This window comes from Demequina rhizosphaerae, from assembly GCF_000971255.1.
Lineage (GTDB): Bacteria > Actinomycetota > Actinomycetes > Actinomycetales > Demequinaceae > Demequina > Demequina rhizosphaerae.
The window spans coordinates 113542-170328 of the sequence record NZ_BBMC01000004.1 but is presented as its reverse complement, the minus strand read 5'-3'; the positions used below and the strand labels follow the sequence as shown (position 1 = coordinate 170328).

Genomic DNA, 56787 nt, shown 5'->3' with positions numbered 1-56787 from the left:
GGGAGTCTAGATGGATCCGTTCGATCGTGGTCGTGAGCGCCTCGTCGGCGACGGCACGCGTCGACGGCGGACGGGTCCGCCAGGCGTAGTAGCCGGTACGGGAGACCTTCAGGATCCGGCACGCCACCGCGACGTCGAAGCCGTCGGCGGCCAGCTCATGGACGAGCCGGAACCCTATTTTGGGAGGATGTTCTCGCGCGCGAAGTACGCCGAGGCACGCTTGAGGATCTCGATCTCGGTTTCCAGGACCCGGTTCTTGCGACGCAGCTCGACCAGCTCGCGCTTCTCGGCGCTGGTCAGGCCTTCACGGTCGCCACGGTCGATCTCGTCCTGAGCCATCCAGCGACGCAGGCACGACTCGCTGATCCCAAGATTGCGGGCGGTCGCCGCGACAGGTTCACCCTGCGCGACAAGGTCCAATGCTCGACGCCGGAACTCCGGCGACTTCGGTGCGGGCATTCGCGGAACTCCCTTCCAAGACGATCATCGCCTCAGATCAGGTGTCCACGGAAGCGGGTCAGGCTCCCAGCGCTGGCAGTCCGAGATTCGCCGATCTCACCGACGTCGCAGACTCCTGGGACAAGATCCAACCGACGGTGCTGGGCATCACGCACTTCGCCTGCTCCCTCGCATCGGCTGAACTCAACGACGAGGCCGCAGGCGCGATCCACGCCGGCACCTGGGAACTGCTCAACTACGACCTTGAGGTCTACGACGAATAACGCGGCCACCGCATCCACACGCGGATAGACACGCGCGCCCGAGCGACGTCAATGGTCACCTGTCGCCGGGCCCGCGCTCAAACGGGCATCGACCTGCCGCGGCGCACGCGTGCACCAGGCCGTGCTGTCTGCGTGAGCGCGACGGCGCGGCGCTCAACCACTGCCGGGCCCAGCGACAACGTCTGTGCCCACCGATAGGCTCGCGCCAACGGTCGCCATGGGGTCGGCCGCGAGTTCACACGTCTTTGGGGGGACGTCGAACACCGTGAAGATGCTGCGAATACCGACCAGAACCGTGATCGCCGTGACAGCTGTGGTCGCGACCGCGGGCTGCGTGTCGACGTATGAACCGGCCGGCAACGAGCCACCGGTGCGCGAGCCCATCGAGACCGCACCGGCGGAGACGGCAGTCACGGTCGTGGCGGCATCGGAGTGGGAGTGCACCTACGTTCGCACGAACGACTGGGACTGGCACAACGATGTCCTGTGCAGCAACGGTGCCGAATCTCACCGCCCGTATCTGCTCGAGTCCGACTCCTACATCACCGAGTCCGAGATTCTGCGGGCGGCCCAGAACTACGAGGACGACCTCAACGGCAGCGGAGCAGTGGCCTCGGAACCCGGGTCGGGCGACTCGCCGCAGATACCTATCCGCGCGGGAAGCGACGCCCCGCAGTACTCCTCTGTCGAGGACTTGGTCGATGCGGCGGTGGCCGCCGGCTACGCATGCCCGGCGTGGACTCAGACGGACCAGGTCAAGAGCGCACTTGAGTCGGGCGCCTGTTCACAAGACGACGTGTTCTCCATCTACGCCGACAGCGAGGCCACCCAAGCTGCCGTCGACAAGATTGTGTCGGTATCCGCCGGCTACGTCGAGGTGGGCCTTCTCGCCGGCCCCAACTGGATCGTGAACACGGCCCAGCCTGCGTTGGGCCAGCTCGCGAGCCGGCTCGGAGGCAATCTCGTCGAGGTCGCCCGATGACGGACCGCCACTATCGCCGCCGCCTACGCAAGCCAAGCACAGATGCCCGGATCGCGGAGATAGCCGCGTGCGGCGCACGTCGACCACAGATAACCGTCGCACTGAGGGGGCGGCAATGAGATTCGAGGTGCCACTTCACGAGGCTCATGGGCTCGTGTCGGGACGATCGCCCGTCAAGGCCATCCGCACGAACGCCACCGGCCAGCTCGAGGTCGAGTTCGACCATACGATCAAGCCGATCGGCGCGTTGCCCGTGCACAAGACGCTTCCGGTCATCGCGGTCGTGCGGCGGTATGACATCCACGGCGACACGCTGACCGCCACGCTTGTCGCGAAGCTCGCGTACACGGGTCAGCCTCACGTCCCCACCCGGTTGTTCAGAGACGGCTTGGCGTGTGCGATAGCCGAGAAGCTCGATGACCTGGGGCTGCCTGCGGGCGCGGTGAGCTCGCGCGCGGTCAGTCCTGCCGAGGTCGAGGTCAGTCTCGACCTGCGGGCGGTCAGCCGACTTCTGAGCGAGAGGCTCTCGGCGGATGTCCACGTGTGTGGGATCGTCTTCGAGGATCCCCTCACCATCGTCGCGCACCTTGGTGAGCCAGCCGCCGCGGGGACCCACGATGGCTAGCGCGGCAGACCTGAGCCGCATGAAGTCTGTCCGTCGGCGCACGACGACGCGCCCACTTGTGAGTGCCAGCTGGAGCTCACCGTGACCTCCAGGCACCGTTGGAGCGCGACCGCGAAGGACCTGTTCTTCGGACCCGAACCGTGTGGCGACGACCGATTGCAGGCGCACACGGCGGCAGTGGCGTCCTACCGCGCGTTCCTGGTCGACGCCCACGCGGCTTCATCCCGCGCCGTTTCGTCCGACCCCACGACGCGCGAGTTCTTGGACCTGCTCGCTGAGGTCGCGATCACCGAGGCCCCAGCCAGTGCGCGTCCGATGCGGGTTGTGCTGATGGGCCGCACCATGGCGGGCAAGAGCACGTTGTTGGCGGCGCTCACCGACGGCTCGAAGGATCGCATCGGGGTTGGAGCGCAGCGCACGTCTCGCGACGTCTTCGGAGCGCCTGCTGTCGATATCGCCGACGTTGAGATTGTCGACACCCCAGGAGTGGGAGCACAGGACGGCGCCGAGGACGTGGCTCTCGCCATGGCCGAGATTCCAGGTGCCGATCTCGTGCTGTGGGTGGCCAGCAACGACTCCTTCCAAGAGGAGACCGCGCAAGCGCTGCGCGAGGTCGCGTTCCGCGGCAAACCTGTCGTGATCGCATTGAACTGTCGGGCGCCGCTCGTGGATGACCTGGATCGAGAAGACTTCCTCGACGACCCCGCTGCGGTCTTCGACCAGCACGAAGGGCACTTCGCCACCATCCGCAATCACCTCGCGACAGCGGGCGTTCGGCCCGTGGCCGAGATCATGCTTCATGCGGAAGCCGCGCGGCAGTCCCGGACGGCTGACGCCGTCGGAACCGAGCTCGGTGCGGCGAGCCGTGTCGCCGATCTGCTCGGAGTCCTCCGGAGCGAGGCTGAAGCGCGCCGCGCGCATCGGCGCGTTCTGCGCGAGGCTGACGAGGTGCGCGCGCAGGCACTCCAACTGACCGAAGCCCTGTCGACCGTGGAGGCCTCGACGCGGGCGAGTGTCGAAGTTGCGCGTGGGATGCGCCAGGATCAGGAGCGACGAATCGCGCGTCTTGTCTCCTCGTGCGAGCAGACGATGGCGGACAACATTGTGCGCATCGTCGGCAAGCGGCGTGGCTGGCATCAGTCGGTGACGGATTTCGGACCGCAAGTGGTGACCGCGTGGGAGACGGAACAAGGCGACATGCTCGACGAGATCGAACAGGACATGAAGTCGCAGCTGTCGCAGCTGTCGCACACGATGGCTGGGGAGATCGCCGACGCCAACCGCGAGTGGACCACCGCTGAACGTCCAGGAATCAAGGTCGGCGGTTTGCAGGACTTCAGGAGCGTGTGGAAGCGTCGCGCGGCTGGCCTGGCTGTCGGTGGCGGCGGCGCGCTTGCCATCGCGGTGGTCGGCTTCGTCTACGGCGGGCCGGTGGGCGCTGTCGTCGGCATCATCGGCGGCTTGGCGATCACCCCGCTGCGCAAGCGGGTGCAGTCACTGTTCACCAGCAAGGCGAAGATCCTGGAAGCCAATCGGGAGTTGCTGCGCACCCAGATCGGCGACGTGCTCGACCAGGTCGAGGCCAAGATGCTTGCCAGTGTGAGGGCCACGATCGCGCAGGTCCGTGACGACATCGCGCAATGCTTCGCGCGGAACGCGCGAGCTGAGGCGTCAGCGTCAGCCGTGGCCGATGGGCTCGCATCGCGGCGACGCGAGGTTCGCGCGGCGACGTCGACGCTCGACCACGAGACCGCCGTCTGTCTGCTACATCTGGAGGACCGTCCTCGCCTGGCGGGGGCGGTTCGCAAGGTGACGCGGCTTGCGGGTGTTTGCACCGTTGTCGAGGTCGACGAGGAGGCGCTGTCCGAGGCGTGGTTGTTTCCACCAGCGTCGCCCGAGCTCGTCGCATACGGGCGCCCGCCCGAGCCAGGTCGGCAGGGAGTTCGCGCGGCCTCCTACGTTCTGGGGCTGACCGAGCACGTCCCCGAGGTCCGCGTCAGCCGGTCCGACTGCACCCGCGTGACGACAGCGGAGAAGGTGCCAGATCCGGTCCTCGCCGCCTGGTCCGCGAACCTCTCCGACCACCTCGAGACCCCAGTGGAGATCTCACACACGAGTACACGAAGGAGTGCTACCCCATGAGTGACGTCCTTTTCCATGCCGCGCCTGCCGCGATCCGCGACTTGTCGGACCGTCTCAGCACGCTGATCGCCGAGATGCCGGCAGATCGTGCGACGCGGTTGAGCCAGATGCTGGCGATCGAGGAGCACGACCGCCCCAGGATGGTGTTGACCGGGTTCTACAGCAGCGGGAAGTCGACGCTCGTGAAGGCACTCACGGACGAGGCCGCCGAGGTCGTGATCGACTCCGCCGTGGCGACCGACAAGGTTGAGGTCTTCGACTGGGACGGTCTTGTCGACCTCGTCGACACGCCCGGCGTGCAGGCAGGGCTCGTCGAACACGACGCGATGGCCGAGGAGGCGCTGCGCAGCGCGGATCTTGTGCTGTTCACCGTCACGGTGGATCTGTTCGACGACCGTATGATCGCGCACCTCAAGCACGTCACCGAGGACTTGCGCAAGGCACCCCAGCTCTTGATTGTGATCACGAAGTGCCGCACCCTTCCCGCCGCACCGGGCGTGCGCGATGACGCGGTGAGGACGGCTCTGGGCACCTTCGCTGACTACGTGCCGTGGGTCGAGTGCGACGCCAAGACCTACCTGGACGGCCTGCACGAACAGGATCCGTCGAAGGCGGCCCGCCGACTCGACGCTTCACGCATGGCGCAGGTCCGAGAAGCCATCAACCAGATCGCGCAAGAACGAGGCGAACTGGCTCGCTTCCGCGTACCGCTCCAGCAGATCGCCCTCGTTGCAGGCGAGGCGCTCGCCTCCATCTCCGACAGCCCCGACGAAGAGGCCATCCTGGCGGTACTCGCACGCCAGCGCAGAGCACTCACCAACCGTCGCGGCCTCATCGAGTCCGCGCTCGACCGCCAAGCCGCGGAGTTCCGAACTGCGTGCATCAGAGCCGCCGAAGAGCTCGCTGACACCGCCGAGTCGATCGACGACTCGGCATCTCAGGACCGCGCTGACCTCGACGCCGCATCTGCGCGACTCAACGAACGCCTCGACGAGGCGCACCGAGCGTTCACAGACTCGGTCAATCGCGTCCTGAACGCCCAGCTCGCCGATTTCACCTCGGAGGTGCGCGAAATCGAAGCTTCGCCGTACGCGCATCAGCTCGCCGAGCTCGATATCCAGGGCGACATCGACAGCACCGTCTCCCCTGTCGATACCGGGCTCGACGAAGCACCAAGCCAGAAGCGCACTGGCCTCCCCAATTGGGCACCGAAGGCCGCGGACCACCTCAAGAACTTCCAGAAGAACTGGGGCGCAGGCGACGGCGTGCGGCAAGCCGCCGGAAGCCCGGGCCACAAGATCGTCTACGGCGTGGGCAAGCACCTCGGCGTCAAGTTCAAGCCCTACCAGGCGGTACGCATGGCCAACAAGATCGGTCAGGTCGCGAAGTACGGAAGCATCGCCATCCCTGTCGCTCTCGAGGCCTATTCGATTCTTCAGGAGGAACGGGCGGAGACCGCCGCAATCAAAGAGCAGATGCGCCGCCGCAACGCGATCATCGGCGGGGTACTGGCTCAATGCGACTCGATCGCGACTGACATCCTCACCCACGTACGCGGCGAACTCGAGGCCGGGTTCGGTGGGGCCGTGCGAGAGATCGATGCCGTCAACCAGACAGTGCGCGACAACCAGGCATACCGGTCCGAGTTGAACAGCGCCCTCATCGCGGTGCAGTCCGAGGCACAGAGCATGCTCGACCGACTGGGAGTGGCCGCCCTGGAAGCCTGAACAGACCCTCTCGATCCGCCCCGTGCGCGAAGTGACTCTGTCACGTCGTGTCATCTCGCGCCGATATGTTGACGAGACCACGTGGCTTCTTCGCGGATGACTCAGCGCGGCGAAGGCGACCTCGCGTAGACCCCGTACGACGACCGCTGTGAAGCCGTGCAGACGAGCGAGACGCGCGGAGCCGCCTAGGAGCGACCGGGCCGCGGCCTGTGAGAACTCATGCCCGCCGATACTCCACGCCTTGGCTACGGCAATGAATTGGTGCGACGCGGGGGTCGCCCGTGAAGGGCGCCCCGCCACCGTTCGTGTGCGTTGCGGCGGTCACGGCTGCCCGCCTCGAGACGCGCTAGCCGAGCAAGCATTCCCACCAACGGCGCCTGGTGAGCATCCGCAGTTCCCTCGGCGTCGGTGCCGTCCGGTACGGCGCCACGTCCCACGTGTCGTACTCGTCAAGCCTCATGGCGGCAAACTCGAGCATCCTCGCCTCGGGCACCCTGCCCAGCTTGCGGTTGACGTCGCAATTGATGCGCGCTGCCTCGATGAGCATGCGCCGGCGCTTGTCCTCCGGGATGCCCTCGCGCCTCATGCTCCGATTCTCTCCGGATGCCTGGCGTCGCGCCAGAGCGCACACCCATGATGGAGGCATGATCGCCACTGGGCCATCGGATGATGCCCCCGACCCGGCCGCGCACGCCGACGGCACGTTCGCGAGCGCCTCGCAGTCTTCTGCGGGCGAGCGTCCGGTGCAGGTCGGCGATGTGGTGGAGCAGGTCGCGCTGGCCGGAGGCGACGTCCGGCATTTGACGCCGCTGCGTGCCTGTAAGGAGTACGCCGACGGAGCGCGTTCCCGTGACGAGGTCATCGACTTCCTGGTGTCGTACGCCTATGCCCCGGGCGGGCATACCGATGGATGGGACTCTCTCGTGGTTGATCCCCCTGGCGCCTGGTCGGAGGTCGAGACCGCGCTGCGGCACGGGCTCATCGACGAGCACCTCGTCGACGAGGTCTGTTCGCGGCGGGATTCGGGGGCGCGCTGATCTGCGGTGATCGTGGCGCTCACCTACGTGCGTGGTGCGGCGGGGTGCCCGGCCAGCCCGGTGCACGAGCGTTCGGATGGGGACGTGTGAGGGATTCGAGTCGGGCGGGCTAGCGGCGAACAACGCGGTGGGTTCGGCCGATGAGCGTCGATCCTCTCTCGCGTCTGCTGTGCCGTCAGCGTGGTCAGGAGACGCGGTTGTAGGTGATGTGGAAGGTCTTGGCGACTTCTCGCAGCTCCTGGCGCCGCCAGGTCAGGGGGTCGACGTCGGCGCCGGGGCGGTGCCAGAAGTCGAGCCCCTTGCCCAGCAGGATCTGCCATTCGTGCGTGGTGATGCTGCGGTCGTGGATGGTCGAGTCGAAGGCCACGGAGACAGAGAGACCGTCCAGCGCCGCGTTGGCGCGCAGGGCGAGTAGGAGTTCCGCCTGGCGGCATGCGCGCTCGATCGTGCCGTCTTCAGCGGTGGTGATGATCTCGACCTTGGTCGGTGCCGCGTTGTTGGTGCGGCCGATGGATTCGAGGAGGTCGGCGAGGTTCTGGATCTGCTGCTCGTCGCGCAGGTAGGGATCGATGATCGTGACGATCGGTGCGCTGGCGAGGTAGGGCACCACGAGGTCGTCGTAGGTGACGCCTCGGTCGCCTGCAGAAATGGTCCGCGTCCCGGTCTCGAGCGTCGAGCAGGTGCGTGCGCGAGCGGCGGCGCGCCTGGGCGCAGCCGCGCGCTTTGCCTTGGCGTGCGCTGCGAGCGCACTTGCCGCGCGGATCAGTGCGGGTCCGGCGATCTGGATCCCGATGCCCAGCGGGTCCAGGAATGCCGCACGGGGAAGGGGTGCGGGGATTGCGGCGATGCGGCTCATTGCAGGCGTCCTTTCGGGTGTGGGGTGGCGATGCGGGTGTTAGCCGTCGTAGCGGCCGTTGTGGTGGCGGCGCTCCCAGCTGCGGAAGCAGATCAGCTCATAGCCGAGCTTGGCGACGACGGCGGCGACGACGAGCGCGTCGTCGCCCAGGCCGGCGACCGGCACGAAGTCGGGAACGACATCGAGCGGGTTCGCGACATATCCGAGGGCGGCGAGCACCATCATGAGGTCGGGCGTGGCGAGCGCGTAGTCCTTGTTCTTCACCGCCAGGCCCAGGCGGTAGAGCGTGAGCGCCTCCGCTCCGAGCTGGCGCAGGAGCTTCTTGAGGAGGCGGCGGTTGCCCTTGTCGAAGTCGAAGGGGATGGCGTCGATGGACAGTGTGGTCATGATGATCTCCCTGGTGTGGGCCACCGTTGGCGGCGGGTCTGTGGATGTTCAGCGAACCCATCCGTATAATGGGCTTGCTGGCGAACTTCGTCACCGTATTACTGTGACGCGCACAGATTAAGACTCTCGTTGGGTGGTGTCAACCTATGAATTCGACGTCTTCGGCTTCGGGACGGGTCATCGTCGTCCCGGTGGCGATTCGCCTCGAGTCGCCCGTCGCCCCTCATGGCGACGACGGGGACGGCGGCGCCTATCAGCCGTGGCTCGCCGGCGTCGTGAGCGCGAGCGAGTCGACGTTCCTGACGGTGCGCAGGTCCCCGGTGCATCCCGGGTCCCGGACCGGCTGGCCCGAGGGCGAGATCGGCCCCGGCACAAGGCCAAGCGATGCCGCGCTGGCGTTGACCAAAGACTTCGCGAGCAAGGTTCTGGTGCAGTTCCCCCTTGAGCGCGACTCTCTGCACGCGGTGGGCTTCATCGAACCCCGCGCTGAAGGTGAGCCGGTCACGTTCATCTACACGTGCGCGCTTCCCGTGACCGCCCCTGAGGTCGAGCCGCAAAACGATGGTGCATGGTCGAACATCCACGACCTCGCGACACGCAACAGTCCCGTCGACACGATCGAGCCGCTTCGGATGGTTCGCGAGTACTGGCGCAAGGAGATGGAGGAGACGACCCGCGTGTTCGATCTCCTGCCCCGGTACTTCACCATGAGCCAGTTGAAGGAGGCCTACGTCGCCGTGTGGGACAGGAGCAGGGCGCGCGAGGGGGTACGCCAGCTCGATTGGAGCAACTTCCAGGACTGGGCGACCAAGAAGAACCCCAGTCTCGTGAAGCCCGTGTCGGACACGGCTTCGATCGAGACCAAGCGCGACCAGATCCTCACCGACAAGGGCGGCGCCGCAGCTCTGAGGCTTGTCACGACAGCGGTCGGCGCGAACGTCGGCAACCTCAAAGTGCCGTTCGGGGCCCTCGCTGCCGGTGTAGGGGTCGGCATCGCTATCGCGGCTGGCGCCGTCGCCTACCAGGTCGCCCGCCCAGGCAAGCCGCCGAAGTGGTACACGCGCGGCACCGTCGACACCACCCAACTCGAGGTCCGATTCGACCTCAAGCCGTACTGGCTCCGCAAGGCTCGCGGAAGCGACGAAGCGAACGCTCGTAGCGCCGGAGGCAAGACAGGAGCGAAGCGGTAGGAGGTCTCCAGCTCTGCGCCTACCGCGCCCCGACTGTCAGTGGACGCACCCACACTAGGCATGCACGGACTTCGTGGGCCGTGCCTGACTAGGGGATACCGATGATTACCAAGACTGATCTCGACTGGTGGCGCAACCTCGTTCCGGAGCTGGACTGGGTGTTCGCGACGACCTACGCGCAAGGTGCGCCTCACGAGTACGTAATCCCGGACAAGACGACGGGCTTCACCAAGGACGACTGCATACGCGCGGCTCGGGTTATTCGCACCTTCGGGGAGCCGATGAAGTTCTACAAGGCGACCAACCTCTACCTCACCCTCGATGACGGCTGGAAGTACTTCCCGCTGGACAAGGATGTCCAGAACACAGGGATCATCAACCGGGGTCGCGCCGACCACGTGTATGGCGTCCAGAATCATCCCTGCACGGCATCAGGTATCGCATCGCCGTACGACGCGTACGCGTCGCATTGGGATTCCGACCACGGGTTGCGCGGCGCCGAGAAGATCGCGACCGTGTCTCTCATCCGTGAAGTGTTCGGGCCCAAACTGCGGCGCACGCTCGACGTGGGTTGCGGCACAGGCCTGCCACTCGACCTCGGGCTTGTCGAGTCCGTGCGCTACGTCGGGATCGATCCGTCGTCGGCAATGCTCAATGAGCTCGTGTGGAAACACCCGCACCTGGCCGGTGTCTATCCGATGACCTATGCGGTCGCCGAGCATCAGCGTGTGCTGTGCGGCACTCAGTTCGACACGGTGCTGGCACTTGGAGGCTCAGCGTCCTACTTGACGCCCGACGAGCTGGAGCGCCTTCGCCGACGCGCCAAGAGGGCCGTCCTGCTCATGCACTACGCGCCCGGCGAGGTCCCCGTGACGCGGGATCTCGTGTCGGCGGATGCATCGCTCGAAGCTGCTCGCAGTCTCGGCGAGCAGACGCGGATCGGCAGGTTCATCGCAACCGTCGTGCCAGCCTGAGCCGCCGTCCGCCCCCTCCATCGGCGAGAGCCCAAGCACGTTCAGCCTGGACCCGAAGGATTCGGGTACGTCTAGAGCCCGAACTCAAGGAGGGCGTGGACGACAGCGGCACCTGTCTGGACGCGGTCTTCCGCGTCCAGACCGTCCGATGTGCGCTTGGCCACGTGGATCACGTTCGTCGAGTCGAGCGCGAAAGCGGCGAGCGCCGACCGAGCCATCGCCTGTATCGCCGGGTCCGTGGGAAGCAGGATCTCGAACCCATTGTCGTGGCTCCTGAGACCGGCACCCGTCGCGGTAAAGCGCATCGCCCGCTCGTCGCCCGTGTAGTCCCAGCTTCGGAACTCCGGTTTGCCCACGCGGGCGGGATCGTCGATCTCGTTCCAGACTGCGAGCAGGTACGGATCCTTGAACGCAGAGCGGTAGTCCGCGCCGTTCATCATGTCCACGCGGTATCGGTAGCCGCCGCTGGCCGCGTCGTAGTCGCCGATGTAGACGCCCTTGGGCGCGGCAAGCATGACGGGGTAGCGCACGAAGTAGTAGAGCCAGTCGTACAGGTTCGCCTCACGTCGTTCTGTCAGCCACTCGCGGACGATCTGGTCGAGGGCGTCCGGCGTCGGGCCGTCGTGCCTGGCGACGTCGGCGAGCAGGTTGCCGACAGCGATGCGCATCGCCTCACGGCTCTCGCGAGAACCGCTCGTCAGGACCTCTCGCCATGATCCGCGCCCCCGTCGCTCGCCTGGGACACCCAGTTGCCGCCTGGTTGTGCCGAGCCTTCTGGAGTAGTCGCCCTTGGTCAGCAGCGCGGGAGCGAGTTGCGGCAACACGTCGTCGGCTGTCACGGCATGGAAGGTGGCGCAGTGTGCTTTGAGAAAGGCAGCGTCGAGCGGGAAGGCGAAGAGACGTCCCCTCAGGAGGTCGTGGTCTTCTAGCGCGTGGACGGCAGTCGCGGCCTCGGGGTCCTCGACCAACAGGGCGTACTTGCGCTTCTCGTCGTCGACTCGCGCCTGGTTGAACCGTTTGAGCCCGTCGAGGTGCGCGCCTTCGGGCGCTGTCATCAGGGTTGTGGTCGCGGCGATGAGGTCGGGCATGTGCTCGTTGCGGACGTCATCGGGCGCGGATTCGGCGATGTTGCGCAGCGACCGGAGACGTCGCTCAAGCGTGCCCGCGGCACCCTCCGGCGGCGATTGCCGGAACACGATCACCGCGTACAGAAGGATCGTCTCTGCCAGCGAGAACTGCTTGGTGCCGTACCGCTCAAGGCAGGCCGCGAAGAGATTGGGGTCCTGCGATTCGAAGAGCCGCACGGCCGACGTCGGACCCTCACCCACGCGGAACATCTCGGCGAAGACCCGCGCCGGGACGTCCTCGGAGGGGTCTTCACCGACCCATGTGTCGAATGCGAAGAAAAGGAGGTCAAGGTGCGTGTCCGCATCGTCGTGCTCGACGAAGACCCGCCGGGCCCGGTCAAGAAGGCTGCCGGCGGTCCTTGTCGTACCGGTGCGCCACTCGCACACGTCGACGATGAAGGCCAAGTAGTTCATGAACTCCTCGTCAACGAGGTGGTTGCCTCCCTCGTAGTGCCACAGGAGATCGGACCATTCCCGATCGAGCTTCTCGCTCAGCAGTCCGCGGCGCCCTGAGCCCTGCAGGACCTTCTCGAGTCGGGCTTTGAAGATCTCGAACTCGGTGAGCGGCTTTCCGCGCGAGTTCATCTTGATGTACAGGTCGTCGCCTGACTCCATGTCATCGATCGGCAGGAACAGGAACGAGATCGCCGGCTGCTCGTCAGACATCAGACGAGCCCAAAGCGCACCGAAATCGAGGTGGTCCGCGGACAGTCCTCGGTGGATAGCGGCGATCATGACCAGCATCGACTGGATAGTCGGGTCCGTGCGCCACGGGAACAGGTACCAGGGCTGATCTGTGATCCAGTCGACCGGGTCCTCGTCCTCGTGCGGCCATGCATGGTTGACGAGCTCGTAGCAGAAGTACTCGGCGCTGAGCCGCGTGGAGTATCGGAACTGGCTCCACGCGGCATGCGGGTCGAGTTTGCCTGCCCGCGAAGCTATGTACCAATGCAGGAGGAACAGTGTCGTGAGGCGCTGCTGCCCGTCGAGGGGCTTCAGGACACCGTCGGTGACCTCTCCATAGATGAAGTCGAGGTCGATCGATGCGTCGGTGGTGACCGCTCGCAGGAGTACGTCGAGGAAGTCTCTGCGGATTGTCGCGGTCGCTTCGTCCTCGCGGCCTTGGGCGTAGTCGCGTTGGATGATCGGGATCTCGATGCTGGCGACGTAGGGGCGGTCATCGACGCTGCGGAAGATCCCTCCGTAGGTGGTCGAGAAGCCCTTCACGATGCCACCTCCTCCTCGGACTCTCGCACCAGGTAAGGGCGAAGAACGTCCCGCATCTGCTTGTAGTACGCCTGTCGATCCTGCGGCCCCCAGACGTGGAGCTGTTGGTCGGCATCATCGGTGTAGTACTTCAAGAACACGTTGCGGGTGCACGGCGGGATGTACTCACCACGGCGATCGCGCCGCAGGATTTCCTGGCGCTTGACCTCGAACACCGAGTTCCCCAGAGCGCTGTTGTGCCCACGCTCGAGGAGAGCGAGGTTGGGCAGCAGGTGGACGTCGTCGCCCAGGACAGCGTCGCCGCTCAGCGCGAAGTACGTGAGAATCTCTTCCTCCAGCTCTCTGAATCTGGCTTCGATGCCAAGCTCGCCCTTGTCGATCGCACCGATGAAAGCGTCGATCCTTCCGAAAAGGTTCGTGCTGTCCGCGCCGTCGCGCCCGGGTAGCGATGCGATGGCACGCCGGTGCAGCTCCAGCCATGTCTTCCACTGTTCGGCACGTGTCAGCGGTGCGGCATTCTGCGCGTGGATGTGCTCGACCGACCACTCTCCTCCCGCGTGGGCGTAGAAGGAGAATCGGTTGCCGTCTCCATCTCGCCCCAGGACCGTGGCGACATTCATCAGCAGCAGCAGACGTTGGCACTCGTCGCGGTGCTTCTCGTAGTTGAGGTCGTCCAGGCCCGCGACAGTGCGACCCATACGCGCTCGGACGCGATCCATCAGCGCCAGTCTGAATGCTTTGTTCGTGAGACCGTCAGCCAGATCGACAATGCGCTCAAACTCGTACCTCTCGCCTGTCGCGATCAGGAATCCGATGAGGTGGTAGAGCTCTCGGTCGTGGAACCAGCCTGTGACGAGGCCATGCATGCGGACCACCGCGCGCCAGAAATCGGATGCCGATTCCTCAATGCGTGGGCGGAGCTGCTCGAACACCCAGTAGCGGTGTTGCTCGTTGCCGCCTGTGCTTCCAGCCATGGCACGGAACAGCAAGTCGACATGGGTGGGCCACACACGGTCCGAACCCGTGATGAACGCCCACATTTCAGGGTCACGAAGGTCACGCTCGAAGGCGTCCCACTGAACAGCAACTTGCTCCTGACGCTCCGCACGACCGCCCTCGGCTCCGACCTTGGAAAGCACGAGCGCCTTGATGAGCTCGGCGTCGGTCAATGGGATCCGCCCCACATTGAGCCGCCTGAAGAGCTCGTTGCGATCCGTACCCTCGGGAGCCTCGTACCAGATCACGTAGACATGCTCCGAGAGTGCCTTGCGGATATTGATGGCCGCACCCTCGGGATCCGGACGACTCTCGAACCAGCTCTCGATCGCTTCATACGCGGAGTACATGTAGTGGAAGTCGATATTGGAGTGACGGAGCGAGGCCTCGAGCGTGTCAAGGTAGTCGCGACTGTTGTCCCTGGTTTCGTACACCAGTGAGTAGTTGACCTTGGCTCGGGGGAGCCAATTGCTGTCGCGGAGGTACTTCACGATCAGGTACAGCGTGGTAAGCCGTTGCTGACCGTCGATCAGTTCCCAGTTCGAATGCGCGTCTCGCCACATGACGACGATCGGCTGCAAGTAGTAACTGCGCGGCGCAGAAGCGGCGATAACCTCGCTCTCGATGTCGTCAAGGAGCTTCACAACCTCGGTCGCGCCCCACCGATACCCACGCTGATATGACGGGACGAAGAACTCGCCGGACAGGTCATCGCTAATCACAAGCTTGCGCATCAGTTCAGCCGGCCGGGAAACCACAGTCACCGATCACTCCTCCTGAGATTGTGCACGGGCCAGCGCGCGCCGCTTCTCCGGTGACCACGAGGAACTCACCTAGCGGGCACGGGCGCGCGTTCCATCCTCGCAAGCCTCGGTCGCCGTCGCCAGTGACAAACCGGATGCATCTGTCATGGCTTCAACTCAGGTGCGATTGTCCTATCAAGCCGCTCCAGCCGGTGCGCGTCTCAGCCTGGCGCTGCTCGTCGAGCACGCCAAGGCCCTGTCAAGCCGCGCTCCATGCAACGCGTGCGAATCCCTGGACCGCCCCGCAACCAGGCGCGGCGCGCGACATCACCTCCAACTGGTCGCGAATGGACTCACAGCGCGAGTTTCGTGGACTCAGCACCCCAAGACATGAGGCAAAACCCCAGGTAGAAGCAATACTACGGGCACGCCGCTTCGTGAACGAGGCCCGGTGCATGCGCCGGGCCTCTTGTCATGTCCGGGCTCATCCGCGGCCGAGCCCGATCACGACCGTGTAGACGACGCACGCGACGCCCAGCAGCAGCACCGAGCCGGACAGCACCGCCACGGCCACGCCGGGCGAGAGGTGGCCCCCGCCGCGGTGCAGGTGACGATGTGCCGCGCGGTACCGCAGCGCCGCCACCGCGAGGGTCGCGATCGCGAACGCCGAGCCGGCCACCGCGAGCGCGACCGCCGGCGCGCCGACGGGGATGAAGACCCCCGCCGCGCCGAGCGACGCGATCGCGAAGGCCAGCGCGGTGCGCTGCCACGCGAGGGCGGTCCGCTCGAGCGCGAGCCCGTCGTCGTAGACCCGGTCCTCGCTCACACGAGCATCCCCACCACGACGAGCGCGATGCCGATCACCACGCCGACCGTGACGAGCATCCCGATCCGCGGCCCCGGCAGCGGCGTCCCGAGGCGCAGCGCGCGCTCCGCCCGCAGCCACCCCACCAGCCCGGCGACGCCCGCGACGATGCCGAGCGCGCTGAAGAGCACCGCGACGACCAGCCGGATGGTCGGGTGGACGGGCGCGTCGAGCGCCTCGAGGCCGACGCCGGTCGCGAACAGCGCCAGCGCGGTCCGCGTCCAGGCGAGGTAGGTGCGCTCGTTGGCCATCGAGAACCGGGCATCGGGAGCGTCTCCCACGCCGTAGACGTGCCGCGGGAAGCTCGGCGAGTCGGCCATAGGTCCAGCGTAGGTCCGGAGCGGCCGCTCAGGAGAGCGGCACGAGCACGGCGGTGCCGTCGAGCGCGCTGTCGCCCTCGACGTCGACCTCGCACGCGAGGTGCTCCTCGCTGTCGAGCCACCACACCACGGTGACGTGGTCGCGGCCCTGCTCGGCGAGCGCGGCCGCGGAGGCGTCCGCCTCGGACCCGTCGACCTCGACGCCCGCGGACTCGAGCAGCCCCTGCGCCTCGAGGAAGTCCCGGAGGTCTCGCCACTCCGCGCTGCCGTAGACGTCGCCGGCGACGATGCGCGGCAGCACCTCGCCGTCCTCGGCCGAGGCCTCGTAGGCCTCCTCGCACGCGCGCACCGCGTCCGACCGCCCCGCGCTCATCCCCGAGCGCAGCGACGACGCGACGAACGCGCCGATCACCACGAGCGCCGCGATCGACGCCGCGACGACGAGCGGCAGCCACGTGCGCGGGGTCGTGGGCTCGGGCTGCTCGGGGCCTGGCATGGCCCCAGCCTAGGCGGGCGCCGGCGCCTCCCCGAGCGCCGCGGCCACGGCCGGGTGGACGATGCGTCCCGCCCGCACGTTGACCCCGGCGGCCAGCGCCGGGTCGGCCGCCACCGCATCGTCCACGCCCTCGGCGAGGCGCAGCACGTACGGCAGCGTGACGTTGGTGAGGGCGCGCGTCGCCGTGACGCCGACCGCCGCCGGCATGTTCGCGACGGCGTACACGAGCGAGCCCGCCACCTCGCGCACGGGGTCCTCGTGCGTGGTGGGCCGCGAGTCCTCGAAGCAGCCGCCCTGGTCGATCGCGACGTCCACGAGCACGCTCCCGCGCGGCATCTCCTCGACCATCGCGTGCGTGACGACCTTGGGGGCGGGCCTGCCGGGCACGAGGACCGCGCCGACCACGAGGTCGGAGCCGCGCACCTCCTCCGCGATCGCGTGCGCCGTCGACACCACGGTGCGCACCCGGCCGCCGTGGCGCTCGTCGAGGCGGCGCAGCGCGGGCAGGGACAGGTCGATCGCCGTGACGTCGGCGCCGAGCGCCGCGGCCTGCGCGATCGCCTGCGAGCCCGCGACGCCCGCGCCGAGCACCGTGACGCGCGCGCCGGGCACCCCGGGCACGCCCGCGAGGAGCACGCCGCGTCCGCCGTGCGGGCTCAGCAGGTGGTGCGCGCCCGCGAGCACGGCCAGTCGCCCGGCGACCTCGCTCATCGGGGTGAGCAGGGGCAGCGAGCCGTCGGCGAGCTGGACCGTGTCGTACGACAGCGCGGTGGTCCCGGCGGCGGCCAGCGCGGCCGCGAGCGCGGGGTTGGCGGCGAGGTGGAGGAACGTGAAGAGCGTGGTGTCGCGCAGCAGCCCGAGCTCCTCGGGCTGCGGCTCCTTGACCTTGAGCACGAGGTCCGCGTCCCACGCCTCGGCCGCGGTCACGAGCGTGGCGCCGGCGGCGTCGAACTCCGCGTCGGCGATCCCGGCGCCGCGGCCGGCCCCCGCCTGGACGAGCACCTCATGGCCGCGCGCGACCAGCGCGTGGACGCCCGCGGGCGCGATCGCGACGCGCGTCTCGCCGCTCTTGGTCTCGGTGGGGACCCCGACTCGCACGACCGCCTCCTTGCGATTGCGCCCTCGCCTCCAGTCCTACACCCCGGGCACCCCGCCCCACCCGCGCGACGCGTGGCCCCTGCCGGCCCGCGCCGGCGGCTCCGGCTCCCGCCCGCCGGCCGGACGGATCCCGGATCCGTCCGTCGGTCGGGTCGGAACCGGCACGTGCGAAGGAGCGTCTCCCGCATCGTCCGACATCGGGGCGGGTGACCCGGGCGAGCGCGGCGGGCCCGGAGACGACGAAGCCCGCGACCGGGGCGGTCGCGGGCTCGGCAGGCGGGCCGGGAGGCGGCTCAGTAGTTGTCGTACGTGTTGTACTCCCAGTGCCAGGGCTCGTACTTGGACGTCTTGGCCCAGTCGGGGTTCCAGAAGCCGTAGGTGCCGGCGTTGATCGACAGCCACGAGTAGTAGACGCCGGAGGCGTGGGTGCGGCACAGGTCGATCGCGAGCCCGAGGCCGTGCATGGACGTGCCCGGCGTCGCCGCGAGGTAGCCGCGCGTCGCCTTGGTCGCGTACTGGCTCGACAGGTCGCGGTAGGTGCCCGACAGGCACATGTCCGTGCCGAACTCCGAGCGGAAGCGCTCGTTGAGCGCCGCGAGCGCGAGCGCCGCGTCCGGGCGGAGGTACTGGCCCGCGGCCCACAGCTCGCACAGTTGGTCGCTGCGCAGCTGGCCGTTGGACATGTTCGGGTCGAAGTCGGGGTTGCAGTCGGGCAGCAGGTTCGAGGCGATCGGCACGTCGTTGGCGGTGAGGATCGCGCCCGACTGGTCGTCGACCGTCGGCAGCGGCAGGTCCGAGGACTCGAACTGCGGGCCCGCGCCGAGGATCGCGGTCGCGGTGGTCGGCGACTCGCCCTTGACCACGCCGGGAAGCTTCTCCGCGGCGTTCGCGTACGGCGCGATCGTGCCCATGACCGGGTAGACGACCATCGCGGCGAGGAAGCCGAGGATCACGCCGCCGCGGGTGCCGTACTTGCGACGCCTCCGCGTGGTGCGGATCTGCAGCTCCTGCGTGTGCTCGATGCGGCGCTCCTTGCGGGAGCGGTGGCCGGGGCGCGGTGCGTGAAGAGAGCCGCGCTTGCTCACCTTGGCCTCCGGGGGGCGTCTGACATCGGATACGACGGGCGCCCTGCGGGGTCATCTCCGCTGGGCGTCCGGGTCAATTATTACCAAACGGTAACGACGGGGCCAAGCCCCGGGCGTGTCTGGTCCGTCACATGACCGTGACCGGTGACCGTCCTGCTAGGCGCTCGCGTCCCGGCGGGCGAGCGAATCGCGCACCTCGCCGACGAGCTCCTCGAGGATGTCCTCGAGGAAGACCATGCCGACGGTGAGGCCGTCGTCGACCACCGCGGCGACGTGCGCGCCGGAGCGGCGCATGAGCGCGAGCGCGAGCTCCACCTCGGCACCGTGGACCACGGACGGCAGGTCCCGCACGCGCCACGCCTGGATGGGCTCCTCGCGCTCGCCGGGCCGCGCGTACAGGGCGTCCTTGATGTGGAGGTAGCCCACGAAGGCGCCGTCGTCGGCGACAGGGAAGCGCGAGAAGCCGGTGTCGGTCGCGATGCGCTCGAGGTCCTCGACCGTGGCGCCGAGAGCGAGCGCGCGGACCTGCCCGACCGGGACCATGACCTCCTCGACCGACCGCTCCGAGAACTCGATCGCGGTGGTGAGCAGGCCGGTCGGGTCGGAGATCGTGCCCTCCGCGGAGGACCGCTCGACGATCGAGTGGACCTCGTCCGCGGTGAACGCGCTCGTCACCTCGTCCTTGGGCTCGAAGCCCAGGAGCCGCACGGTGCCGTTCGCGACCCAGTTGAGCGCGACGATGATGGGGCGCACGATGCGCGCGATCGCGACGAGCGGGGGGCCGAACACGAGCGCGGCGCGGTCCGGGCTCGACACCGCGGCGTTCTTGGGCACCATCTCGCCCACCACGACGTGCAGCCCCACGATGACGAGCAGCGCGATGGCGACCGCGACGGCGTGCGCGGCGGCCTCGCCGAGCCCGAGCGCGTGGATGAGCGGCTCGAGCGCGTGGGCGAGCGCGGGCTCGGCCACGACGCCGAGCGCGACCGAGCACACCGTGATGCCCAGCTGCGCCGTCGCGAGCATGAGCGACACGTTCTCCATAGCCCACAGCACCGTGCGCGCGGCGCGCGAGCCGGCCGCCGCGCGCGGCTCGACGGAGCTGCGGCGCGCGGAGATGATCGCGAACTCGGCGCCCACGAAGAACGCGTTCGCGAGGAGCAGGCCCACGACCGCGAGCACCATGCCGGGGCTCATGCCTCGTCCTCCTCGTGCGCGACCGGGGTGAGCCGCACGCGGTCGATGCGTCGGCCGTCCATGCGCTCGACGCGCGCCAGCACGCCGGGCGCCTCGACCGTGTCCCCGGGCTCCGCGACGCGTCCGAGCCGTGCCATCGCGAAGCCGCCGAGCGTCTCGTACGCCGGGGACTCCGGGATCACCAGGCCGGTGCGCTCGAGCACCTCGTCGGGCCTCAGCTCGCCGGGCACGATCCAGGCGCCGCCGGGCGCGCGGTGCACCGCGGCGCGGCGGCGGTCGTGCTCGTCCGCGACGTCGCCGACGAGCTCCTCGACGACGTCCTCGAGGGTCACGAGGCCGGCGGTGCCGCCGTACTCGTCCACGACGATCGCGCACTGGTAGCCGAGCCCGCGCAGCTCCACGAGGAGCGGGCCCATCTGCATCGTCTCGGGGATGCGCGGCGCGTCCGCCATGAGCGCGCGCACCGGCACCTCGGGGCGACGATGCGCGGGCACCGCGATCGCGGCGCGCAGGTGCACGAGGCCGAGCACGTCGTCGGTGCCGTCGCCCACCACGGGGAAGCGGGAGTGGCCGGTCGCGCGCGACGCCGCGATGACGTCAGCGGCCGTCGCGTCGCGCCCGAGCGTGTGGACGCGGGTGCGGTCCGTCATGACGTCGATCGCCGCGAGGTTGTCGAGCTCGATCGAGTTCTTGAGGAGGAGCGCGGTCGACGGGGCGAGCGTGCCGGCCTCGGCGCTGCGGCTCACGAGGGCCGCGAGCTCCTGGCGGGAGCGCCCGCCCGCGAGCTCCTCCTTGGGCTCGATGCCCATGAGCCGCAGGATCCCGTTGGCGGCGCCGTTGAGCGAGGCGATGACGGGCCGCAGGGCGGCCGTGAAGGCCATGTTGAGGGGCGCCGCGACGCGTGCCGTGCGGAACGGCTCCGCGAGCGCGAGGTTCTTGGGGATGAGCTCGCCGACGATCATCGAGAAGGCGTTGACGAGCACGAGCGACAGGGTGCCGGCGAGCCCCGCGACGGCCGCGCGCGACAGCGCGCTGGTCTCGAGCGGGACGGACAGCAGCTCGACGAGCGCGGGCTGGGCGGTGTAGCCGAGCAGGATCGTGGTGAGCGTGATGCCGACCTGCGCCCCCGACAGCTGGGTCGACAGGCGCCGCAGCGCGGTGCGGACCCGGCGGCCGCGCGCATCGTCCCCGACGTGCGAGGGATCGAGCGCGACGAGGGAGAACTCGGCTGCGACGAAGACCGCGGTGCCGAGGGTGAGGAGCACCCCGACGCCCACGAGGAGCCATGCGGTCATGGTCGGCTGGAACTGTCGGGGTCCATGGTGACGACAGGATACAGGCGGACGGGTCCCCGGGACAGGCACCGACTGTTATAGTTCATCTATAACAACTCACGAGGGAGGCGGCATGGACGGGCCACGGATCGAGATCGCCGGGCTGACGAAGCGGTTCGGGGCGGTGACGGCCGTCGAGGACGCGTCGTTCGTCGCCGAACCCGGCCGCGTGACCGGCTTCCTCGGCCCCAACGGCGCCGGCAAGTCCACGACGCTGCGCGCGCTCCTGGGCCTCGTCGCCCCCACCGCCGGCGACACGTTCATCGGCGGGCGGCGCTACCGCGACGTGCCGCGCCCCGCGACCGTCGTGGGCGCGCAGCTCGAGCCCGCCTTCCACCCCGGCCGCACGGCCCGCGACCACCTCCGCGTGGTCGCGCCGCTCGCGGGCAAGGACGACGCACGATGCGACGAGGCGCTCGCGGCGGTCGGGATGACGGAGGCGGCGAACCGCCGCGTCGGCGGCTTCTCGATGGGCATGCGCCAGCGGCTCGGCCTCGCGATGGCGCTGCTGGGCGAGCCGGCGGCGCTCGTGCTCGACGAGCCGGCCAACGGCCTCGACCCGGCCGGCATCACGTGGATGCGCGGCTTCGTGCGCGGCTTCGCCGCCCGCGGCGGCACCGTGCTGCTGTCCTCGCACCTGCTCGGCGAGGTCGAGCAGACCGTGGACGACGTGGTCGTGATCGCGCGCGGACGCATCCGCCACGCCTCGTCGCTGGCGGAGCTGCGCGCGCTCGCGCACCAGGCGACCACGCTGCGCTCCCCCGACGCCGCCCGCCTCGCGCGGCTGGCGGAGGACTGGCCGGACGCACACCTGGCCGCACCCACCGAGCTCGTGGTGCCCCGCGCCGGCGCCGAGGAGGTCGGCGCCCGCGCCTTCGCGGCGGGCGTCGAGGTGCACGGCCTCGCCGAGACCGGCGAGACGCTCGAACAGGTGTTCCTGCGCCTCACGGAGGACGCCGCATGAGCGCCGCGATCCGCTCCGAGATCCGGAAGATCCTCACGACGCGCCTGTGGTGGGCCCTCATGCTCGCCATGGTCGTGTCCGTCGCGGTGCTCGCCGGCTCGCTCGCGCTGGCCACCGCGCTGGGCGGCGAGGCCGCCGGCGACGAGCTCGCGGTGCCGCCGGACCAGCTCGCGCTCACCGTCTACTCCGCCGGCGTCACCCTCGGCTACGTGTTCCCCGTCGCGTTCGGCGCGATCGTCGTGACGCAGGAGTTCCGCCACCGCACGATCCAGACCGCGGTGCTCGCGGAGCCGCGCCGCACGCGCGTCGCGATCGCCAAGCTGGTCGCGACCGTGCCGTTCGCGCTCGCCTACGGCGTCGCGAGCTCCGCCGCCGCGCTCGCCGCGGGCGCCCCCGCCCTCGCGCTGGCCGGCGACGGCGCGATGCTCGACGACCCGGCGACGTGGCGCACGCTCGGGCTCGGCGCGGTGGCGATGGCCGCCTGGATGCTCGTGGGCGTCGGCTTCGGCACGCTCGTGACGAACCAGGTGGCGGTCGTCGTCGGCCTCATCGTGTGGACGCAGATCGTCGAGCCGCTCGTGCGCATCGCGCTCGGCTACTGGGAGGCGGCCGCGCCGATCGCGCGCTTCCTGCCCGGCGCCGCGGGCGAGGCGGTCGCGGGCGCGAGCTTCTACTCCGCGGCCGGGCTGTCGGATCTGCTGCCCGCGTGGGCGGGCCTCGCGGTGCTGCTCGGATACGGCCTGGTCGCGGCCGCGATCGGCTGGCGGACGTCCTTCCGACGCGACCTCACGTAACGATTTCTCCAAATGGCAGGCACGTTGTTCCGAGGCTGCTCGTTGTAGGACGATGATAGGAAGCACATTTCACCATCGACGCTGATGCGCCAAGAAAGCGAGCGGCCTCAACCGTGTCCCCAGACACCTCCGCGCCCGACACCGACCGCGTCTCCGTCGCCCGAGCAGCAGGTGCCCCGTCCGTTGCGTCGCTCATCCTGGGCGGCGAGCACGGGGCCGATGCCACGCAGGGCGACTCCTCGACGCGCCAGGAGACCCCTGGAGCCGGGCAGTCCTCGATCCCCCAGCCCCCGACCCAGCCGATGCCGACGGTGACCGCCGCGGCCGTGCCCCCGCCGCCCCCGCCGCCGCCCGCGCAGCGCGCCGACGCGCCGGCCCCCGCGGCCGAGCCCGCGACCGACACGGCGTCGCCCGCCGCGGAGGAGGCACCCGCCTCCGCCCCGGCTCCGGCGCCCGCCCCGGCCGCCGCATCGTCCGACGACGTGGACCCCACCGTGACCCAGCCGATCGCGACCGCGCAGGCGCCGACCGCCGCGTACCTGCAGCGGCCGGAGTTCACGCCCGTCGCGACCAAGGACGTCCAGCAGGGCGTCGAGCGCCTGCGCGGCCCCGCCGCGCGCGTCGTGCAGAACATGGAGGCGAGCCTCGGGGTCCCGACCGCCACCTCGGTCCGCACCGTGCCCGCCAAGCTCCTCATGGACAACCGGGTCGTGGTGAACAACCACCTCGCCCGCACGCGCGGCGGCAAGGTGTCGTTCACGCACCTCATCGGCTTCGCGATCGTCGAGGCCCTCGCCGAGTTCCCGGCGATGAACGCCGCGTACACCGAGGAGGACGGCAAGCCCGCCGTCCGCACGCCCGCGTCGGTGAACCTGGGCCTCGCGATCGACCTCGCGCGCCCCGACGGCTCGCGCCAGCTGCTCGTCCCGTCCATCAAGGGCGCGGACCACATGGACTTCGCCGAGTTCTGGGCCGCCTACGAGGACGTGGTCCGCCGCGCCCGCAACGGCGCGCTCCAGGCCGCCGACTTCCAGGGCACCACGCTCACCCTCACCAACCCCGGCACGCTCGGCACGGTCCACTCGGTGCCGCGCCTCATGGACGGCCAGGGCGCGATCATCGGCGTCGGGTCGATGGACTACCCCGCCGAGTTCCTCGGCGCCGCCGAGGAGACGGTCGCCCGCCTGGGCGTGTCCAAGGTGATGACCATCACCTCGACGTACGACCACCGCGTCATCCAGGGCGCGCAGTCCGGCGAGTTCCTCGGCATCGTGCACCGCAAGCTGCTGGGCCTCGACGGCTTCTACGACCGCGTCTTCTCGTCGATGCGCGTCCCGTACGAGCCGGTCCGGTGGATCCAGGACACGACGACGGACCCCGCGACGGAGGCCGCCAAGCCCGCCCGCATCGCGGAGCTCATCCACGCGTACCGCTCGCGCGGCCACCTCATGGCCGACGTCGACCCGCTGAGCTCGCGCCCGCGCAAGCACCCCGACCTCGACGTGCAGACGCACGGCCTCACGCTGTGGGATCTCGACCGCACGTACGAGACCGGCGGCTTCGCCGGACAGCAGTCGTGGAAGATGCGGACGGTGCTGAGCCGCCTGCGCGACGCGTACTGCCGCACCATCGGCCTCGAGTACATGCACATCGCGGACCGCGAGCAGCGGTCGTTCTTCCAGGACCGCCTCGAGCACGGCTACACCAAGCCGACGCGCGAGGAGCACCTGCGCATCCTCCACCGCCTCAACGCGGCGGAGGCCTTCGAGGCGTTCCTCCAGACCAAGTTCGTGGGCCAGAAGCGCTTCTCGCTCGAGGGCGGCGAGTCGCTCATCCCGCTGCTCGACTCGGTCATGAGCGCGGCGGCGGAATCCGGCGTGCACGAGGTGTGCATCGGCATGGCCCACCGCGGCCGGCTCAACGTGCTCGCGAACCTCGCGGGCAAGAGCTACAGCCAGATCTTCTCCGAGTTCGAGGGCACCGCGGTGCCGGGCTCCGTCCAGGGCTCCGGCGACGTCAAGTACCACCTCGGCACGGAGGGCACCTTCACCGCCGAGTCGGGCGCCACCACGCGCGTCTACCTCGCCGCGAACCCCTCGCACCTCGAGGCGGTCGACCCGGTCCTCGAGGGCATCGTGCGCGCCAAGCTCGACGCGCTCGGCGCGGACCCGGCGACGGACGGCTACCCCGTGCTCCCCGTCCTCGTCCACGGCGACGCGGCCTTCGCGGGCCAGGGCGTGGTGCTCGAGACGCTCAACATGGCGCTGCTCAAGGGCTACCGCACCGGCGGCACCGTGCACGTCATCATCAACAACCAGGTCGGCTTCACCACCGGCCCGGAGAGCTCGCGGTCGACGCGGTACTGCACCGACATCGCCAAGGGCTTCCAGATCCCGATCTTCCACGTCAACGGCGACGACCCGGAGGCGTGCGTGCGCGCCGCCCGGCTCGCGTTCGAGTACCGCGAGCGGTTCGGCCGCGACGTCATCGTCGACATGGTCTGCTACCGCCGCCGCGGCCACAACGAGGGCGACGACCCGTCGATGACCCAGCCGCGCATGTACGACCTCATCGAGGGCAAGCGCTCGGTGCGCCACCTCTACACCGAGGCGCTCATCCGCCGCGGGGACATCACCACCGAGGAGGCCGAGTCGGTCTCGAAGGACTACCTCGCCCAGCTCGAGCGCGTGTTCATCGAGACCCGCGAGGGCTACAAGCCGTCGTCCGACGCGGAGTCGATCTCCGGTCTCGAGCTGCCGTCGTCGCAGTCCTCGGACGCCGGCGTGATGGTCGGCTGGCGGACCGCGGTGTCCGCGAGCCAGATCGAGCGCATCGGCCGCGCCCACGTGCGCCCGCCCGAGGGCTTCTCCGTGCACCCCAAGCTCGAGAAGCTGCTCGAGAAGCGCGACACGATGAGCCGCGAGGGCGGCATCGACTGGGGCTACGGCGAGATCCTCGCGTTCGGCACGCTGCTCCAGGAGGGCGTGCCCGTCCGCGTCTCCGGCCAGGACTCGCGCCGCGGCACGTTCGTCCAGCGCCACGCGGTCTACCACGACCGCAACACGGGCTCGGAGTGGACGCCGCTGCTCTACCTGTCCTCCGACCAGGGGCGCCTGCACATCTACGACTCCCCGCTGTCGGAGTACGGCGTGCTGGGCTTCGAGTACGGCTACTCGGTCGAGCGCCCCGACGCGCTCGTGCTGTGGGAGGCGCAGTTCGGCGACTTCGTCAACGGCGCGCAGACCATCATCGACGAGTTCATCTCGTCGGCCGAGCAGAAGTGGGGCCAGTCCTCGTCCGTGGTGCTGCTGCTGCCGCACGGCTTCGAGGGGCAGGGGCCCGACCACTCGTCGGCGCGCGTCGAGCGTTTCCTGCAGATGTGCGGCGAGGAGAACATGATCGCCGCGATGCCGTCGACCCCGGCCAGCTACTTCCACCTGCTGCGTCGCCAGGCCTACAACCGCCCCCGCAAGCCGCTCGTCGTCTTCACCCCGAAGTCGATGCTCCGCCTGCGCGCGGCGCAGTCGTCGGTCGAGGACTTCACCACGGGCACGTTCCGCGAGGTCATCGGGGACGATGCGGTGGATCCCGCGTCCGTCGACCGCGTCCTGCTGTGCGCCGGCAAGGTCTACTACGACCTCGTCGCGGAGCGGGACCGCACGGGCGACACGACGACCGCTATCGTGCGACTTGAGCAGCTGTACCCGCTCGCGCACGACGCCATCCGCGAGGCCCTCGCCCCGTTCGACGGCGCCGAGCTCGTGTGGGTCCAGGAGGAGCCTCTCAACCAGGGAGCGTGGTCGCGCATGTCGCTGAGCCTGCCGCAGGTCGTCGGCACCACCGTCGGGGTGGTGTCCCGCCCGGCGTCCGCGTCGCCCGCCTCGGGCCTCGCGTCGCGCCACGCGGCCGAGCAGTCGGAGCTGGTGACCCGGGCCTTCACCCGATGAGGAACGTCTTCCTCGTCGGCGACGAGCTCGTGGCCGGTCACGGCGACCCCAAGGCGCTGGGGTGGGCGGGGCGCGTCGCGGCGCGCACGCTCCCCCTCGCGCCCGACCTCGCCTTCCACACGCTCGCCGTGCCGCACGAGACCACGGGCGAGCTCACCAGCCGGTGGGACGAGGAGGCGCTGCGGCGCACGGCGCGCACCGAGCCCGAGGCCAACCACGTGCTCTTCGCGATCGGCCGGCACGACGTCCATCGCGGGGTCTCCCCCACGATGACGCGCCTCAACATCGCGAACTTCCTCGACCGCGCGCACGCGCTCGGCTTCGAGACGCTGATCGCGGGCCCGCCGCCCGGCGAGGAGGCCGACAACGCGCGCATCGCGGAGCTGGCCGCCGTGTGCGAGGACGCTGCGTCGCGCCGCGGCGTGGGCTACATCGACATGTACGGGCCGCTCGCGCGCCACGACCAGTGGGCCGCGGACATGGCCACCGGCCACGACGCGCTGCCCCTGCAGGCGGGCTACGGCCTCATGGCGTGGCTCGTGCTGCATTCGCGCTGGCACTCGTGGCTCGGGATCGAGCCGCCCGGCAACTGAGGCGCACCGCCCGCAAGCGCGGGGCATCGGACCGTGGCGCTCGGCCGAGGCGCTGGGCCGTGGCGCTGGGCCGTCTCCTGCGAGGTGCTCAGTGTCCGATTCGCGCCCGGACGGGCACTCGGCACCTCCCAGCGCGCAGTCGGGGCGCAATCGGGGCGAAGGCGTCGGGGCGTCGGCGTGTCAGGCCGCAGGCGCGCACTTCGTGTCCGCGTATTTCAGCTCAGGCTTGAACACGCCCCGCAGCGAGCAGCGGAACCAGCCCCCCGGCGGAGCTGTTCAAGCGATTCTTGAAATTCAAGACCACCACATGCACCCGAGCGCGCCTCATCGGGATGCGGCGAGGAGCCGAGCGCGCGACATCGGGCCGAGGCGCCGGGCCGAGGCATCGGGCCGTGGCGCCGGACCGTGGCGCTCGGCCGAGGCGCTGGGCCGCCTCTTGCGAGGCGCTCAGTGTCCGATTCGCGCCCGAACGGGCACTCGGCACCTCCCAGCGCGCGCCAGGCAGGCGGGGACGCACGAGGGGCCGCCACCCGGACGGGTGGCGGCCCCTCGTACGTGACAGCTACTAGTCGACGACGCCCGCGCCGCGGAGCTCGACCAGGAGGTCGTGCGGGCGCGACGCGATCGCGACGGCGTCGTCGAGCGCGACCACGTTGTCCCGGACCAGCTGGAAGAGGTGCTGGTCGAAGGTCTGCATCTTGTAGTACTCGCCCTCGGAGATGAGGTCGAGGATGGGCGGCTGGCTCGACGGGTCGATGATCGCCTCGGCCGTGCGGCCCGTGTTGACCATGACCTCCGCGACGAGCGTGCGGCCGGTGCCGTCGCCGCGGCGCACGAGGCGCTGCGAGACGATGCCGCGCAGGGTCTGCGCGAGCGTCGCGCGGACCTGGTTCTGCTCGTGCGGCGTGAAGAAGTCGACGATGCGGTTGATGGTGTCCTGCGCGTCCACGGTGTGGAGGGTCGCGAGGACGAGGTGGCCGGTCTCGGCCGCGGACAGCGCCGCCCGGACCGTCTCGATGTCGCGCATCTCGCCGACCATGATGACGTCGGGGTCCTGACGCATCGCGGCGCGCAGCGCCGAGGTGAAGTCGAGCGTGTCGGAACGCACCTCGCGCTGCGAGATAATCGCCTTCTTGTCCTGGTGGAGGACCTCGATGGGGTCCTCGATCGTGACGATGTTGACCTCGCGGTACGCGTTGATGAGGTCGATCATCGAGGCGAGGGTCGTGGTCTTGCCGGAGCCGGTCGGGCCGGTGACGAGCACGAGGCCGCGCGGCTCGAGCGCGAGGTCCGCGATGACGCCCGGCAGGCCCAGCTCCTCGAAGCTCTGCGCGCCCACCGCGACGCGGCGGAACACGAGGCCCTCGGTGCCGCGCGCCACGTACGCGTTGACGCGGAAGCGGCCCACGCCGGACAGCGAGAACGCGAAGTCCGCCTCGTGGGTGTCGCGGAACGCCGGCACGAGGTCCTCGGGCAGCACCTGGGCGACCATGTGCTGCGTGTCCTCGGGGGTCAGGGGCGGCACCTGGAGCTTCCGGAGGCGGCCGTCGACGCGCACGCGGGGCGCGGAGCCCACCTTGCAGTGCAGGTCGGAGCCGCCCGTCGAGGCAAGCGCGTGCAGGAACGGGATGACTGACTGGGGCTGATCGCTCACGGTTCCTCCATCGGCATCCGATATGGGCGGCTTGAGGGGAGCGTAGCGTCAACTCCCCCGCGCGGGACCGCCGGTGTGACAAGGTCCTCAGATGTGGGAGGATAGGGGGTCTTTGTTACGCGTCCAGAAAGGGGAACGTTGTGAGCAAGCGAGGCCGCAAGCGCAAGTCGCGCGCGAAGTCCGGCGCCAACCACGGCAAGCGGCCCAACGCCTGAGCCGTTCCGCCCGGATACGAGAAGAAGCCGCATCGGCCCTGCCGATGCGGCTTCTGTCGTCTCGGGCGACGGGGCGCGCCCGCGGAGGGCCTAGGTGGCGCCGTCCGGCCGGGTCGCGCGGATCGTCGTGAGGATGCGCGCGCGGAGGTCGTCCGGCGCGACATCGTGGCCCGCCTTGTTGACGAGCCGCTTGATCTTCTCGTTGATCTTGTGCTCGGCCTCGCAGGGCCCGCACTCCTTGAGGTGCTCCCCGATCCGATGGATCTCATCCTCGGGCAGCTCGTGATCGATGTACTCGAAGAGGCGGTCGAGCGCCTCCTCGCACTCCGGCTTAGGCACGGCACGCACCCCCGTCCTTGTTCTTCTTCACCGGGGTCCTCTCGTAGAGACCACGCTCGGCGGCGTAGTCCCGAAGCTTCTCTCGCAGGAGCTTGCGGCCACGGTGCAGCCGCGACATGACCGTCCCCACCGGGGTGTCCATGATCTCCGCGATCTCCTTGTAGGCGAACCCCTCCACGTCGGAGAGGTACACGGCCATCCGGAAGTCGTCCGACAGCTCCGACAGCGCCTGACGGATCTCGTCGTCGCCGAGCGAGTCGAGCGCCGCCTCCTCGGCCGAGGCCAGCCCGCTCGAGGTGTGCTCCGCGGCGGCCGCGAGCTGCCAGTCCTCGACGGTGTCCGCGTCCGAGCGCTTCGGCTCGCGCTGCTTCTTGCGGTAGCTGTTGATGAACGCGTTCGTCTGGATCCGGTACAGCCACGCCTTGAGGTTGGTGCCCGGCGTGAACTTGTCCTGCGCCGCGAACGCCTTCGCGAAGGTCTCCTGAACCAGGTCCTCGGCGTCGGCGCCGTTGCGCGTCATGCGCAGGGCGGCCGCGTACAGCTGGTCCATGTAGGACAGCGCCTCGGACTCGAAGTCGAACTCTGTTGCGTCGGTCATCGGTTGCGAGCGTACAGCGGTGCGCCGCCGTGCCGGTGCACGCGACGCCGCAAGCCTCTCCACGGTGGTCGTCACATCGGTCGGTAACCGCACCGCGGCCGACATCATTCCCGGCCCTGACGGAGAGCGCCTCGCTTGATAGCGTAGGAGGCATGTTGCGTGCACTTGCCAGGCCGTTGCTCGCCTCGTGGTTCGTCTACGGAGGCGTCCAGAGCTATCTCGAGCCCGAGGCGCGCGCCGAGCGCGTCGCCCCCACCGTCGAGCCCGCCCTCAAGGAGCTGGGACTCGAGGAGGTGAAGACCGTCGACCTGGTGAAGGTCCACGGCGCCGCCTCTGTCGCGCTCGCCGCCGCGCTCGCGCTGTCGCGGAGCCCGCGCGCCGCCGCGCTGGGCCTCGCGGGCCTCGCCGGCGCGACCGCCGCGCTCGCCCACCCCTTCTGGAACGAGGAGGACGAGACGCGCAAGGAGGAGGAGCTCGAGCAGTTCCTCAAGAACCTCTCGCTCGTCGGCGGCGTGCTGCTCGCCGCGACGGCGGGCCACAGCCAGCGCCACATCGACCGCAAGAAGGCGAAGAAGGCGAAGGCCAAGGAGAAGGCCGCGGAGACGAAGGCGAAGGAGAAGGAGGCCAAGGCGGCTCTCAAGGCCGCCGGCTCCAAGAAGCGCGCCGCGTGAGCGGCGCCCTCCCCACCGGCACCGGCCCCGGCGAGGCGTGGGACGCGCCCCTCGCGCATCGTCCGCTCGACGCGACCGTCTCCGTGCCCGGTTCCAAGTCGCTCACCAACCGCCACCTCGTGCTCGCGGCGCTCGCCGCGGAGCCCGTGACCATGCGCGGCGGGTTGCGCTCGCGCGACTCGGACCTCATGATCGGCGCGCTGCGCGGCCTGGGGATCGACGTCGACGACTCCGGCGACGACTGGCGCGTCACGCCCGGACCGATCCGCGGCGGCGCCCACGTCGACTGCGGCCTCGCCGGCACGGTGATGCGCTTCGTGCCGCCGATGGTGCTGCTCGCCGACGGGCCCGTGAGCTTCGACGGCGACGAGGGTGCGCGGGTGCGCCCCATGGGCCCCCTCCTCGACGCGCTGCGCCTGCTCGGCGCCGACGTGGACGACGACGGCCGCGGCACCCTGCCCTTCACCGTGACGCCGCCCGCGGAGGTCCCGGACGTGGTCGAGGTCGACGCGTCGTCGTCCTCCCAGTTCGTCACCGGGCTGCTGCTCACGGCGCCGCGCCTGCCCGAGGGCCTCACCGTGCGCCACACCGGTGCGACGCTGCCGAGCCTGCCGCACATCGACATGACGTGCGCGACCCTGCGCGAGGCCGGCATCCGGGTCGACCAGCCCGACGAGCGCACCTGGATCGTCCACCCCGGCGAGATCCGCCCGGGCGACGTGCGGGTCGAGCCCGACCTCTCCAACGCCGGCCCGTTCATGGCGGCCGCGCTCGTCGCGGGCGGCACCGTGCGCATCCCCGGCTGGCCCGCGGAGACCACCCAGCCCGGCGCGTACTACCCCGAGCTGCTCACCCGCATGGGCGCGACGTGCACGCTCGACGGCGACGTCATGACCGTGACTGGCGACGGCACCGTCCGCGGCATCGACGCCGACCTCTCCCCCGCCGGCGAGATCACGCCGACGATCGCGGCGCTGTGCGCCGTCGCGCAGGGGCCCAGCCGGCTCACCGGCATCGGCCACCTGCGGGGCCACGAGACGGACCGCCTCGCGGCGCTCGCCGCCGAGGTGACCCGCCTCGGGGGCACGTGCACGGCGGACGAGGCGTCGCTCGCCTTCGGCGGGCTGCCCGAGGACGGCGTCGCGGGGCTGCACGGCGCGGACATGGAGACGTACCACGACCACCGCATGGCGACCTTCGCGGCGATCGTCGGGCTCGCTGTGCCCGACGTGCGCGTCGTGAACGTCGGCACCACCGCGAAGACGATGCCCGGCTTCCCCGCGATGTGGCGCGGGATGCTCGGCCTCGACGGCTGAGCGGCCCTCACACCGGGACGCGCACGCCCTGCTCGAACGCGCGGATGATCGCGTGCGCGACCTCGAGCGCGCGCCTGCCCTCGCGGGCGTGCACCGGCGGCTCGTCGCCGGCGCGGAAGGCCGCGAGGAGGTGCTCGACGTGCCGGTCGAACGTGTACTCGAACGTCCGCGCCTCGTCGTCGAAGTAGCCCGCCTCCCACACGCGACGGGTCGCGTCGCCCGCGGACGAGACCGTGAGCCGCTTGACGGTGTCCTCGATGAGCAGCCTGCCGCGCGTCCCGTTGACCTCGACGAGGTGCGTGTCGGGGTACGCGTACGACGAGTCGTAGGACCCCACGAGGCTGCCCACCGCACCGCCGGCGAAGCGCAGGGCCACCGCGAGCGTCGTGTACGTCCCGGGCCGCGTCATGTCCGTCATCTGCGCGGCGACGCTGTCGATCGGCCCGCACAGGTGCTCGAGCATGTCGATCCCGTGCACCTGCGTCTCGATGAGGTTGGCGTGCGGGCTCGTCCCGAAGTTGGGCTCGCCGCCGAAGCGCCAGGTCGCGAACACCACGTCGCCGAGCTCGCCGGCGTCGATCGCGGCCTTCGCGCGCGCCACCGGCTCCGCGTACCGGTGGTTGAGGTTGATGGCGAAGAACAGCCCCCGCGCCTCCGCCTCGGCCAGCAGCGTGTCCGCCTCGTCCAGCTCGAACACGAGCGGCTTCTCGACGAGCAGCGGCACGTCCCGGCGCAGGAGGTGGAGCGTCGGCTCGAAGTGCGCCTCGTTGGGCAGGCACACCGTCACGAGGTCCGGTCGCGCCTCCTCGAGCATGACGTCGATGTCCGTGTACGGCGTGGTGTCGAACGCGGCGGCCCGGGCGGCCGTGCGGCCGGGGTCGCGCCCGACGATGCCCACGAGCTCCGTGTCCCGCCGCCTCGAGAAGATCCGCGCGTGCTGCGCGCCCCATCCGCCGGCGCCGACCACCGCGATCCTCAGCGTGTCCTCCATGACGCGTCCCTTCGCCTCCCTCCGAGCGTAGGACGCGGACGCGCGCCGCGCCCGGCCGCGACCGCTCGGTAGGCTGGGCGCATGCCTTCGACGCCGGACCGCACGTGAGCGACTGGAGCCGCTACGACGAGTCCGACGCGCGCGTGCGCCCCAACCGGCGCGGGTCGCGCCCGCGGACCAAGGTGCGCCCCGCGCACGAGGAGGCCGAGCCCGGCACGGTGATCGCCGTCGACCGCGGCCGCTACACGGTCCGGATGGACGATGCGGTCATCACCGCGGTCAAGGCGCGCGACCTCGGGCGCCGGGGCCTCGTGATCGGGGACCGCGTCGGCGTGGTGGGCGACACCTCCGGCCGGCCGGACACCCTCGCGCGCATCGTCCGCCGCGAGCCGCGCGCGACCGCGCTGCGCCGCACCGCCGACGACACCGACGCGACCGAGCGCGTGATCGTCGCCAACGCCGAGCAGCTCGCGATCGTCACCGCGCTCGCCGATCCCGAGCCCAACCCGCGCATGATCGACCGCTGCCTCGTGGCCGCGTTCGACGCCGGCATGGAGGCCGTGCTCGTGCTCACCAAGGCCGACCTCGCCGACGCCTCCGACCTCCGGGCCGCGTACGAGCCGCTCGGGGTGCGGGTCCTCGAGACATCCGTGAGGCGCGAGGGCGGCCCCGACGAGGATCCCGGCTTCGTGGAGCTGCGCGCGTCGCTCGAGGGCGCGACCACGGTGCTCGTGGGCTACTCGGGCGTCGGCAAGTCGACGCTCGTCAACGCGCTCGTGCCGGACGCGGGGCGCGCCGTGGGCGTCGTCAACGACGTCACGGGCCGCGGACGCCACACCTCGACGTCGGCGGTGCTGTACGACGTGCCGAGCGGCGGCCGCATCGTCGACACCCCCGGCGTGCGGTCGTTCGGGCTCGCGCACGTCGACCCCGAGCACTTCATCCTCGCCTTCCCCGACGTCGCCGCGGCCGCCGACGAGCGCTGCCCGCGCGGCTGCACGCACGAGTCGGCCGAGGCCGGCTGCGAGCTCGACGCGTGGGCGGGCGACGTGCCCGAGCGCCACGCCCGCGTCGACTCGATCCGCCGGCTGCTCGCCTCCCGCGCCGCGGGCGACCAGTACTGACCGCTCCGCGCGCACCGTCGGGGAAGAGCGCCGGGCGACCCGCGCATCGTCCCCGGTAGGTTGAAGCCATGACGGACGCCCCCTACGCCGACGACCTGCTGCTCGCCCTCGCGATCGCCGACGAGGTGGACCGCCTCACGCTCGCGAACTTCGCGACCGGCGAGCTCACGGTCGAGACGAAGCCCGACGACACCCCCGTGACGGCGGTCGACCGCGCCGCCGAGCGCCTCGCGCGCGACCTCATCGCGCAGCACCGCCCCGCCGACGCGTTCGTGGGCGAGGAGTACGGCACCACCGGCGAGTCCGCCCGCCGCTGGGTGGTCGACCCGATCGACGGCACCAAGAACTTCATCCGCGACGTGCCGGTGTGGGCGACGCTGATCTCGCTGCTCGACGGCGACGACGTCGTCGTGGGCGTGGTGAGCGCGCCGGCGCTGCACCGCCGCTGGTTCGCGGCACGGGGCCAGGGCGCGTGGCTCGGGGCGTCGGAGGCCACCGCCAGGCCGATCCACGTGTCCGCGGTCGCGAGCCTCGCGGAGGCGTCGCTGTCGTACTCCGACCTCGCCGAGTGGGAGGCGTTCGGGCGGCTGCCGGCCTTCATGGGCCTGATGTCGGACGTGTGGCGCACGCGCGCGTACGGCGACTTCTGGAGCTACATGATGGTCGCCGAGGGCGCGGTGGACATCGCCGCGGAGCCCGAGCTCGCGCTGTACGACATGGCCGCGCTCGTGCCGATCGTCGAGGAGGCGGGCGGCCGCTTCACGGGCGTCGACGGCTCCCCCGGACCGCACGGCGGCAACGCGCTGGTGACCAACGGGCTGCTCCACGACGAGGTGCTCGCGCGGCTGCGCTGACCTGACCCGCGCCTACCCCACGGGCACGTGCGAGAGCTCGGACGCGTCGTACCAGAGCATGTCGTGGTCGTCGAGCCGGTCGAGCGCGTCCTCGTCGCCCGCGCGGGCCGCGCGCACGTCGTCGGCCGCGTCCGGCTCGTCGACGAACGCGCACGCGATCGCCGAGGCGGGGATCCGGCCCTGCACGCGGACCGCGGCCGGGTGGACGTCGGGGTCCGCGTCGCACTCGGGGCGCGTGAGCTCGGCGACGACGACCACCCGCAGCGGCGAGCCGACGTCGATCACCGAGGCGCGCGCGGCGACGTCGCGGGCGATCTCCGCGAGCTCGTCCGCGTCATCGGAGTCGACGAGCGCGAGCAGGCGCTCCGTCACGGCGTAGGCGAGCGGCGGCTCCCACAGCCCGTCCGCGCAGCGAGGGAGATCGTCGACGGTGGCGGGGATGTACACGCGCATGGCCTCAGTCTGTCACCGTCGCGGGCTCACCACGCGCGGCGCGCGCGGCGGCGATCACCACCTCCGCCATCGACGCGATCGCCCTCCTCAGCGGCGACCGCGGCGCGACCTCGGCGAGGGTGCGGCCGTCGCGCGCGGCCGCGTCGCAGGCCCTCAGGTCCCACGGCAGCGGCCACACCTCGGTGACGCCCGCGTGGCGTCCGAGCGCGGCGGCGATCGCGTCCTCCGGCCGCGCCCCGGCCACCGACGCGCGGATGCGGTTGACCGCCACCACCGGCGCGGGGCCGTCGAGGTCGAGCAGCGCGTGCACGAGGCGCACGAGCTGGTGCGGCTCCGCTCCCCCGACGGCGACGACCGCGTCCGCCTCGGCGAGGCCAGCGAGCGTCGCGCCGTCGCGGCGCGGGCCCGGAGCGTGCGCGCCGCCGTCCTCGGCGGGGGCGGCGAGGTCGAGGACGACGACGTCGGCCTGCGCCCGCAGCGCGGGCCACAGCCGCTCGAGAGCGGGGGCGGTCACCTCGGGCCAGCGCGCGGCCCGCGTGAGGCCCGTGACGACACGCAGGCGCGGCGCGACCTCGACCGCGTGGCGCGCGAGCAGCGCGGCCGCGTCCTCGCCGCGCGCGGCGGACCGTGCCACCGCGGCGATCCCGGGGGCCTCGTCCGCGAGCCCCACCGCGGTGGCCACCGACGCGCCGTAGGTGTCGAGGTCGACCAGCACGGTGCGGTGCCCCGCGAGGGCCGACTCGGCCGCGAGGTTGACGGCGACGGTGGTGCGGCCGGGCGCGCCGCCCGTGCCCCACACCGCGATCACGGCGCCCGGGCCCCGCTCGGGCGGCGGCGCGAAGTCCGGCGCCGGCCGGTCGACCGCGGCGAGCACCGCCTCGGCGAGCCCGGCGCGCGCGAGCGGGACCCCGAGCGCCTCGAGGCGCGGCGCGGCGCCGTCGGCCACCCCGACGAGGCCCGCGCCCGCCGCACGGATCGCCGCCACAGCGTCCGCGTCGAGGTGCGGCTGCTCCGACAGCACGACGACGGAGCCGAGCCCGGCGCGCGCGACCGCGACGGCCTCCGCGAGGTCCGCGCAGCGGCGCACCACGGCGAGCCTCGGGTGCGCGTCGACCTCCGCGACGACCGCGGCCTCGCCGTCACCGCGCACGGCGACGATGACGCCGAGCGGCGCGCTCACCCGATCCCCACGACCGCGACCTCGGCCGCGGCCGCCAGCGCGTCGAGGAGGGCGCCGACCTCGTCGCCCGGCACCACGACGTAGACGGTCTCGCCGCCGAGCCCGAACGAGCCCTCGTCGCGCTCGACCGCCGCCACCGCCAGCGCCTCGCCCACCCGTGTCGAGGAGCCGTCCTCGGGCGTGACCCACACGTCGACGACCGCGCCGGCCTCCACGCCGTCCGCGACCGGCGCGGAGGCGATCACCGCGACCGGACGGCCGTCGAAGTCCTCCCGCGTCGCGACGGCGCTGGCCGGGACGAGCTCGCCGTCCCCGACTGCGCGCGTGAGCACCCGTCCGAAGGGCGCGTCCGCGGGCGCCGCGAGGTAGCCGTCGCCCACCCGCACGTGCGCGATCAGCAGGTTGGACTCGTCGAGCACCGTGCCCGGCGCGAGGGCGTCGGCGGCCGCGTAGACGGGCGTCGTGCGGTCGGCGGCCCGCAACGCGGCCGCGACCCCCACGACGGCGATCACGATGAGCAGCACACCCACCACGAGGCGCGGGTCGCGCCACCCGGGCGGCCGCAGACGCGCCGCCACCGCCTGAACATCGTCGCCCATCGGCACCCCCCACAGCCGCCGGATGGAGACATCATGCCTGGTGCGACCCCTGCACGGGAAGAGCTGTGGACAGCGGGCACGCGCGGCGGCGCCGTGTCACAATGGCCGGGTGCCACCGCGGTTCCTCAAGCTGAGCGACGTCCAGGAGATCCTCAACATCTCCTCGCAGCAGGCGTATGCGCTCGTCCGCTCGGGCGACCTGCCCGCGATCCAGGTGGGCGGCCGCGGCCAGTGGCGCGTCGAGGAGAGCGAGCTCGAGGGCTACATCGCCCGCCAGTACGCGCTCGCCCGCGAGCACCTCAAGGAGCGCGACGCCCGCTGAGGGTCAGCCCGCCCGCACCGCCAGCAGGGCGCCGAGCGGCACGGTCCGCGCCACGCCGCCAGCATCGAGGTCGAGGTGGTCCGCGCCCACCGCGCGGATGACCCCGCGCCACGTGCCGCCGTCCGTCTCGACGGCGACCGGCAGCCCCGAGTCCGCGAGCTCGCGCAGCGCCGAGGCGAGGGTGAGGCGGCGCCGCACCTCGGTCAGCGGAGCGGAGCCGTGGCCCAGCCCGTCGAGCGCCGCCACCGCCGTGAGCGGCACCACCGCCTGACCCTCGGCCGTGTCGAGCAGCACCCACGCTCCCGCGAGGTCCGCGACGGCTCCCGCCACGCGGCCTCCGCCGCGCAGCACGAGGGCCACGCGCCCGCCGGCGTGCGCCGCGAGCCGCCCGGCGAGCGTCACCGCGGCCCGCTCATCGCGCGTCCGCTTGGCGATCTCCGCCTCGACCTCGGCGCGCTCCTCGGCCTCGAGCCTCGACTCGAGGTCCGCGAACAGCAGCTCCCAGCGCATGCCGTCACGCTAGCCGCCGCCTCCACAGGCGGGAATCCCGGGTGGACAAAACGGACGCGACGGACTACATCAGAAGATACCAAACAGCATCAAACGACATCAAACGGGGGCTTGTGATGGGCGGAGCGGCGGGGACGATGCGGCGGCCGGGCGGGCGCGCGGCGCGCGTGGCGAGAGCGCGGAGACCGGCGGGAGCATCCGCGAGGGCCGCGGTCGCCACCCTCGCCGCGGCGGGGACGGGCGGCGGCGCCGCCGCGCTCGCGTGGCGCACGGCCGCGGCGGTCGACTGGCGCGTGTGGACGGCCGCCGACGCGGTCCTCGCCTGCGCCGGGATCGCGGCCGCGGCGATCGCGCTGCGCTTCCTCGTCGAGGTCGCCGCCGCCCTCGCGGCCCGGGCACGCGGCGCCTCCGCACCCGCCTGGACCGGTCGGCTCGCGCGCGGCGTCGCCGCCGGTCTCGCCGCGTCCCTGCTCGGCGCGGGCGCGGCCCACGCCGACGAGCCGCCGCCGTCGGCGGGATGGCTGCCCGCGGACCCCGCGCCTGTCTCCGTGCCGTGGGCCCCGGCGACACGGGCGCCGAGCCCCGCGCGCATCGTCCCCGCCGAGGAGACGCGCGCGGACACCGGGAGCGGGCCCCGCGTCCATGTGGTCGAGCCGGGAGAGTCGCTGTGGTCGATCACGGCCGAGGCGCTCGGCGCGACCGCCGGCGCCGCGGAGGTCGCGGACGCGTGGCCCCGCCTGTACGCGGCGAACCGCGACACCGTCGGCTCGGACCCGGACCTCATCCATCCCGGGCTGCGCCTCGCGCTCCCCGCCGCGCTCGCCGGGGACGCGCGGTGAGCGCCGAGCCCGCGTGGTCGCCCCGCCCGGCCCGCCGCGACGTCTACGGCCGCCCGCGCGCGACGCTCGGGGACCCGACGCCGCTGGCCTGCACCGTCGCGCTCACCGCGATCGAGGTGGTCCACGGCGGCGACGGGCTCGACTCGCTGCTGCGGTGGATCACGCCGGAGGTGCGCGAGCGGCTGGCCCGCCAGCACTCGCTCGCGCGCCGCGCGGGCCGGGACGGCGGCGCGGGGGCGCGGATCCTCCGGGCGCGCGCATGCCGGGTGTCCCGCGACGCCGCGGAGATCGCCGCGGTCGCCCAGATCGCCGGGATGTCGCACGCGGTCGCGCTGCGGCTCGAGGACCGCGCGGGCCGCTGGGTCATCACCGTGCTCGACATCGGCTGACGGGCGAGCGCCCCGGACGCGCGCGAGGGCGGCACCCGCCGGGTGCCGCCCTCGTCGCGGGGTCGCGGTGGCCTACAGCTCCGCGCCCTCCTCGTTCTTGCCGTGGCACATCTTGTACTTCCGGCCCGAGCCGCACGGGCACGGCGAGTTCTTGCCCGCACCCTCGAAGACGCGGCCGTCGTCCCACGGCTTGGGGCCGCCGGGCTGCGCGGGCGCGGCCACCTTCGCGGTGCCCGAGCCGTCCTGCGACGGGCCCGAGAAGGTCAGCGCGCCCATCCGTGCCTGCACCGGGCCGCCGGCGGAGCCGGTGGCGGGGGTCGCGACCATGCGCTGGCCCGCGGGGCCGGCGGCCGTGGCGGCGCCGCCGCCCGCGAGGCGCTGCGCCGGAGCCGGGGCCGCGGCGGCCTGCTGCTGGGCGGTCGCGGCCGCGGAGTCCGCGGTCACGGCGGCCTGCGGCGCGGGCGCCTCCTTCTTCTCCACGCGGTAGAGGATGGAGACGGCCTGCTCCTTGATGGCGTCCGACATCGCCTCGAAGAGCTGGAAGCCCTCGCGCTGGTACTCGATCAGCGGGTCGCGCTGACCCATCGCGCGCAGGCCGATGCCCTCCTTGAGGTAGTCCATCTCGTAGAGGTGCTCGCGCCACTTGAAGTCGAGGACCTGAAGCAGCACCTGGCGCTCGACCTGGCGCATCACGTCCGCGCCGAGCTTGGTCTCGACGAGGCCGTACTGCAGCTTGGCGTCCGCGACGAGCTCGCGCTCGAGGAACGCGGTCGACAGCCCGGACAGGTCGCCGGCCTCCTCGATGACCTCCTCGATGTCGATCGACACCGGGTAGACGGCCCGCAGGTCCTTCCACAGGGCCTCGAGGTCCCAGTCGTCGGGCGAGCCGACGAGCGTGGACGAGCGCACGTACGCGGCGACCACGTCGCGCACGAAGCCCTCCATCTGCTCGTGCATGTCCTCGCCATCGAGCACGCGGCGGCGCTCGGTGAAGATGATCTTGCGCTGCGAGTTGAGGACGTCGTCGTACTTGAGGATGTTCTTGCGGATCTCGTGGTTGCGGCCCTCGATCTGCGCCTGCGCGCTCTGCACGCCACGGGTGAGGACCTTCGACTCGATCGGCATGTCGTCGGGCAGCGCCGACGAGTTCATCACCGAGGCCGCGAGGCCGGACTGGAACATCCGCATGAGGTCGTCCTCGAGCGAGAGGTAGAACCGGCTCTCGCCCGGGTCGCCCTGACGACCGGAGCGGCCGCGGAGCTGGTTGTCGATGCGGCGCGACTCGTGACGCTCGGTGCCGAGCACGTAGAGGCCACCGGCCTCGAGCACCTCGTCGCGCTCGGTCTCGACGTCCGCCTTCGCCTGCGCGAAGACGTCCTTCCAGATCTTCTCGTACTCCTCGGGGCTCTCGTTCGGGTCGAGCCCGCGCGCCTGCATCTCCGCGACGGCACGGAACTCCGGGTTGCCGCCGAGCATGATGTCGGTGCCTCGGCCCGCCATGTTGGTGGCCACGGTGACGGCGCCCTTGCGGCCCGCCTCGGCGACGATCGCCGCCTCCTTCTCGTGGTGCTTGGCGTTGAGGACCGTGTGGACGATGCCCTGCTTGCGCAGCTCCTGCGACAGCGCCTCGGACTTCTCGACCGAGACGGTGCCGACCAGCACCGGCTGGCCGATCGCGTTGCGCTCGAGGATGTCCTCGATGACCGCGGTGAGCTTGGCCTTCTGCGACTTGTACAGGAGGTCCGACTGGTCGGCGCGGATCATCGGCCGGTTGGTCGGGATCGGGATGACGCCCATCCCGTAGGTCGAGTGCAGCTCCGCCGCCTCGGTCTGGGCGGTGCCCGTCATGCCGGCGATCTTCTCGTACTGGCGGAAGTAGTTCTGGAGCGTGATCGACGCGTAGGTCTGGTTCTCCGCCTTGATCGGCACGCGCTCCTTGGCCTCGATGGCCTGGTGCAGGCCCTCCGAGTAGCGGCGGCCCTTGAGCAGGCGGCCGGTGTGCTCGTCGACGATGTCGACCTCGCCGCCCTGGACCACGTAGTCGCGGTCGCGGCGGAACAGCTCCTTGGCCTTGATCGCGTTGTTGAGGAAGCCGATGAGGGGCGTGTTGGCCGGGTCGTAGAGGTTCTCGATGCCGAGCGCCGCCTCGATCTTGTCGATGCCGGGCTCGAGGATGCCGACCGCGCGCTTCTTCTCCTCGACCTCGTAGTCGACGTCGATCTCCATCTCCTTGGCGAGACGCGCGAACTCGACGTACCAGCGGTTGTTGTCGCCGGAGGCGGGGCCCGAGACGATGAGGGGCGTGCGCGCCTCGTCGATGAGGATCGAGTCGACCTCGTCGACGATCGCGTAGTGGTAGCCGCGCTGCACGAGCTGCGACGGGTCGAGCGCCATGTTGTCGCGCAGGTGGTCGAAGCCGAACTCGTTGTTCGTGCCGTAGGTGATGTCCGCCAGGTACTGCTGGCGGCGCACCTCGGGCGACTGGTTCGCGACGATGCAGCCCGTGGCCATGCCGAGGAAGCGGAACACGCGTCCCATGAGGTCCGACTGGTAGCTCGCCAGGTAGTCGTTGACGGTGACGATGTGCACGCCCTTGCCGTCGAGGGCGTTGAGGTAGGCCGGCAGCGTCGCGACGAGGGTCTTGCCCTCACCGGTCTTCATCTCCGCGATGTTGCCGTGGTGGAGCGCGCCGCCGCCCATGATCTGGACGTCGAAGTGGCGCATGCCGAGCGTGCGGCGCGCGGCCTCGCGGACCGCCGCGAACGCCTCCGGCATGAGGTCGTCGAGCTTCTCGCCGTTCGCACGGCGCTCCTTGAACTCGTCGGTGAGGCCGCGGAGCTCGTCGTCCGACAGCGCCTCGTACGCCTCCTCCAGGGCGTTGGTGAGCGTCACCACCTTCTGTAGACGGCGGAGCTCGCGCCCCTCGCCCATACGGATGATGCGGTCGATCACAGCCACGTTGCGCTCCTCGAAAGCCTGTACAGTCCCCGACCATCGTAGGCGGTCAATGGATGCTCTCCGGCTCGTCTCGCTGTGGGCGCAACAGCACCACCGCGCTCCCGAGCACCGCGCCGCCGACGATGCCGCCCCAGCCGAGCCTCTCCCCCAGCACGAGCGCGCCCAGGATGGCGGCGACGAGCGGCTCGAGCAGGCTCACGACGGTCGCGACGAACGGGGGCACGGTCGCGAGGCCCGAGAGGAACGCGAGGTACGCGAGCGCTGTCGACACGACGCCCAGGGCGACGGCGATCCCCCACGACGCGGCGCCGGACGGCGCGCCCCAGCCGAGCACGAGCGCGACGGGCACGAGCAGCAGGCCGCCCGCGGTGAAGGACAGCGCGGTGAGGCGGGCCGCGCCCAGGCCCGGCACCGGCGTGCGGTTGACGACGGTGACGCCCGCGAACACCGCGCCGGTGACGACGGCCACGCACGTGCCGAGCAGCGCGCGGTCGCCCGCCGTGAGCGAGGAGCCCAGCAGCAGCGCGAGGCCGCCGAGGGCCAGCACGAGCGCGAGCACGCGGCGCGCGTCCGGCCGGTCGCCGTGGCGCCACCAGTCCCACAGCGCGACCCAGGCCGGCGCGGATCCGATGGTGACGAGCGTCGCGAGGCCCACGCCCGCGAGCGCGATGCCGGTGAAGTAGAGCACCTCGAAGGCCGCGGTGAGCGAGCCCGTCGCGAGGATCCGCACGACCATCGCCCGGTCGAGGCTGCGCAACCCGACCGACCCGCGCGCCGCGAGCCAGACGGTGAGGACGACGCCCGCGATGACCATGCGCCACATCGCGACCGAGGCCGGCGGGACGTCGCTGGCGTCCGCCAGCAGCGTCCCCAGGAAGCCGCCCGTGCCCCACAGGGTCGCCGCGAGCACGACGGACATGAAATGGCGGGGCTGCACCCGGGAAATCTATCCGGTTGCAGCCCCGCCGCGACAGGGATCAGGCGGTCTCGCGGGCCTCCTCGGCCGCCGCCTGCTCGAGGTGGATCACGCCGTACGTCCAGCCGCGCCGGCGGTACACCGCGGACGCGAGGCCGGAGTCGACGTCGTGGAAGAGGAAGAAGTCGTGGCCGACGAGCTCCATCTGGTCGAGCGCGTCCGCGACCGTCATCGGCGTGGCCGCGTGGGTCTTGGACCGGATGACGATCGGCGTGCCGTCGATGGGGATCTCGCGGTGCGAGCCCTCCGGCGCACCCTCCCACGCCTCGACGCTGGATGCGCGGTCGTCCACGGCGTCCTCCACCGGCTCGGGCGCGGGCACCGTGTGCAGCCCGCTCTTGCCCTGGTGACGGTGGGCCTTGCGCTCGTGGAGCTTGCGCAGCTGCTCGATCAGCTTCTGCATCGCGCCGTCGAGCGCGACGAACCGGTCCTCGGCAGCCGCCTCGGCGCGCACGACTCCACGTCCGCGCACCGTGATCTCGACGCGCTCGCGGTCGTTGGCGTGCTTGGGATTCCTCTCATGGACCACATGAACGTCCGCTCGGGTCGCGCGAGGGGCCAGGGCCTCGACCTTCTCCATCTTCTCGAAGATCCTCTGCCGCATGTCCTCGGAGACCTTGGTGTGACGTCCCACGATGGCGATGTCCATGACGAAAACTCCTTCACTGTCGCTGGGGCCCCGCAGGGGCCAGGGGCAAGGGGTCGGCGCTTGTCGCGCCTGGTGCATCACCTCCTCGCCTGGAAGGTGTCCGACGTTCTTCGTCGTCCTGGACCTCCTACCCTAGCGCGCCGGACGGGCTTGCGGGACGGACTCTCAGCACTTCCCCAGGTGCCGGGGCCGATGCCAGGACGAGCGCCCCGACGGGCACCAGCGGGGAGCCCCTCAGGGCGCCCGCGGCGCGGGCCAGCGTCGCCCCGGTGGTGACCACGTCGTCGACGAGGAGCGCGGGCCGAGGCCCGCCGCGGCGCGCCACGGATGCGCGCACGCGGCCCGCGCCCGCGCGCCATCTCCCGCGGTCCCCCGCGCCGCGCGACGCGCCCCGGGCGGGCAGCAGCGCGTCGACCGCCTCCGCCGCGACCCCGCCCGTCGCGAGGCCGGCGGCCGCGGCGCGGGCGAGCAGGAGCGGCAGGTCGACGCCCCGCCGCCGCGTGTGCGCGGCGCGCGCCGGGCACGGCACCACCGCGACCGGGGCCGAGGCGACGGCGGGCCCGAGCGCCGGGGCGACGGCGGCCGCGGCACGTTCGAGGGCGGGGCCCAGCAGCGCGCCCAGGTCCCGCCGCCCCGCGTCCTTCCACGCGGCGACGACCCCGTGCGCGGCACCGTCGAGCTCCGCGACCGACCACACCGGCAGCGGCGGCGTGAGGCCGTCGAGACGCGGCGCCCCCGTCTCGCACCGCAGCGGCGGTTCCCACCACGGCGCCTCGCACGCCTCGCACCACGGCACGTCGTCGAGCCCGCAGCCGGGGCACGCGACGGGCACGACGAGCCGCGCGAGGCGCGCGAGCGGTCCGGGACCCTCCACGGGACCAGGCTCGGGCACGGCGGGAGCGGGCATGCGCCTCGTCCCCGCGCGCGGCGACGATGCGGATGCCCGGCGGTGCCGGGGACACCGGCCCCGGGCTCAGCCCGCGTACGCGAGGTCGTCGACCCCTGAGGCGACCGCGGACCAGCCGGTGCCGGCGCGCTCGCGCACCGTCCCGTCCTTCGAGACGAGCGTGATCGACCGGTCGCCGTGACGAGCCGACATCGCGACCGCGTCGGACACGGCCGCATCCTCGGTGGTGCGGCCGCCCACCGCGACGATCCACAGCGGCGCCGTCTCGTCGCCGCTCGACGACCCGAGCAGCGCCACCGACGAGTCGTCGACCCAGATGGCGTCCACGGTCGTGCCGATGTTCGCGCCGATCTGCAGCGGCTCTCCGATGCTGAGGGGCTCGCCCGACTCCGACCTCACCACCTCGGCGACCTCGACGACCGTCTGGGCGCCCGACCGCGACACCACGAGGACGCGGGCGCCGTCGCGCGACGGCACGATCTGCTGCACCGTGCGGCCCGCGAGCCAGCGCGCGTCGAGCGCCATGACGCCGCCGTCCTCGGACACCGCGGTCACGGACTCCGGGTCGACCGACTCCGCGGTCCACAGCCAGCCGTAGCGGTCGAACGTGGGCGCGACCAGGTCCGCGCCCTCGACGACGGTGGTGACCTCCATCTCGCCGCGGGGGCGGCCGGCGTCCTCGTACGGCACGAGGGTGTCGACGCCGCCGGCGAGCGCGTCGGACACGACGATGCGGTCCTCGCCGACGCGGAAGGCGACGCGCTCGCCCGTGTAGGACGTGGCGAGGTCGGCGGCGCCGGCGGGCAGCGCGCCCACGCGGTCCGGCACGACGGACAGCTCGTCCCCGTCCCACAGGCCCAGGCGGCCGTCGATGAACACGGCCGCGACGCCCTCGGGGACGGGGCCGCGGGACAGCGTGTCGACCGGCTCGGCCACGAGCGGCACGCCGGCGACCGTCACCTCGACCTCGCGCACCCCCGGCAGGGCCGTGAGCGTGAGCCGCAGCTGCTGCTCCGCGAGCGCGCGCTCCGCGGGCGTGCCGGCCGACTCGGAGGCGAGCTGGACCTTGGCGACGCCGTCCGTCACCACCACGGAGTCGACCGCGAGCGCGGACCCGGCGGGGAAGCCCGAGGTGACCGCGTTGGCGAGCCACGGCGAGGGGCCCGCGACGAGCTCGCGCGCGGCCCACGTCGCGACGTTGGTCGACGGCAGCCACCGCAGCTCGGGCACCACCGTCGACCCGTCGGCGGTCGCGAAGACCAGCGAGACGGGCAGGAAGACGCGGTTGAAGGTGGCCTCGGCGAGCAGCGAGCCGTCCTCGAGACCCGAGATGCGCCACTCGCCGCCGACGTCCCGCGCCACCTGGAACTCGAGCTGGGTCTGGGTGCCGGACTCGGCCTCGACCATGCGGCCCGCGTCGTCGATCCACGCGGCCACCGGCACCGAGTAGACGACGCGGCCCGCGGCCTCGTCGTAGTCCGGCGTGAGCGCGCCCGAGTCGTAGACGGTGACCTGCGCGAGCGGGTCCCAGTCCGCGCGCGCGGGCACCGTGAGGTACTCGCGCGCCACGGAGAAGTCCGAGGCGAAGCCCGCCGCGGTGGCCTGGATGAAGCCCGACACGATCGCGTTGACGCTGTCACCGATCTGCGGGCCCTCGGCGAACGGCACGAACGGCTCGGCCCCCTCGACCTCACCCGTGCCCTCGTTGACGGCCCCGGACGTGGGGATCGAGGCGCACGCCCCGAGCGCGAGCGCGGCCGCCGCGCACACGGCGGCGATCCTCATCCTCATGGCGCGACCTCCCTGCGGTCGGACTCGAGCGTGATGCGCTCGGCGATGGTGCCGTAGTCGAGCTCCGCGATCACGAGCGGGAGCGGCGGGTGCTGGCCCAGCCCGCGCGACGTGCGGGGCAGCTGGAGCCGGAAGCTCGCGCCCTTGCCGGGCAGGCCCCAGGCCTCGAGCTTGCCGCCGTGGAGCTGGGCGTCCTCGCGGGCGATCGCCAGGCCCAACCCGGTGCCGCCCATGGTGCGGGCGCGGGCGGAGTCGGCGCGCCAGAACCGGTCGAAGACCCGCTGCGCCTGCTGCGGCGTGAGGCCGATGCCGTAGTCGCGCACCACCACCGCGACCGCGCGGTTGGTGGACGCCACCACGACGTCCACGGGGCGGCGCTGCGCGTGCTCGATCGCGTTGGACAGGAGGTTGCGGACGATGCGCGCGACGCGGGGCCGGTCCATCGAGGCGACGTGGTCGCCCTTGGCGACCCACAGCCGCAGCTCGACGCCCTGGCTCCGCGCGGCGGGCACCATTGCCTCGACCTGGTCGCGGACCACGTCCGCGAGGGACATGTCGTCGAACTCGAGCTGCGCGGCGCCCGCGTCGATGCGGGAGATCTCGAGCAGGTCGGACAGCAGCGACTCGAAGCGGTCGATCTGCGTGTCGAGCAGCTCCGCGGACCGGGCGACCTCGGGCGGGAAGCCGGGGCGCGCATCGTGCAGCACGTCGGAGGCCATGCGGATGGTGGTGAGCGGGGTGCGGAGCTCGTGCGAGACGTCGGAGACGAAGCGGCGCTGGAGGCGCGAGAGCTCCTCCATGCGGGTGATCTGGCGCTGGAGGGACTCGGCCATCTCGTTGAACGTGCGCGCGAGGGTCGCCATCTCGTCCTGGCCGCGCACCGTCATGCGCTCGGACAGGATGCCCTCCGCGAGGCGCGACGCGACGCGCGCGGCCTGGCGCACGGGCCGCACCGTCTGGCGCGTCACCTGGAACGTGAGCACGCCGAGCAGCAGCATGAGCGCCACGCCGCCGACGGCGAGCACGCGCTGGATGAGGCTGAGCGTCGCCTGCTCGTCGGCGAGCGAGTAGACGAAGTACAGCTCGTACTCCCCCGCGACGCGGATGGTGAAGGGGACGCCGACGACGACGCCCGGGTCGCCCGTGTCCGGCATCGCGACGAACTGCCACGACTGGGCCGCGCCCGCCTGCACCGCGTCGCGCATCTCGGGCGTGATGACGTCGACGAGCTCGGCGTCGGACACCGGCGTCGACAGCAGCACCCCCGACGTATTGGCCGGATCGCGCAGCAGCACGAGGCCGCGCGAGTTGCCGCCGAGCGTGCCGAGCCCGTCGAGCAGGTCGTAGACGAGCTGCTGGAGGTCGCCCGAGCTCTCCGCGGTCGAGGCGTCGACGTTCTCCTGCGCGCTGGTGGCGTCGCGCGCGGTCTCCGCGAGGATGCGGTCGACGCGGGTCTGGACCAGGCCGTCGCGGATCTGGGTGCTGACGAGCGCGCCGATGACGATGACCGCGCCGAGGCCCAGCACCATCGTGCTCACGACGACGCGCAGCAGCAGCGAGCCGCGGAAGCGGCGCCACACCCGTCGCGGGCCCTTCGCCAGGTTGGCCCAGAGGGAGCGAGGGGTGAGCCTCACGACACGACGCCACCCGCCTTGTAGCCGACGCCGCGCACCGTGAGGATGATCTCGGGGTTCTCCGGATCCTTCTCGACCTTCGCCCGCAGGCGCTGGATGTGCACGTTGACGAGGCGGGTGTCCGCGGCGTGACGGTAGCCCCACACGTCCTCGAGCAGCACCTCGCGCGTGAACACCTGGCCGGGGCTGCGGGCGAGCGTGACGAGCACGTCGAACTCGAGCGGCGTGAGCGGGATGACCTCGCCGCCGCGCGTGACGCGGTGGCCCGTGACGTCGATCTCGAGGTCCGCGACGCGCACCACGGCCGGCGTCGCGTTGTCGTTGCGGCGCAGGCGGGCGCGCACGCGGGCGATGAGCTCGCGCGGCTTGAAGGGCTTGGGGACGTAGTCGTCCGCGCCGGACTCGAGGCCGAGCACCACGTCGACCGTCTCCGACTTCGCGGTGAGCATGATGATCGGCACGCCCGACTCGGCGCGAATCTCGCGGCAGATGTCGATGCCGGACCTCCCCGGCAGCATGAGGTCCAGCAGGATCACGTCGGGGTTGGTCGCGCGGAACGCCGCCACCGCCTCGTCTCCGTGGTCGCAGAACACCGTCTCGAAACCGTCCCCGCGCAGCACGATGCCGAGCATCTCGGCCACTGCGGGATCATCGTCGACCACCAGGATCTTCGCCGTCATGCCCCCATTATGCCGACGGCTCCCCCGGAGCCCTCGCAGCGCGTGGCAGGATGGGCGGGACCGCACCGAGAGGACGCCATGGACGACCGCGACGAGGCCGCCGGATGGGCCGCCCCCACGCCCGTCTCCCCTGATAGCGGGGCGACCCCCGCATCGTCCTCGCCCGCGCCCGGATCCGCGCCCGCGTGGCCCGCGCCGCCCGCCCCGCCGCACGCGGCTCCCGGCCCGCCGTCGGCGCCCACGGCGACGGCGACGATGCCGGCCGCCCCCACCGCGGCCTCGTGGCAGCCGGGCTTCATGCCGCTGCGCCCGCTCGGCTTCGGCGACCTGCTGGGCCTGCCCTTCCGCGCGATGCGATACAACCGCGCCGTCGTGGTGGGTGGGCCGCTGCTCCTCACGCTCGGCGCGACCGTGCTCATGGTCGCGGCCATGTGGCTGCTCTTCACCGACCCGTCGCTCGCGCTCATGGACCCGACCTCGCAGGCGGACGCGATCTCGGGCAGCACCATCGGCGTCTTCATCGCCGCGATCGTGGCGGCGCTGCTCGCGGACGTCTTCTCGAGCGCCGTCGTCGCCCCCGGCGTCGCGCGCGGCGCGCTCGGCGAGCGCGTGAGGCTCGCCGAGGCGTGGAGGGCCGTCCGCCCCCGCATCGGCTCGCTGCTGCTGCTGTACCTGCTCGCCTCGGTCACGCTCGCCGCCGGCATCGTGCTCGCCGTCGTGCCCGTGACGATCGCGGCGGCGAACGAGAGCGTCTCCGGGATCGTGCTGGGGCTGCTGTTCGCCGCGGCCGTCGCGATCCCCGTGGGCGGCCTCGTCACGCTGGTGGGCGGCATCGCGCGGCCCGTCATCGTGCTCGAGCGACGCGGCGCGATCGACGCGATCCGCCGCACCACGCGCCTGCTCAAGGGCCGCTTCTGGTGGTCGGTGCTCGTCGTGCTCGTGGCCACCGTGCTCATCGGGCTCGTGTCGAGCGTCGTCAACCAGGTGGGCGGCTTCGGTGCCATGGCCGTCACGCTCGTCGCTCCCGACAGCGTCGTCGTGCTGGGCATCGCGTTCGCGCTCGTGCTGGCCCTGTCGCTGGTGATCTCGTACGTCCTCACGTACTCGTACCTGGGGTCGCTGTTCGCGCTGCTGCTCATCGACCTGCGCATCCGCCACGAGGGCTTCGACCTCACGCTCGCCGAGGCCGCCGAGGCGCGCCGCGCGTGAGCCTCGACGCCCCGCCGCTGACACCCGACGCGGACACCGCGCGCCGATGGGCGGTCGAGGAGCTCGCGAAGGACGAGTACCGCGAGGGCGGCACGTCGTGGCTCGAGCGGGTGCTGCGCTGGTTCTCCGACCTCCTCGAGGGGCTCGGCGACGGCGTGGGCGGCACCGCCGGACCCACCGGGACGGTCGTCGCGGTGCTCGTGGGGCTCGCGCTGGTCGCGCTCGTGCTGTGGCTGGTGGTGGGGCCGATGCGCCGCAACCGGCGGGCCGCCGCCGAGGAGGGCCTCTTCGCGGACGAGCGCGGCGCCGACGCGCTGGCCGAGGCGGCCCGCGCCGCCGCATCGTCCGGCGACTGGGCCTCCGCCACGCTCGACCTCTACCGCGCGCTCGTGCGCCGCCTCGCGGAGCGCGACGTCATCGTGCTCGGCCCCGGCCTCACCGCGGCCGAGGCCGCCGCGCGCGCGGGCGCGGCCCTGCCGGACCTCGCCGGACGGCTGCGCACCGATGCGGACGCCTTCGACGGGATCCGCTACGGGCACGTGGCGGCCACCGAGGCGACCTACGCGCACGTGCTGGAGACGATGCGCGCGTGCGCGTCCGCGCGGCCCCGCCTCGCCCCGGCGGAGGCGACGTGACCGCGACCGCGACCGCGACCGGCGAGCTCGTCACCACCGCGAGGGGCCCGGGCCTGCGCGCCCGGGCGCGCCGCGGCCGGCTCGGCATCGCCGCCGTCGTGCTGCTCGGCGGCCTCGTCGCGATGCTCGTCATCGGCGCGCGGCCCGGCGACTACGTGCCGCTGTCGACCGAGAACTCGACCCCGACCGGCACCCGCGCGCTCGCGCAGATCCTGCGCGCCCACGGCGTCGAGGTGCGCCAGGTCGACCGTCTCGCCCGGTCCGCCGTGCGCGACCCCGACGCCACCACCGTCGTCATCGCGAACGCGTCCCTGCTCACCGGCGGGCAGGTGCGCTCGCTCCTCGACTACCCGGGCGACCTCGTGCTGCTCGGCGAGTCCGGCGACGCGCTCGCGGCGCTCGGCATCGACGCGACCGAGGAGCCCGTGCTGCTGCCCGAGACCGTGCCCGCGGGGTGCGACGACCCCGACGCGCTCGCCGCCGGGACCGCGCGGGTCGACGTGCTCGGGCTCGCCGCGGCGGGCGACGGAGGCGAGCTGTGCTTCACGCAGCGGTCCGGGCTCGCGGCCCTCGCGCGCGTCGACGACGGCACCCGCACGGTCACCGCGATCGCGTCGGCGGAGCTGCTCACCAACGCGCGGCTCGACGCGGCCGGCCACGCGGCGCTCGCGACCCGCACCCTCGGCCGCCACGCCGACGCGGTCTGGTACGTCGCCGACGGGCTCGACCCGAGCCTGCTCACGTGGGCCGGCGCCGGCGGCGACGGGGACCTGCCGACCGAGGTGGAGGCCACCCCCGACTTCCTGCCGCCCGGCACCGGCACGGCGCTGTACGCCCTCGCGCTCGCGGTGCTGCTGGCCGCATTCTGGCGCGCCCGCCGCTTCGGGGCGCTCGTGCGCGAGCCGCTGCCGGTCGAGGTGCGCGCCTCCGAGGCGACGCGCGGGCGCGCCCGCCTCTACCGCCGCGCCCGCGCGACCGGCCGCTCCGCCGCGTCGCTGCGCGCGGCCGCTGCGCTGCGGATGGGGCGCCGCATCGGCGTGGGCCGGTCCGACGGCAGGGACGCGCTCGTCACCGCGGTGGCGCGCGCCTCGGGACGCCCCGAGCCCGACGTCGACCGCCTCCTCTACGGCCCACCGCCCGCCGACGACGCGGCGCTCCTCACCCTGATCTCCGAGCTCGACGCACTGGAAAGCGAGGTCCACCGACCGTGAACGAGACCACCCCGCCCGAGGGCATGCCCGCCGCCGAGGCGCCCGCCGAGACCCCCGCATCGTCCACCGCGACCGCCACCGCGGACGCACGGGACGCGCTCGGCCGGCTCCGGACCGAGGTGGGCAAGGCCGTCGTGGGCCAGGACCAGATCGTCACCGGTCTGGTGATCGCGCTGCTGTGCCGCGGGCACGTGCTGCTCGAGGGCGTGCCCGGCGTCGCCAAGACGCTCCTCGTGCGCGCGCTCGCCGCGTCGCTCGACGTCGACACCAAGCGCGTCCAGTTCACGCCCGACCTCATGCCCGGCGACGTCACCGGCTCGCTGGTCTACGACGCGCGCACGGCCGCGTTCTCGTTCCGCGAGGGGCCGCTGTTCACCAACCTCATGCTCGCGGACGAGATCAACCGCACGCCCCCGAAGACGCAGTCCGCGCTGCTCGAGGCGATGGAGGAGCGCCAGGTCACCGTCGACGGCGAGGGCCGTGCGCTGCCCGACCCGTTCCTCGTCATCGCGACCCAGAACCCCGTCGAGTACGAGGGCACGTACCCGCTCCCCGAGGCGCAGCTCGACCGCTTCATGGTGAAGCTCACGGTGCCGCTGCCGACGCGCGACGCCGAGGCGGACGTGCTGCGCCGGCACGCGTCCGGCTTCGACCCGCGCGACCTCGCGGCGGCCGGCGTCGCGCCGGTCGCGTCGATCGCGGACCTCGAGCGGGCGCGCGCCGAGGTCGCGGGCGTGGAGATCTCGGACGACGTCGTGGGCTACATCGTCGACCTGTGCCGCGCGACCCGCGAGGCGCCGTCCGTGTCGCTGGGCGTGTCCCCGCGCGGCGCGACCGCGCTCATGCAGACGTCCCGCGCGTGGGCGTGGATGCGCGGCCGCACGTACGTCTCCCCCGACGACGTCAAGGCGCTCGCGACGTGGACCCTCGCCCACCGCATGCGCATCCGCGCCGAGGCGGAGCTCGAGGGCGTCACGGCGGCCACGGTGCTCACCTCGGTGCTCGCGACGGTGCCGGTGCCCCGCTGACATGCACGTCACCGGTTGGACGGTCGCGCTCGCGGCGCTCGGGGCGCTCCCCGCGGCGCTGACGCAGTCGCGTACCGTCGCGTGGGCGTGGGTGCTCGGGGTCGTCGCGCTCGCGCTCGTCGACACGTGGCTCGCGCCGCCGACGCACGCGGTCGGCGTGCGCCGCGAGGCGCCCGGCTCCGTGCGGCTCTCGCAGTCCGCGACCACGCGGCTGCTCGTGGCCAACGTGGGCCGGCGCCGGGTCCGCGGCGCGGTGCGCGACGCGTGGCAGCCGTCCGCGGGCGCCTCCGGGGAGCGCCACGCGTTCGCTCTCGCGCCGGGCGAGACGGAGACGTTCCGCACGGCGCTCACGCCGACGCGCCGCGGCGACCGCCACGCCGGGCCCGTGACCATCCGCACGTACGGCCCGCTGCGGCTCGCCGGCCGGCAGCGCTCGCTCGAGGCGCCCGCGCGGCTGCGGGTGCTGCCCGAGTTCGCGTCGCGCCGGCACCTGCCGTCGCGCCTCGTGCGGCTGCGCGAGATCGACGGCCGCACCGCGGTCCGGCTCAAGGGCGCCGGCGCGGAGTTCGACTCGCTGCGCGACTACGTCATCGGCGACGACGTCCGCACCATCGACTGGCGCGGCACCGCGCGGCGCGGCGAGGTGGTGGTGCGCACCTACCGCCCCGAGCGCGACCGGCGCGTGGTGATCGCGCTCGACAGCGCGCGGCTGTCCGCCGCCCGCGTGGGCGACGCGCCGCGCCTCGACGCGTCCATCGAGGCGGCCCTGCTGCTCGCCGCGCTCGCCGCGCACGCGGGCGACCGCGTCCAGGCGACCGCCTTCGACCGCGCGGAGCAGGCGCGCGCGGCGTCCACCGGGTCGCGCATAGTCGCCTCGCTCGCGGACGCGCTCGCGACCGTCGAGCCGTCGCTGCTCGAGCCCGACTGGCCGGCGCTCGTGCGCCTCGTCGAGTCCCGGGTGTCGCAGCGCTCGCTCGTGGTGCTGCTCACCACGGTCGACACGTCCGCGATGGACTCCGGCCTGATCGAGGCGGTCGCGGCGCTGCAGCGCAGGCACCAGGTGCTCGTCGGGTCGGTCGAGGACCCCGAGCTCGGCGAGATGATGGCGGGCCGCGAGGACGCCGACTCGGTCTACGGCGCCGGCGCCGCCGCGCGCGCGATGCTCGAGCGGGAGGCCGTCGCGACGCGGCTGCGGCAGCTCGGCGCCGAGGTGGTGCTGGCGCTGCCCGACGACCTCGCGCCCGCGGTGTGCGACCGCTACCTCGCGCTCAAGGCGGCCGGACGGCTCTGAGCGTCCGAGCGCGCGCCTCAGCCCGCGAGCGCCGCCTGGTCCGTCGCGAAGTCGCCCTCCGCGTCGCCCGTCGCGCCCGCCCGGACCGCGGCGCGGCCGGCCACGAACACGTACATCCAGAACGCGACGACCGCGACGAGCCCGATCACGATCTTGAGCCACCACGGCATCGCGGAGCCCGTGACGAAGCCCTCGATGAGGCCCGACGCGAACAGCGCGATGACCAGGCCCAGCGCGACCGCGATCGCGCCGCGACCCTCCTCCGCGAGGGCCCGCCCGCGCGGGCGCGGGCCCGGCACGAGCATCGTCCAGAACAGCCGCAGCCCCGTGCCCGCCGCGACGAACACGGCCGACAGCTCGAGCAGCCCGTGCGGCGCGATGAGCTGGAAGAAGACGTCGAGCGCGCCCGCCTCCGCCATCACCGCGCCCGCGACGCCCAGCTGGATCACCGTGTTGTACATGAGGTACAGCGGGAAGATCCCGGTGATGCCGAACGCGATGCACTGGGCCGCGAGCCAGCCGTTGTTGGTCCACACGGTCGCGGAGAACGAGCTCGAGTCGTACTCGGTGTAGTAGCTCGCGAACTCCTCCTCCGCGATGAGCGCGCGGGTCTCCGGCGGGCCGATGAGGTCGAGCGACCCCGGATGCGTGAGCGTCCACCAGCCCGACAGCCAGGCCAGCAGCACCACCGCGAGCGCGACCGCGACGCCCCACCACCGGACGCGGTGGAACGCGGCCGGCAGCACGACGGTGAGGTAGCGGCGCGCGTCGCGCGTCGACACCGTGTGCGCGCCCGTGAGCCACACGCGGGCCGAGGCGAGCAGCACCGACAGCCGGGACACGACCGACGGCTCGGGGGCGGCGGACCGCACGGCCGCGAGGTCGCCCGCGGTCGCCTGGTAGAGCCGGGTGAGCTCGTCGGCCTCGGCGCCGGTGAGCCTGCGCGCCCGCGACAGCTCCTTGAGCCGCGCCCAACGCGCCTCGCGCACGGCGCCGAAGGAGTCGATGTCCACGCCGCTACGATGCCACAGGAGGCCGCAGCCAGGGAGGACGCATGACGGACGAGGACGCGATCCTCATCGGCGAGGGCGTGGTGCTCGACTCGGGCGCCGCCTCCGTGCCGCTGCGGATGCTCTCCGGCGCGATCGACATGGTGGTGACCCTCACCGTGCTGATCGTGGGCCTGTCGATGCTCGAGCGGGCCGGGGCGGACCTCAACGACGCGTGGGCCCGCGCGATCGTCATCGTGTGGACCGTCGCGTGCCTCGTCCTCGCCCCCATGACCGTCGAGACCCTCACCCGCGGCCGCTCGCTCGGGCGCTGGGCGGCCGGCCTGCGCATCGTGCGGGACGACGGCGGGCCGGTGAGCGTCCGCCACGCGGCCGCCCGCGCGCTGCTCGGCGTGCTCGAGCTCTACGGCACGCTCGGCATGCTCGCGGTGACGGTGTCGGCCTTCGGCACGCGCGGCAAGCGCATCGGCGACTACGTCGCGGGCACCTACGCGATGCGCACGCGCGGCGCGAAGCGCGCGCTGCCGCGTCTCGTCATGCCGGCGGGGCTCGCGGGCTGGGCCCGCACCGCCGACATCACGCGGCTGGGCGACGGCCTCGCGCTCACGGCCCGCATGTTCCTCACCCGCGCCCCGGACATGCACGCGCCCTCGCGGGTGCGCGTCGGCACCCGGCTCGCGCAGCAGTTCGCCACGCACGTGTCTCCCCCGCCGCCGGCCGGCACGCATCCCGAGGCGTTCCTCGCGGCGGTGCTGGTGGAGCGTCGCGACCGCGAGCAGCGCATCGAGGAGGCGCGCATGGCGCGCGCCGAGCGGGACGGCGACGCGCTGCGGCGCCTGCCCTACGGCATCCCCGACGCGGACTGAGCCCGCGCGGGGACGATGCGGGGGCTCAGTACCGGTAGTGGTCAGGCTTGAACGGGCCCTCGACCGGCACGCCGATGTAGTCCGCCTGGGACTGCGACAGCTCGGTGAGGCGCACGCCGAGCGCGTCGAGGTGCAGGCGCGCGACCTTCTCGTCGAGCTCCTTGGGCAGGCGGTGCACGCCGAGCGGGTAGGCGTCGATGCTGGTCCACAGCTCGATCTGCGCGATCACCTGGTTGGTGAAGGACGCGCTCATGACGAAGCTGGGGTGGCCGGTCGCGTTGCCCAGGTTGAGCAGGCGGCCCTCGCTCAGCACGATGATCGAGTGCCCGTCGGGGAACACCCACTCGTCGACCTGCGGCTTGATGGGCGTGAGCTTCGCGCCCGAGCGGGCCAGGCCCGCCATGTCGATCTCGTTGTCGAAGTGGCCGACGTTGCCGACCACGGCCTTGTCCTTCATCGC

General features: G+C 72.0%; 57 protein-coding genes (2 of these 57 cut by a window edge). 26 read left to right on the top strand and 31 right to left on the bottom strand.

Features of this window, described 5'->3' with window-relative positions:
* Window positions 1-127: the start of an IS3 family transposase gene (locus tag AOM07_RS06985; protein WP_062312181.1), read on the bottom strand. Its footprint begins 698 nt before the window's first position; only the first 127 of its 825 coding nucleotides appear in the window; it begins with the start codon at window positions 125-127; its stop codon lies beyond the left edge, outside the window.
* 47 nt (window positions 128-174) lie between these two features.
* Window positions 175-420: a transposase gene (locus AOM07_RS06980; protein ID WP_169748138.1), complete on the bottom strand. Its 246-nt coding sequence runs from the start codon at window positions 418-420 to the stop codon at window positions 175-177.
* Here AOM07_RS06980 and AOM07_RS06975 point away from each other — a divergent pair.
* From AOM07_RS06975 to AOM07_RS06955, 5 genes are all read left to right on the top strand, one after another.
* Entirely contained in the window at window positions 420-722 is a 303-nt protein-coding gene (locus AOM07_RS06975; RefSeq protein ID WP_169748137.1) for a hypothetical protein, read from the top strand. The genes AOM07_RS06980 and AOM07_RS06975 overlap by 1 nt on opposite strands.
* Window positions 723-1026: 304 nt before the next feature.
* Entirely contained in the window at window positions 1027-1704 is a 678-nt protein-coding gene (locus AOM07_RS06970) for a hypothetical protein (RefSeq protein ID WP_156171851.1), read from the top strand.
* A gap of 115 nt (window positions 1705-1819) precedes the next feature.
* Window positions 1820-2329 (top strand): hypothetical protein, encoded by a 510-nt coding sequence (locus AOM07_RS06965; protein WP_062312170.1) that lies wholly within the window; start codon window positions 1820-1822, stop codon window positions 2327-2329.
* Window positions 2330-2410: 81 nt separating this feature from the next.
* Window positions 2411-4471, top strand: a complete 2061-nt coding sequence (locus AOM07_RS06960) for a GTPase domain-containing protein (RefSeq protein WP_062312168.1) — start codon at window positions 2411-2413, stop codon at window positions 4469-4471.
* On the top strand, window positions 4468-6198 hold the full coding sequence (locus AOM07_RS06955; RefSeq protein ID WP_062312165.1) for a GTPase domain-containing protein: 1731 nt from the start codon (window positions 4468-4470) through the stop codon (window positions 6196-6198). The genes AOM07_RS06960 and AOM07_RS06955 overlap by 4 nt, the downstream gene beginning before the upstream one ends.
* Before the next feature lie 346 nt (window positions 6199-6544).
* On the opposite strand, the gene AOM07_RS06950 is transcribed toward AOM07_RS06955, so the two are convergent.
* A complete protein-coding gene (locus tag AOM07_RS06950; RefSeq protein ID WP_062312162.1) occupies window positions 6545-6784 on the bottom strand; it encodes a hypothetical protein in 240 nt (79 codons plus the stop codon).
* A gap of 58 nt (window positions 6785-6842) precedes the next feature.
* Between AOM07_RS06950 and AOM07_RS06945 the strand changes: the two genes are divergently transcribed.
* A complete protein-coding gene (locus AOM07_RS06945) occupies window positions 6843-7235 on the top strand; it encodes a hypothetical protein (RefSeq protein WP_062312159.1) in 393 nt (130 codons plus the stop codon).
* 184 nt (window positions 7236-7419) lie between these two features.
* Here AOM07_RS06945 and AOM07_RS14470 read toward each other — a convergent pair whose 3' ends face one another.
* Both AOM07_RS14470 and AOM07_RS06935 read right to left on the bottom strand, forming a co-directional pair.
* Window positions 7420-8091, bottom strand: a complete 672-nt coding sequence (locus tag AOM07_RS14470; RefSeq protein WP_084830163.1) for an MIT C-terminal domain-containing protein — start codon at window positions 8089-8091, stop codon at window positions 7420-7422.
* Window positions 8092-8130: 39 nt separating this feature from the next.
* Window positions 8131-8478, bottom strand: a complete 348-nt coding sequence (locus AOM07_RS06935; protein ID WP_062312153.1) for a YkvA family protein — start codon at window positions 8476-8478, stop codon at window positions 8131-8133.
* Window positions 8479-8624: 146 nt separating this feature from the next.
* Here AOM07_RS06935 and AOM07_RS06930 point away from each other — a divergent pair, with 146 nt between their 5' ends.
* Together AOM07_RS06930 and AOM07_RS06925 are read left to right on the top strand one after the other, a co-directional pair.
* Window positions 8625-9668 carry a hypothetical protein gene (locus AOM07_RS06930; RefSeq protein WP_156171850.1) on the top strand — a complete coding sequence of 348 codons (1044 nt, stop codon included), beginning with the start codon at window positions 8625-8627 and terminating at the stop codon, window positions 9666-9668.
* Between the two features lie 101 nt (window positions 9669-9769).
* A complete protein-coding gene (locus tag AOM07_RS06925; protein ID WP_062312148.1) occupies window positions 9770-10642 on the top strand; it encodes a class I SAM-dependent methyltransferase in 873 nt (290 codons plus the stop codon).
* A 71-nt stretch (window positions 10643-10713) separates the two neighbouring features.
* Here the strand turns inward: AOM07_RS06925 and AOM07_RS06920 are convergent, their stop codons facing one another.
* The 9 genes from AOM07_RS06920 to AOM07_RS06880 form a co-directional block, all read right to left on the bottom strand.
* Window positions 10714-12996 carry a DUF262 domain-containing protein gene (locus AOM07_RS06920; RefSeq protein WP_062312146.1) on the bottom strand — a complete coding sequence of 761 codons (2283 nt, stop codon included), beginning with the start codon at window positions 12994-12996 and terminating at the stop codon, window positions 10714-10716.
* Complete coding sequence (locus AOM07_RS06915) at window positions 12993-14756, bottom strand: DUF262 domain-containing protein (RefSeq protein WP_156171849.1); 1764 nt, start codon at window positions 14754-14756, stop codon at window positions 12993-12995. Before AOM07_RS06915 ends, AOM07_RS06920 begins: the two co-directional genes overlap by 4 nt.
* 463 nt (window positions 14757-15219) lie before the next feature.
* Window positions 15220-15561, bottom strand: coding sequence for a DUF202 domain-containing protein (locus tag AOM07_RS06910; protein WP_062312144.1), 342 nt, complete (start codon window positions 15559-15561; stop codon window positions 15220-15222).
* Window positions 15558-15920, bottom strand: a complete 363-nt coding sequence (locus tag AOM07_RS06905; protein ID WP_062312141.1) for a YidH family protein — start codon at window positions 15918-15920, stop codon at window positions 15558-15560. Before AOM07_RS06905 ends, AOM07_RS06910 begins: the two co-directional genes overlap by 4 nt.
* Window positions 15921-15948: 28 nt before the next feature.
* Window positions 15949-16416 (bottom strand): hypothetical protein, encoded by a 468-nt coding sequence (locus tag AOM07_RS06900; protein WP_062312139.1) that lies wholly within the window; start codon window positions 16414-16416, stop codon window positions 15949-15951.
* A 9-nt stretch (window positions 16417-16425) separates the two neighbouring features.
* Window positions 16426-17514 (bottom strand): alanine dehydrogenase, encoded by a 1089-nt coding sequence (ald, locus tag AOM07_RS06895; protein WP_062312135.1) that lies wholly within the window; start codon window positions 17512-17514, stop codon window positions 16426-16428.
* Between the two features lie 293 nt (window positions 17515-17807).
* On the bottom strand, window positions 17808-18599 hold the full coding sequence (locus AOM07_RS06890) for a M15 family metallopeptidase (protein ID WP_062312132.1): 792 nt from the start codon (window positions 18597-18599) through the stop codon (window positions 17808-17810).
* A gap of 156 nt (window positions 18600-18755) precedes the next feature.
* Window positions 18756-19796, bottom strand: a complete 1041-nt coding sequence (locus tag AOM07_RS06885) for a hemolysin family protein (protein WP_062312129.1) — start codon at window positions 19794-19796, stop codon at window positions 18756-18758.
* Window positions 19793-21091 carry a hemolysin family protein gene (locus AOM07_RS06880; RefSeq protein ID WP_062312126.1) on the bottom strand — a complete coding sequence of 433 codons (1299 nt, stop codon included), beginning with the start codon at window positions 21089-21091 and terminating at the stop codon, window positions 19793-19795. Before AOM07_RS06880 ends, AOM07_RS06885 begins: the two co-directional genes overlap by 4 nt.
* Before the next feature lie 112 nt (window positions 21092-21203).
* Here AOM07_RS06880 and AOM07_RS06875 point away from each other — a divergent pair, with 112 nt between their 5' ends.
* The 4 genes from AOM07_RS06875 to AOM07_RS06860 all read left to right on the top strand — a co-directional run bounded on the left by AOM07_RS06875 (window position 21204) and on the right by AOM07_RS06860 (window position 27428).
* Entirely contained in the window at window positions 21204-22094 is an 891-nt protein-coding gene (locus tag AOM07_RS06875) for an ATP-binding cassette domain-containing protein (RefSeq protein WP_062312123.1), read from the top strand.
* Window positions 22091-22888, top strand: coding sequence for an ABC transporter permease (locus AOM07_RS06870; RefSeq protein WP_062312120.1), 798 nt, complete (start codon window positions 22091-22093; stop codon window positions 22886-22888). Before AOM07_RS06875 ends, AOM07_RS06870 begins: the two co-directional genes overlap by 4 nt.
* Window positions 22889-23082: 194 nt before the next feature.
* Complete coding sequence (locus AOM07_RS06865; protein ID WP_439644917.1) at window positions 23083-26835, top strand: multifunctional oxoglutarate decarboxylase/oxoglutarate dehydrogenase thiamine pyrophosphate-binding subunit/dihydrolipoyllysine-residue succinyltransferase subunit; 3753 nt, start codon at window positions 23083-23085, stop codon at window positions 26833-26835.
* A complete protein-coding gene (locus AOM07_RS06860; RefSeq protein WP_062312117.1) occupies window positions 26832-27428 on the top strand; it encodes a GDSL-type esterase/lipase family protein in 597 nt (198 codons plus the stop codon). Before AOM07_RS06865 ends, AOM07_RS06860 begins: the two co-directional genes overlap by 4 nt.
* A 565-nt stretch (window positions 27429-27993) precedes the next feature.
* Here AOM07_RS06860 and AOM07_RS06855 read toward each other — a convergent pair.
* On the bottom strand, window positions 27994-29082 hold the full coding sequence (locus AOM07_RS06855; protein WP_062312113.1) for a type IV pilus twitching motility protein PilT: 1089 nt from the start codon (window positions 29080-29082) through the stop codon (window positions 27994-27996).
* Window positions 29083-29222: 140 nt separating this feature from the next.
* Here AOM07_RS06855 and AOM07_RS15205 point away from each other — a divergent pair, with 140 nt between their 5' ends.
* Window positions 29223-29297 (top strand): 50S ribosomal protein bL37, encoded by a 75-nt coding sequence (locus tag AOM07_RS15205; RefSeq protein ID WP_425305726.1) that lies wholly within the window; start codon window positions 29223-29225, stop codon window positions 29295-29297.
* A gap of 90 nt (window positions 29298-29387) precedes the next feature.
* On the opposite strand, the gene rsrA is transcribed toward AOM07_RS15205, so the two are convergent.
* Window positions 29388-29636, bottom strand: coding sequence for a mycothiol system anti-sigma-R factor (rsrA, locus tag AOM07_RS06850; protein ID WP_169748136.1), 249 nt, complete (start codon window positions 29634-29636; stop codon window positions 29388-29390).
* A complete protein-coding gene (locus AOM07_RS06845; protein WP_084830187.1) occupies window positions 29629-30339 on the bottom strand; it encodes a sigma-70 family RNA polymerase sigma factor in 711 nt (236 codons plus the stop codon). Before AOM07_RS06845 ends, rsrA begins: the two co-directional genes overlap by 8 nt.
* A 47-nt stretch (window positions 30340-30386) precedes the next feature.
* Between AOM07_RS06845 and AOM07_RS06840 the strand changes: the two genes are divergently transcribed.
* Both AOM07_RS06840 and aroA read left to right on the top strand, forming a co-directional pair.
* Entirely contained in the window at window positions 30387-30905 is a 519-nt protein-coding gene (locus tag AOM07_RS06840; RefSeq protein WP_156171848.1) for a hypothetical protein, read from the top strand.
* On the top strand, window positions 30902-32221 hold the full coding sequence (gene aroA, locus AOM07_RS06835) for a 3-phosphoshikimate 1-carboxyvinyltransferase (protein ID WP_062312103.1): 1320 nt from the start codon (window positions 30902-30904) through the stop codon (window positions 32219-32221). The genes AOM07_RS06840 and aroA overlap by 4 nt, the downstream gene beginning before the upstream one ends.
* Before the next feature lie 7 nt (window positions 32222-32228).
* Here aroA and AOM07_RS06830 read toward each other — a convergent pair whose 3' ends face one another.
* Window positions 32229-33212, bottom strand: coding sequence for a Gfo/Idh/MocA family protein (locus tag AOM07_RS06830; protein ID WP_062312099.1), 984 nt, complete (start codon window positions 33210-33212; stop codon window positions 32229-32231).
* Between the two features lie 104 nt (window positions 33213-33316).
* Here AOM07_RS06830 and rsgA point away from each other — a divergent pair, with 104 nt between their 5' ends.
* A complete protein-coding gene (gene rsgA, locus AOM07_RS06825) occupies window positions 33317-34336 on the top strand; it encodes a ribosome small subunit-dependent GTPase A (RefSeq protein WP_062312096.1) in 1020 nt (339 codons plus the stop codon).
* A 68-nt stretch (window positions 34337-34404) separates the two neighbouring features.
* A complete protein-coding gene (hisN, locus tag AOM07_RS06820; RefSeq protein WP_062312093.1) occupies window positions 34405-35190 on the top strand; it encodes a histidinol-phosphatase in 786 nt (261 codons plus the stop codon).
* A 12-nt stretch (window positions 35191-35202) separates the two neighbouring features.
* On the opposite strand, the gene AOM07_RS06815 is transcribed toward hisN, so the two are convergent.
* From AOM07_RS06815 to AOM07_RS06805, 3 genes are read right to left on the bottom strand one after another with little or no spacing between them, the layout of a single operon-like run.
* Complete coding sequence (locus tag AOM07_RS06815; RefSeq protein WP_062312090.1) at window positions 35203-35643, bottom strand: DUF6912 family protein; 441 nt, start codon at window positions 35641-35643, stop codon at window positions 35203-35205.
* 4 nt (window positions 35644-35647) lie between these two features.
* Window positions 35648-36823 (bottom strand): CpaE/TadZ family protein, encoded by a 1176-nt coding sequence (locus AOM07_RS06810; protein ID WP_062312086.1) that lies wholly within the window; start codon window positions 36821-36823, stop codon window positions 35648-35650.
* Window positions 36820-37422 (bottom strand): SAF domain-containing protein, encoded by a 603-nt coding sequence (locus tag AOM07_RS06805; protein WP_062312083.1) that lies wholly within the window; start codon window positions 37420-37422, stop codon window positions 36820-36822. Before AOM07_RS06805 ends, AOM07_RS06810 begins: the two co-directional genes overlap by 4 nt.
* 109 nt (window positions 37423-37531) lie before the next feature.
* Between AOM07_RS06805 and AOM07_RS06800 the strand changes: the two genes are divergently transcribed.
* Window positions 37532-37744, top strand: a complete 213-nt coding sequence (locus tag AOM07_RS06800; protein ID WP_062312080.1) for a helix-turn-helix domain-containing protein — start codon at window positions 37532-37534, stop codon at window positions 37742-37744.
* 3 nt (window positions 37745-37747) lie between these two features.
* Here the strand turns inward: AOM07_RS06800 and AOM07_RS06795 are convergent, their stop codons facing one another.
* Window positions 37748-38254 (bottom strand): hypothetical protein, encoded by a 507-nt coding sequence (locus AOM07_RS06795; RefSeq protein ID WP_062312077.1) that lies wholly within the window; start codon window positions 38252-38254, stop codon window positions 37748-37750.
* Between the two features lie 167 nt (window positions 38255-38421).
* On the opposite strand from AOM07_RS06795, the gene AOM07_RS06790 reads away from it, so the two are divergent.
* Window positions 38422-39093, top strand: a complete 672-nt coding sequence (locus tag AOM07_RS06790) for a LysM peptidoglycan-binding domain-containing protein (RefSeq protein ID WP_156171847.1) — start codon at window positions 38422-38424, stop codon at window positions 39091-39093.
* Window positions 39090-39482 (top strand): Rv3235 family protein, encoded by a 393-nt coding sequence (locus AOM07_RS06785; protein WP_062312072.1) that lies wholly within the window; start codon window positions 39090-39092, stop codon window positions 39480-39482. Before AOM07_RS06790 ends, AOM07_RS06785 begins: the two co-directional genes overlap by 4 nt.
* Before the next feature lie 72 nt (window positions 39483-39554).
* On the opposite strand, the gene secA is transcribed toward AOM07_RS06785, so the two are convergent.
* From secA to mtrA, 7 genes are all read right to left on the bottom strand, one after another.
* The gene (secA, locus tag AOM07_RS06780) at window positions 39555-42413 is read right to left on the bottom strand and encodes a preprotein translocase subunit SecA (RefSeq protein ID WP_062312602.1); all 2859 of its coding nucleotides are present in this window, start codon (window positions 42411-42413) and stop codon (window positions 39555-39557) included.
* A 73-nt stretch (window positions 42414-42486) separates the two neighbouring features.
* Window positions 42487-43377, bottom strand: a complete 891-nt coding sequence (locus AOM07_RS06775; protein ID WP_156171846.1) for a DMT family transporter — start codon at window positions 43375-43377, stop codon at window positions 42487-42489.
* Between the two features lie 40 nt (window positions 43378-43417).
* Window positions 43418-44065, bottom strand: coding sequence for a ribosome hibernation-promoting factor, HPF/YfiA family (gene hpf / locus AOM07_RS06770; RefSeq protein WP_062312066.1), 648 nt, complete (start codon window positions 44063-44065; stop codon window positions 43418-43420).
* A gap of 127 nt (window positions 44066-44192) precedes the next feature.
* Window positions 44193-44939, bottom strand: a complete 747-nt coding sequence (locus tag AOM07_RS06765; RefSeq protein ID WP_228374399.1) for a ComF family protein — start codon at window positions 44937-44939, stop codon at window positions 44193-44195.
* A gap of 99 nt (window positions 44940-45038) precedes the next feature.
* Window positions 45039-46763 carry an LpqB family beta-propeller domain-containing protein gene (locus AOM07_RS06760; RefSeq protein WP_156171845.1) on the bottom strand — a complete coding sequence of 575 codons (1725 nt, stop codon included), beginning with the start codon at window positions 46761-46763 and terminating at the stop codon, window positions 45039-45041.
* Window positions 46760-48397 carry an MtrAB system histidine kinase MtrB gene (gene mtrB, locus AOM07_RS06755; RefSeq protein ID WP_156165235.1) on the bottom strand — a complete coding sequence of 546 codons (1638 nt, stop codon included), beginning with the start codon at window positions 48395-48397 and terminating at the stop codon, window positions 46760-46762. The genes AOM07_RS06760 and mtrB overlap by 4 nt, the downstream gene beginning before the upstream one ends.
* Entirely contained in the window at window positions 48394-49077 is a 684-nt protein-coding gene (gene mtrA / locus AOM07_RS06750; RefSeq protein ID WP_062312054.1) for an MtrAB system response regulator MtrA, read from the bottom strand. Before mtrA ends, mtrB begins: the two co-directional genes overlap by 4 nt.
* A 78-nt stretch (window positions 49078-49155) precedes the next feature.
* Here mtrA and AOM07_RS06745 point away from each other — a divergent pair, with 78 nt between their 5' ends.
* Genes AOM07_RS06745 through AOM07_RS06725 form a run of 5 tightly spaced genes read left to right on the top strand, consistent with a single transcriptional unit; the run spans window position 49156 to window position 54451 of the window.
* Window positions 49156-50286, top strand: coding sequence for a hypothetical protein (locus AOM07_RS06745; RefSeq protein ID WP_062312051.1), 1131 nt, complete (start codon window positions 49156-49158; stop codon window positions 50284-50286).
* Window positions 50283-50921 (top strand): DUF4129 domain-containing protein, encoded by a 639-nt coding sequence (locus tag AOM07_RS14680; RefSeq protein ID WP_062312048.1) that lies wholly within the window; start codon window positions 50283-50285, stop codon window positions 50919-50921. The genes AOM07_RS06745 and AOM07_RS14680 overlap by 4 nt, the downstream gene beginning before the upstream one ends.
* Window positions 50918-52132 (top strand): DUF4350 domain-containing protein, encoded by a 1215-nt coding sequence (locus AOM07_RS06735; protein ID WP_156171844.1) that lies wholly within the window; start codon window positions 50918-50920, stop codon window positions 52130-52132. The genes AOM07_RS14680 and AOM07_RS06735 overlap by 4 nt, the downstream gene beginning before the upstream one ends.
* A gap of 23 nt (window positions 52133-52155) precedes the next feature.
* Window positions 52156-53160 carry an AAA family ATPase gene (locus AOM07_RS06730; protein WP_062312600.1) on the top strand — a complete coding sequence of 335 codons (1005 nt, stop codon included), beginning with the start codon at window positions 52156-52158 and terminating at the stop codon, window positions 53158-53160.
* 1 nt (window position 53161) lies between these two features.
* Entirely contained in the window at window positions 53162-54451 is a 1290-nt protein-coding gene (locus AOM07_RS06725; protein WP_062312042.1) for a DUF58 domain-containing protein, read from the top strand.
* Between the two features lie 17 nt (window positions 54452-54468).
* On the opposite strand, the gene AOM07_RS06720 is transcribed toward AOM07_RS06725, so the two are convergent.
* Window positions 54469-55464, bottom strand: a complete 996-nt coding sequence (locus AOM07_RS06720; RefSeq protein WP_062312040.1) for a stage II sporulation protein M — start codon at window positions 55462-55464, stop codon at window positions 54469-54471.
* A 41-nt stretch (window positions 55465-55505) separates the two neighbouring features.
* Between AOM07_RS06720 and AOM07_RS06715 the strand changes: the two genes are divergently transcribed.
* Window positions 55506-56327 carry an RDD family protein gene (locus AOM07_RS06715; protein WP_062312038.1) on the top strand — a complete coding sequence of 274 codons (822 nt, stop codon included), beginning with the start codon at window positions 55506-55508 and terminating at the stop codon, window positions 56325-56327.
* Between the two features lie 25 nt (window positions 56328-56352).
* Here AOM07_RS06715 and ahcY read toward each other — a convergent pair whose 3' ends face one another.
* Window positions 56353-56787: the end of an adenosylhomocysteinase gene (gene ahcY, locus AOM07_RS06710; RefSeq protein WP_062312036.1), read on the bottom strand. Its footprint extends 1005 nt past the window's final position; the window shows 435 of its 1440 coding nt (coding positions 1006-1440); the start codon falls outside the window, past its right edge; it ends in the stop codon at window positions 56353-56355.

Bases quoted from the DNA above. Each gene is read 5' to 3' on its own strand.
- AOM07_RS06815 (WP_062312090.1), bottom strand. From the start codon at position 35,643: ATGCGCGTGTACATCCCCGCCACCGTCGACGATCTCCCTCGCTGCGCG.
- AOM07_RS06795 (WP_062312077.1), bottom strand. From the start codon at position 38,254: ATGCGCTGGGAGCTGCTGTTCGCGGACCTCGAGTCGAGGCTCGAGGCC.
- AOM07_RS06845 (WP_084830187.1), bottom strand. From the start codon at position 30,339: ATGTCGGCCGCGGTGCGGTTACCGACCGATGTGACGACCACCGTGGAG.
- hisN (WP_062312093.1), top strand. From the start codon at position 34,405: ATGACGGACGCCCCCTACGCCGACGACCTGCTGCTCGCCCTCGCGATC.
- AOM07_RS06975 (WP_169748137.1), top strand. From the start codon at position 420: ATGCTCGACGCCGGAACTCCGGCGACTTCGGTGCGGGCATTCGCGGAA.
- AOM07_RS06745 (WP_062312051.1), top strand. From the start codon at position 49,156: ATGGACGACCGCGACGAGGCCGCCGGATGGGCCGCCCCCACGCCCGTC.
- AOM07_RS06860 (WP_062312117.1), top strand. From the start codon at position 26,832: ATGAGGAACGTCTTCCTCGTCGGCGACGAGCTCGTGGCCGGTCACGGC.
- AOM07_RS06925 (WP_062312148.1), top strand. From the start codon at position 9,770: ATGATTACCAAGACTGATCTCGACTGGTGGCGCAACCTCGTTCCGGAG.
- AOM07_RS06935 (WP_062312153.1), bottom strand. From the start codon at position 8,478: ATGACCACACTGTCCATCGACGCCATCCCCTTCGACTTCGACAAGGGC.
- AOM07_RS06715 (WP_062312038.1), top strand. From the start codon at position 55,506: ATGACGGACGAGGACGCGATCCTCATCGGCGAGGGCGTGGTGCTCGAC.
- mtrA (WP_062312054.1), bottom strand. From the start codon at position 49,077: ATGACGGCGAAGATCCTGGTGGTCGACGATGATCCCGCAGTGGCCGAG.
- AOM07_RS14470 (WP_084830163.1), bottom strand. From the start codon at position 8,091: ATGAGCCGCATCGCCGCAATCCCCGCACCCCTTCCCCGTGCGGCATTC.
- AOM07_RS06945 (WP_062312159.1), top strand. From the start codon at position 6,843: ATGATCGCCACTGGGCCATCGGATGATGCCCCCGACCCGGCCGCGCAC.
- secA (WP_062312602.1), bottom strand. From the start codon at position 42,413: ATGGGCGAGGGGCGCGAGCTCCGCCGTCTACAGAAGGTGGTGACGCTC.
- AOM07_RS06965 (WP_062312170.1), top strand. From the start codon at position 1,820: ATGAGATTCGAGGTGCCACTTCACGAGGCTCATGGGCTCGTGTCGGGA.
- AOM07_RS06830 (WP_062312099.1), bottom strand. From the start codon at position 33,212: ATGGAGGACACGCTGAGGATCGCGGTGGTCGGCGCCGGCGGATGGGGC.
- AOM07_RS06905 (WP_062312141.1), bottom strand. From the start codon at position 15,920: ATGGCCGACTCGCCGAGCTTCCCGCGGCACGTCTACGGCGTGGGAGAC.
- AOM07_RS06840 (WP_156171848.1), top strand. From the start codon at position 30,387: ATGTTGCGTGCACTTGCCAGGCCGTTGCTCGCCTCGTGGTTCGTCTAC.
- AOM07_RS06875 (WP_062312123.1), top strand. From the start codon at position 21,204: ATGGACGGGCCACGGATCGAGATCGCCGGGCTGACGAAGCGGTTCGGG.
- AOM07_RS06870 (WP_062312120.1), top strand. From the start codon at position 22,091: ATGAGCGCCGCGATCCGCTCCGAGATCCGGAAGATCCTCACGACGCGC.
- AOM07_RS06885 (WP_062312129.1), bottom strand. From the start codon at position 19,796: ATGAGCCCCGGCATGGTGCTCGCGGTCGTGGGCCTGCTCCTCGCGAAC.
- AOM07_RS06955 (WP_062312165.1), top strand. From the start codon at position 4,468: ATGAGTGACGTCCTTTTCCATGCCGCGCCTGCCGCGATCCGCGACTTG.
- AOM07_RS06805 (WP_062312083.1), bottom strand. From the start codon at position 37,422: ATGGGCGACGATGTTCAGGCGGTGGCGGCGCGTCTGCGGCCGCCCGGG.
- AOM07_RS06730 (WP_062312600.1), top strand. From the start codon at position 52,156: ATGCCCGCCGCCGAGGCGCCCGCCGAGACCCCCGCATCGTCCACCGCG.
- AOM07_RS06880 (WP_062312126.1), bottom strand. From the start codon at position 21,091: ATGACCGCATGGCTCCTCGTGGGCGTCGGGGTGCTCCTCACCCTCGGC.
- hpf (WP_062312066.1), bottom strand. From the start codon at position 44,065: ATGGACATCGCCATCGTGGGACGTCACACCAAGGTCTCCGAGGACATG.
- AOM07_RS06725 (WP_062312042.1), top strand. From the start codon at position 53,162: ATGCACGTCACCGGTTGGACGGTCGCGCTCGCGGCGCTCGGGGCGCTC.
- AOM07_RS06950 (WP_062312162.1), bottom strand. From the start codon at position 6,784: ATGAGGCGCGAGGGCATCCCGGAGGACAAGCGCCGGCGCATGCTCATC.
- AOM07_RS06930 (WP_156171850.1), top strand. From the start codon at position 8,625: ATGAATTCGACGTCTTCGGCTTCGGGACGGGTCATCGTCGTCCCGGTG.
- AOM07_RS06760 (WP_156171845.1), bottom strand. From the start codon at position 46,763: ATGAGGATGAGGATCGCCGCCGTGTGCGCGGCGGCCGCGCTCGCGCTC.
- AOM07_RS06900 (WP_062312139.1), bottom strand. From the start codon at position 16,416: ATGCCAGGCCCCGAGCAGCCCGAGCCCACGACCCCGCGCACGTGGCTG.